The 56981-nt window shown below is 64.8% G+C and carries 51 protein-coding genes, 4 tRNA genes and 2 pseudogenes (1 of these 57 running past the window's edge); 29 read left to right on the forward strand and 28 right to left on the reverse strand.

Going from position 1 to position 56981, the window contains the following annotated elements; translation table 11 throughout:
* Positions 1-17: 17 nt before the first annotated feature.
* Positions 18-476 (forward strand): annotated as a pseudogene (locus C486_RS12135) (methyl-accepting chemotaxis protein); the annotation flags it as partial.
* 15 nt (positions 477-491) lie between these two features.
* Here C486_RS12135 and C486_RS12140 read toward each other — a convergent pair.
* The 7 genes and pseudogenes from C486_RS12140 to C486_RS12170 form a co-directional block, all read right to left on the reverse strand.
* Positions 492-1601 (reverse strand): ABC transporter substrate-binding protein, encoded by a 1110-nt coding sequence (locus C486_RS12140; RefSeq protein WP_206536972.1) that lies wholly within the window; start codon positions 1599-1601, stop codon positions 492-494.
* A gap of 21 nt (positions 1602-1622) precedes the next feature.
* Positions 1623-2763 (reverse strand): annotated as a pseudogene (locus C486_RS12145) (ABC transporter substrate-binding protein).
* Positions 2764-2811: 48 nt separating this feature from the next.
* Positions 2812-3669 carry an ABC transporter ATP-binding protein gene (locus C486_RS12150; RefSeq protein WP_008456551.1) on the reverse strand — a complete coding sequence of 286 codons (858 nt, stop codon included), beginning with the start codon at positions 3667-3669 and terminating at the stop codon, positions 2812-2814.
* Positions 3669-4775, reverse strand: a complete 1107-nt coding sequence (locus C486_RS12155) for a FecCD family ABC transporter permease (RefSeq protein ID WP_008456553.1) — start codon at positions 4773-4775, stop codon at positions 3669-3671. Before C486_RS12155 ends, C486_RS12150 begins: the two co-directional genes overlap by 1 nt.
* 124 nt (positions 4776-4899) lie before the next feature.
* Entirely contained in the window at positions 4900-5265 is a 366-nt protein-coding gene (locus C486_RS12160; protein WP_008456555.1) for a cupin domain-containing protein, read from the reverse strand.
* A 109-nt stretch (positions 5266-5374) separates the two neighbouring features.
* Positions 5375-5569, reverse strand: a complete 195-nt coding sequence (locus C486_RS12165) for a cold-shock protein (protein ID WP_006184028.1) — start codon at positions 5567-5569, stop codon at positions 5375-5377.
* 88 nt (positions 5570-5657) lie between these two features.
* Positions 5658-5876, reverse strand: a complete 219-nt coding sequence (locus C486_RS12170; RefSeq protein ID WP_008456559.1) for a hypothetical protein — start codon at positions 5874-5876, stop codon at positions 5658-5660.
* 83 nt (positions 5877-5959) lie between these two features.
* Between C486_RS12170 and C486_RS12175 the strand changes: the two genes are divergently transcribed.
* The 3 genes from C486_RS12175 to C486_RS12185 all read left to right on the forward strand — a co-directional run bounded on the left by C486_RS12175 (position 5960) and on the right by C486_RS12185 (position 10656).
* Positions 5960-6421, forward strand: coding sequence for an Lrp/AsnC family transcriptional regulator (locus C486_RS12175; RefSeq protein ID WP_008456561.1), 462 nt, complete (start codon positions 5960-5962; stop codon positions 6419-6421).
* Between the two features lie 298 nt (positions 6422-6719).
* Positions 6720-8216 carry a proton-conducting transporter transmembrane domain-containing protein gene (locus tag C486_RS12180; RefSeq protein WP_008456563.1) on the forward strand — a complete coding sequence of 499 codons (1497 nt, stop codon included), beginning with the start codon at positions 6720-6722 and terminating at the stop codon, positions 8214-8216.
* The gene (locus C486_RS12185; RefSeq protein WP_008456564.1) at positions 8206-10656 is read left to right on the forward strand and encodes a DUF2309 domain-containing protein; all 2451 of its coding nucleotides are present in this window, start codon (positions 8206-8208) and stop codon (positions 10654-10656) included. Before C486_RS12180 ends, C486_RS12185 begins: the two co-directional genes overlap by 11 nt.
* A gap of 15 nt (positions 10657-10671) precedes the next feature.
* Here C486_RS12185 and C486_RS12190 read toward each other — a convergent pair whose 3' ends face one another.
* A complete protein-coding gene (locus tag C486_RS12190; RefSeq protein WP_008456565.1) occupies positions 10672-11391 on the reverse strand; it encodes a carbonic anhydrase in 720 nt (239 codons plus the stop codon).
* Between the two features lie 133 nt (positions 11392-11524).
* Between C486_RS12190 and C486_RS12195 the strand changes: the two genes are divergently transcribed.
* Both C486_RS12195 and C486_RS12200 read left to right on the forward strand, forming a co-directional pair.
* Positions 11525-12541, forward strand: coding sequence for an NADP-dependent oxidoreductase (locus tag C486_RS12195; RefSeq protein ID WP_008456566.1), 1017 nt, complete (start codon positions 11525-11527; stop codon positions 12539-12541).
* Between the two features lie 122 nt (positions 12542-12663).
* On the forward strand, positions 12664-13470 hold the full coding sequence (locus C486_RS12200; protein WP_008456567.1) for an alpha/beta fold hydrolase: 807 nt from the start codon (positions 12664-12666) through the stop codon (positions 13468-13470).
* Positions 13471-13595: 125 nt separating this feature from the next.
* On the opposite strand, the gene C486_RS12205 is transcribed toward C486_RS12200, so the two are convergent.
* The 4 genes from C486_RS12205 to C486_RS12220 form a co-directional block, all read right to left on the reverse strand.
* A complete protein-coding gene (locus C486_RS12205) occupies positions 13596-14081 on the reverse strand; it encodes a zinc ribbon domain-containing protein (RefSeq protein WP_008456568.1) in 486 nt (161 codons plus the stop codon).
* A 59-nt stretch (positions 14082-14140) separates the two neighbouring features.
* Complete coding sequence (locus tag C486_RS12210; RefSeq protein WP_008456569.1) at positions 14141-14944, reverse strand: ABC transporter permease; 804 nt, start codon at positions 14942-14944, stop codon at positions 14141-14143.
* On the reverse strand, positions 14944-15957 hold the full coding sequence (locus C486_RS12215) for an ABC transporter ATP-binding protein (protein ID WP_008456570.1): 1014 nt from the start codon (positions 15955-15957) through the stop codon (positions 14944-14946). Before C486_RS12215 ends, C486_RS12210 begins: the two co-directional genes overlap by 1 nt.
* Positions 15958-16038: 81 nt before the next feature.
* Positions 16039-17214, reverse strand: coding sequence for a CBS domain-containing protein (locus C486_RS12220; RefSeq protein WP_008456571.1), 1176 nt, complete (start codon positions 17212-17214; stop codon positions 16039-16041).
* A 253-nt stretch (positions 17215-17467) separates the two neighbouring features.
* On the opposite strand from C486_RS12220, the gene C486_RS12225 reads away from it, so the two are divergent.
* The 3 genes from C486_RS12225 to C486_RS12235 all read left to right on the forward strand — a co-directional run bounded on the left by C486_RS12225 (position 17468) and on the right by C486_RS12235 (position 19483).
* The gene (locus C486_RS12225; protein WP_008456572.1) at positions 17468-17701 is read left to right on the forward strand and encodes a helix-turn-helix domain-containing protein; all 234 of its coding nucleotides are present in this window, start codon (positions 17468-17470) and stop codon (positions 17699-17701) included.
* Positions 17702-17804: 103 nt separating this feature from the next.
* Positions 17805-18335: a 50S ribosomal protein L16 gene (locus C486_RS12230; RefSeq protein WP_006182876.1), complete on the forward strand. Its 531-nt coding sequence runs from the start codon at positions 17805-17807 to the stop codon at positions 18333-18335.
* 278 nt (positions 18336-18613) lie between these two features.
* Positions 18614-19483, forward strand: a complete 870-nt coding sequence (locus C486_RS12235) for an ATP-grasp domain-containing protein (RefSeq protein ID WP_008456573.1) — start codon at positions 18614-18616, stop codon at positions 19481-19483.
* 29 nt (positions 19484-19512) lie between these two features.
* Here the strand turns inward: C486_RS12235 and C486_RS12240 are convergent, their stop codons facing one another.
* Both C486_RS12240 and C486_RS12245 read right to left on the reverse strand, forming a co-directional pair.
* The gene (locus tag C486_RS12240) at positions 19513-19914 is read right to left on the reverse strand and encodes an Hsp20/alpha crystallin family protein (RefSeq protein WP_008456574.1); all 402 of its coding nucleotides are present in this window, start codon (positions 19912-19914) and stop codon (positions 19513-19515) included.
* A gap of 144 nt (positions 19915-20058) precedes the next feature.
* Complete coding sequence (locus C486_RS12245; protein WP_008456575.1) at positions 20059-21075, reverse strand: type II glyceraldehyde-3-phosphate dehydrogenase; 1017 nt, start codon at positions 21073-21075, stop codon at positions 20059-20061.
* A 230-nt stretch (positions 21076-21305) separates the two neighbouring features.
* On the opposite strand from C486_RS12245, the gene C486_RS12250 reads away from it, so the two are divergent.
* The 5 genes from C486_RS12250 (at position 21306) to C486_RS12270 (ending at position 25233) form a co-directional block, all read left to right on the forward strand.
* Complete coding sequence (locus tag C486_RS12250; protein WP_008456576.1) at positions 21306-22262, forward strand: aminopeptidase; 957 nt, start codon at positions 21306-21308, stop codon at positions 22260-22262.
* Between the two features lie 131 nt (positions 22263-22393).
* Positions 22394-22975 carry an LURP-one-related/scramblase family protein gene (locus C486_RS12255; RefSeq protein WP_008456577.1) on the forward strand — a complete coding sequence of 194 codons (582 nt, stop codon included), beginning with the start codon at positions 22394-22396 and terminating at the stop codon, positions 22973-22975.
* Between the two features lie 57 nt (positions 22976-23032).
* On the forward strand, positions 23033-23686 hold the full coding sequence (locus tag C486_RS12260; protein WP_008456578.1) for an HVO_0476 family zinc finger protein: 654 nt from the start codon (positions 23033-23035) through the stop codon (positions 23684-23686).
* Positions 23687-23778: 92 nt separating this feature from the next.
* Positions 23779-24408: a protein-L-isoaspartate(D-aspartate) O-methyltransferase gene (locus tag C486_RS12265; protein ID WP_008456579.1), complete on the forward strand. Its 630-nt coding sequence runs from the start codon at positions 23779-23781 to the stop codon at positions 24406-24408.
* A 54-nt stretch (positions 24409-24462) separates the two neighbouring features.
* Complete coding sequence (locus C486_RS12270) at positions 24463-25233, forward strand: protein-L-isoaspartate O-methyltransferase family protein (protein ID WP_008456580.1); 771 nt, start codon at positions 24463-24465, stop codon at positions 25231-25233.
* 364 nt (positions 25234-25597) lie between these two features.
* On the opposite strand, the gene C486_RS12275 is transcribed toward C486_RS12270, so the two are convergent.
* From C486_RS12275 to C486_RS12295, 5 genes are all read right to left on the reverse strand, one after another.
* The gene (locus C486_RS12275; RefSeq protein ID WP_008456582.1) at positions 25598-27724 is read right to left on the reverse strand and encodes a bacterio-opsin activator domain-containing protein; all 2127 of its coding nucleotides are present in this window, start codon (positions 27722-27724) and stop codon (positions 25598-25600) included.
* 394 nt (positions 27725-28118) lie between these two features.
* Positions 28119-28191: transfer RNA gene (locus C486_RS12280), tRNA-Asp, on the reverse strand.
* 4 nt (positions 28192-28195) lie between these two features.
* Positions 28196-28268 (reverse strand) — tRNA-Asp (locus C486_RS12285).
* A gap of 376 nt (positions 28269-28644) precedes the next feature.
* A tRNA-Asp gene (locus C486_RS12290) sits at positions 28645-28717 on the reverse strand.
* 4 nt (positions 28718-28721) lie between these two features.
* Positions 28722-28794: transfer RNA gene (locus C486_RS12295), tRNA-Asp, on the reverse strand.
* Positions 28795-29117: 323 nt separating this feature from the next.
* Between C486_RS12295 and C486_RS12300 the strand changes: the two genes are divergently transcribed.
* The 7 genes from C486_RS12300 (at position 29118) to C486_RS12330 (ending at position 39153) form a co-directional block, all read left to right on the forward strand.
* Positions 29118-29345, forward strand: a complete 228-nt coding sequence (locus C486_RS12300; protein ID WP_006184006.1) for a DNA-directed RNA polymerase subunit H — start codon at positions 29118-29120, stop codon at positions 29343-29345.
* Positions 29346-30926, forward strand: coding sequence for a DNA-directed RNA polymerase subunit B'' (locus C486_RS12305; RefSeq protein ID WP_008456584.1), 1581 nt, complete (start codon positions 29346-29348; stop codon positions 30924-30926). It begins immediately after the preceding gene.
* 3 nt (positions 30927-30929) lie between these two features.
* Entirely contained in the window at positions 30930-32759 is a 1830-nt protein-coding gene (rpoB, locus tag C486_RS12310; protein ID WP_008456586.1) for a DNA-directed RNA polymerase subunit B, read from the forward strand.
* A gap of 3 nt (positions 32760-32762) precedes the next feature.
* Complete coding sequence (locus tag C486_RS12315; RefSeq protein ID WP_008456588.1) at positions 32763-35690, forward strand: DNA-directed RNA polymerase subunit A'; 2928 nt, start codon at positions 32763-32765, stop codon at positions 35688-35690.
* Positions 35683-36879, forward strand: coding sequence for a DNA-directed RNA polymerase subunit A'' (rpoA2, locus tag C486_RS12320; protein WP_008456589.1), 1197 nt, complete (start codon positions 35683-35685; stop codon positions 36877-36879). The genes C486_RS12315 and rpoA2 overlap by 8 nt, the downstream gene beginning before the upstream one ends.
* 3 nt (positions 36880-36882) lie before the next feature.
* The gene (locus tag C486_RS12325; protein ID WP_049888042.1) at positions 36883-37308 is read left to right on the forward strand and encodes a NusA-like transcription termination signal-binding factor; all 426 of its coding nucleotides are present in this window, start codon (positions 36883-36885) and stop codon (positions 37306-37308) included.
* A gap of 333 nt (positions 37309-37641) precedes the next feature.
* Positions 37642-39153: an aldehyde dehydrogenase family protein gene (locus C486_RS12330; protein WP_008456594.1), complete on the forward strand. Its 1512-nt coding sequence runs from the start codon at positions 37642-37644 to the stop codon at positions 39151-39153.
* A 54-nt stretch (positions 39154-39207) separates the two neighbouring features.
* Here C486_RS12330 and C486_RS12335 read toward each other — a convergent pair whose 3' ends face one another.
* Positions 39208-39861: a 4-vinyl reductase gene (locus tag C486_RS12335; protein WP_008456596.1), complete on the reverse strand. Its 654-nt coding sequence runs from the start codon at positions 39859-39861 to the stop codon at positions 39208-39210.
* Between the two features lie 211 nt (positions 39862-40072).
* On the opposite strand from C486_RS12335, the gene C486_RS12340 reads away from it, so the two are divergent.
* Both C486_RS12340 and C486_RS12345 read left to right on the forward strand, forming a co-directional pair.
* Complete coding sequence (locus C486_RS12340) at positions 40073-40501, forward strand: 30S ribosomal protein S12 (RefSeq protein WP_004267302.1); 429 nt, start codon at positions 40073-40075, stop codon at positions 40499-40501.
* A gap of 2 nt (positions 40502-40503) precedes the next feature.
* Positions 40504-41112: a 30S ribosomal protein S7 gene (locus C486_RS12345; RefSeq protein ID WP_008456598.1), complete on the forward strand. Its 609-nt coding sequence runs from the start codon at positions 40504-40506 to the stop codon at positions 41110-41112.
* A gap of 262 nt (positions 41113-41374) precedes the next feature.
* Here the strand turns inward: C486_RS12345 and C486_RS12350 are convergent, their stop codons facing one another.
* Entirely contained in the window at positions 41375-42130 is a 756-nt protein-coding gene (locus C486_RS12350) for a DUF5781 family protein (protein ID WP_008456599.1), read from the reverse strand.
* 261 nt (positions 42131-42391) lie between these two features.
* Here C486_RS12350 and C486_RS12355 point away from each other — a divergent pair, with 261 nt between their 5' ends.
* Both C486_RS12355 and C486_RS12360 read left to right on the forward strand, forming a co-directional pair.
* Positions 42392-44578, forward strand: coding sequence for an elongation factor EF-2 (locus C486_RS12355; protein WP_008456604.1), 2187 nt, complete (start codon positions 42392-42394; stop codon positions 44576-44578).
* A gap of 524 nt (positions 44579-45102) precedes the next feature.
* Positions 45103-46638, forward strand: coding sequence for a hypothetical protein (locus C486_RS12360; protein WP_241432501.1), 1536 nt, complete (start codon positions 45103-45105; stop codon positions 46636-46638).
* 327 nt (positions 46639-46965) lie between these two features.
* Here the strand turns inward: C486_RS12360 and C486_RS21705 are convergent, their stop codons facing one another.
* Positions 46966-47112, reverse strand: coding sequence for a hypothetical protein (locus tag C486_RS21705; protein WP_007110271.1), 147 nt, complete (start codon positions 47110-47112; stop codon positions 46966-46968).
* Between the two features lie 126 nt (positions 47113-47238).
* Positions 47239-48618 (reverse strand): serine--tRNA ligase, encoded by a 1380-nt coding sequence (serS, locus tag C486_RS12365; protein ID WP_008456609.1) that lies wholly within the window; start codon positions 48616-48618, stop codon positions 47239-47241.
* Between the two features lie 124 nt (positions 48619-48742).
* Here serS and C486_RS12370 point away from each other — a divergent pair, with 124 nt between their 5' ends.
* Entirely contained in the window at positions 48743-49951 is a 1209-nt protein-coding gene (locus C486_RS12370; protein ID WP_008456611.1) for a potassium channel family protein, read from the forward strand.
* A 176-nt stretch (positions 49952-50127) separates the two neighbouring features.
* On the opposite strand, the gene C486_RS12375 is transcribed toward C486_RS12370, so the two are convergent.
* The 4 genes from C486_RS12375 to C486_RS12390 form a co-directional block, all read right to left on the reverse strand.
* The gene (locus C486_RS12375; RefSeq protein ID WP_008456614.1) at positions 50128-50709 is read right to left on the reverse strand and encodes a magnesium transporter; all 582 of its coding nucleotides are present in this window, start codon (positions 50707-50709) and stop codon (positions 50128-50130) included.
* Entirely contained in the window at positions 50709-51284 is a 576-nt protein-coding gene (locus tag C486_RS12380) for a magnesium transporter (RefSeq protein WP_008456616.1), read from the reverse strand. Before C486_RS12380 ends, C486_RS12375 begins: the two co-directional genes overlap by 1 nt.
* Positions 51285-51421: 137 nt before the next feature.
* Positions 51422-51850: a fluoride efflux transporter CrcB gene (crcB, locus tag C486_RS12385; protein ID WP_008456617.1), complete on the reverse strand. Its 429-nt coding sequence runs from the start codon at positions 51848-51850 to the stop codon at positions 51422-51424.
* A complete protein-coding gene (locus C486_RS12390) occupies positions 51847-52254 on the reverse strand; it encodes a fluoride efflux transporter FluC (RefSeq protein ID WP_008456620.1) in 408 nt (135 codons plus the stop codon). The genes crcB and C486_RS12390 overlap by 4 nt, the downstream gene beginning before the upstream one ends.
* 226 nt (positions 52255-52480) lie before the next feature.
* Here C486_RS12390 and C486_RS12395 point away from each other — a divergent pair, with 226 nt between their 5' ends.
* Complete coding sequence (locus C486_RS12395) at positions 52481-53416, forward strand: cation diffusion facilitator family transporter (protein ID WP_008456622.1); 936 nt, start codon at positions 52481-52483, stop codon at positions 53414-53416.
* 52 nt (positions 53417-53468) lie between these two features.
* On the opposite strand, the gene C486_RS12400 is transcribed toward C486_RS12395, so the two are convergent.
* A complete protein-coding gene (locus C486_RS12400; protein WP_008456624.1) occupies positions 53469-54632 on the reverse strand; it encodes an ATP-binding protein in 1164 nt (387 codons plus the stop codon).
* A gap of 148 nt (positions 54633-54780) precedes the next feature.
* On the opposite strand from C486_RS12400, the gene C486_RS12405 reads away from it, so the two are divergent.
* Together C486_RS12405 and C486_RS12410 are read left to right on the forward strand one after the other, a co-directional pair.
* Complete coding sequence (locus C486_RS12405) at positions 54781-55704, forward strand: MBL fold metallo-hydrolase (protein ID WP_008456626.1); 924 nt, start codon at positions 54781-54783, stop codon at positions 55702-55704.
* 196 nt (positions 55705-55900) lie between these two features.
* Positions 55901-56981 carry the 5' portion of an AMP-dependent synthetase/ligase gene (locus C486_RS12410; RefSeq protein WP_008456629.1) on the forward strand. 944 nt of this gene lie beyond the right edge of the window, so only the first 1081 of its 2025 coding nucleotides appear in the window; its start codon is at positions 55901-55903; its stop codon lies beyond the right edge, outside the window.

Genomic DNA, 56981 nt, shown 5'->3' on the forward strand with positions numbered 1-56981 from the left:
GATGTGTATAAGAGACAGACCATCGGGAGGCGGTCGAGTCATCGGTTGGGGCGCTCGAGGAGATCTCGGCGTACGCTGAGGAGACGAACGACGGGGTACAGGAAATTTCGGCGGCGACCCAGCAACAGGCCGGCGCGACACAGGAGGTCGTCTCGATGACCGACGACGTGACGGCGATCAGCGAGGAGACCAGCGCCGAGGCGGAGACGGTCGCGGCGGCCGCGGAGGAACAGACTGCATCGCTCGCAAACGTGTCCCACACTGCGACGTCGCTGTCCGATCGGGCACGAGACCTGTCCGATGCGCTGTCGGCGTTCGAGGTCGATGCCGAACCGACCGCCGCCATCGCGATCGACGCGGGGGGTGTCGAGCGCGAGTGGCCTGCGGACGACGAGTACACGGTCGATTCGAGCGCGGTCGACAGCACGGGAGAGGAGTTGGAGGGGCGGGCGGGCGACTGGCCGGAACCGCAGTAGCTACCCAGCGGCCGGTCAGAAGTCGCCGTTGACGATGTCGCTGACCCGCTGCCGGTCGAACAGCTCTTTCTCGACGCCGTAGACCTGCTTGGCCGCGCGTTCCGTGACGACGAGGTTCGTGATCGGGCCCTGATAGAGGGGGCCACCGCGGTAGACATCGCCGTTCTGGACGGCCGTCAGCTCGCGTGCGGTGTCGTCGTCTTCTAGCTGTGAGACGATCGCATCCTGGAACTCCGTGGCGGTCTTGTCCTCCTGTCCGCGAAACAGGATGATTTCGGGATCGATCTCGAGGAGCGTTTCGTAGTCGACGTTCCCGCGCGTACTGTGGAAATTGCGCACGTCCGTGTTGGCGAACGCGTCCTCGACCTGGAGGTCGCGCCACTGCTTGAAGCTCGTCCCCGCTCCGATCAGATACGGAGAGAACGACCCCATGTCGCCCTTGCCGGCCCACATGACCGCGACCTCCGGTCGCTCGTCCTCGGGCGGAACGATCTCCTCGACGTTCGATTGGAACTCGTCGTGGACCTCGACGAAGGCCTCGTAGCGCTCGGTTTCTTGAAACACTTCGGCAAGCTTGCCGAACGCCTCGTACAGGGACAGGTACGAATAGTCTTCGTGCCACTGGTAGCCGGTCGAGAAGATGCTGTTCCCGAAGAACGGCGCGATGTCGTTTTCGATGTCTTCGATGTCGCTCTCACTGATGTCGTCGCTGAACCGGTTCGTCAAGAAGTTGGGGTCGATGACGTGGACGTCCCCGTCCATCTTGTAGAACTTCTCCGGGTCGACGCCGTCGTCGGAGAGCTGCGTCATCCCCTCCTTGTCGACGCTGACGTCGGGAATCTCGTCGTAGTACTGCGTGTGGTATCGGGACGGCAGCCAGACCCCTTCCGGCGGATCTTGGCCCAGCGCGATTCCCATGTCGGCCCAACTCCCGTTGTTGGCCACCCACGTCTCCGGAACGCCTGGGAATCCGACTTCGCCGACCGGTGGCATCGATACCGTGTATTCGATCTCGTCTTCCGACGACCCGATCGAATCGAGACAGCCAGCCATCGCACTGATGCCGGCGATCGCCCCTCCTGTTCGAAGCACGTTACGTCTCGTCCATGTCCGGTCATTACTCATCGCGGTTTAGGTCGACCTAAATCAGTAAAAGTGTTCCGAAGTACTTTCCCGTTGATCGCGGTGTTCACCGGTAACGATGTCGGCGACGCGTCCGCGATCGAAGCGTTCCTCGTCGCCGAACTCGTCCGGGTACAGCCCATGTGCCGCCCGCTCAAGTTGGAAGAGGTGGATGATCGGACCCTGGTAGGTCATCCCGCCGTAGATCACCCGGTCGTTCTGGACCGCCCGAAGTTCGCTCGCGGCCTCGTGTCGCGCATGAACGAGACGATCTCCCGTTCGAATTCAGACTCCGAGACCGCGCCCTGCTGTCTGATCGCGATGACGTCGGGGTCGATATCGAGAAGCGTTTCGTAGTTGATAGTGCCACCGGTCGCTTGCGTGTCAGCGACGCCGTTTGTGGCGAGTGCCCCCTCGACCCGCAGATCGTTCCAGTGTTTGGACTGTGTCCCCTCGTCGATGTGGTAGGGATAGAACGCCTCCGGCGCGGCCGATTTCGGAACGAGGACCGCGACTTCGGGTCGCTCGTCGGGCAGCCGCGAGTGGACGTCGGCGAGTACGTCCTCGTGGAGGCGCTCGAACGCTTCGAAGCGTTCCTGCGCTTGAAACACGTCCGCGATCTTTTCGAAGGCCTCGTAGAGGTATACCACGTGTAGTCGTGCCAGTCGTAACTGGCCGAGAAGATCGTGTTACCGACGAACGGCCCGATAGTCGTCGCGATATCGTCCACGTCGTCCTGACTCCATCCCAGTCGGTTGCTCATGAAGTTGGGATCGACGACGTGCACGTCCGCCTCGAGTTCATAGAACACTTCCGCGTCGGTCCCGTCGTCCCAGAGTTGGGTCAGGCCGTCCGCTTCGACCCCGACGCCCGGAAGCTCCGCGTAGTGGTGAGCGGCGTACCGGCTTTGCAGTCCGATTCCGACGAGTCCGTCGCTCTGACCGAGTGCAACGCCCATGTCGGCGTAGTCGCCCGTGTATGCGAGCCACCTCTCCAGGACGGCGTCGAACTCGACGGTGCCGACGGGCTCCATCGTCACCGAATAGTCGCCTTCGTCGTTGCCCGACACGGAATCGCCGAGGCAACCGGCTGTCGTGCCAAGTCCCGCGATCGCCGCGCTAGTCTTCACTACGGACCGTCTCGTCCGCTGTGCATCGCTCGTCATCGGTTTTAGGCTAACCTAAAAAGACAAAGTACTGCCGATCGGTCAGGCCTACCGGTCGGGAAGCGCCCGTTTCGGCAATACCTGTAACTCGGGCTCGTACTCGATGGTCGCTTCCACGCCGAAGACGTCCGCGAGGAGTTGTTCGGTGACGACCTCCTCGGGTGGCCCCCAGTCGTACAGTTTCCCGTCGTGCATCGCGACCAGATAGTCCGCGAAACGGGCCGCCTGTGTGATATCGTGAAGGATGACCGCCACGGTGACGCCCTTCTCCTCGTTCAACTGGCGGATCGTTTCGAGGACGCGGAACTGGTGGTGGACGTCGAGGAACGTCGTCGGTTCGTCGAGTAGGAGGGCGTCGGTGTCCTGTGCCAAAACCATCGCTATCCAGGCCAGTTGTTTCTGCCCGCCGCTCAGTTGACCGAGTTCGGTGTCACGAATCCCTTCGATTCCGGCTAGCTCGATCGCCCGTTCGACGGCCCGATGATCCGCCTCGTCGGGCCCGTCGAAGAACCCACGGTGTGGATAGCGGCCGTGATAGACGAGGTCTTCGACGGAGATCGAGCCCAGCGAATCGTTTTCCTGCGAGAGGACACCCAGTTCGCGGGCCAACTCCTTCTGATCGAACGAGTCGAGATCCTCGCCGTGGATCCGGACTGTTCCGGTGTCCGGCTTCAGGTGGTTTGAGAGCGCCTTGAGGAGCGTACTCTTTCCGCTGCCGTTCGGACCGACGAGTGCAGTTATCGCTTCCTCGGGGATATCGAGGCGAGCACACTCTACGATGGTTTCGTCGCTCGACGGATAGCTGAGTTCCAGCTTGTCGCCGACCAGTGCACTCTCGATCGCGACGCCGTCGTCGTCGGTAATTCGCGTTCGTTCTCGGTCTCTCTCCTGCTGTGTGCGTGCCATTATAGCTCACCCATCGATTGTTGTTTCCGCATCAGGTAGAGGAAGTACGGGCCGCCGATCAGGCCCGTCACAACGCCCACGGGCATCTGCGTACCCAGTGTGAGCCGGGCGCCGACATCGGCGGTAACCATCAGCGCGGGGCCGGCGAAGACACAGCCGACCATCAGCCGTCGGTAATCGCCGCCGACCGTGTTTCTGACGATGTGGGGAACGACGAGGCCGAAGAAACTGACGACGCCGGCGACGGCGATAGCGACGCTGGCGGCCAGAATAGCGACGCCGGAGAGGAAAAAGCGCACCCGTTCGACGCGCATGCCGAGTGATCGGGCGGTGTTCTCGCCGAGCATCAGGACGTTCAACTGGCGCGCACCGGCGAGCGCGATCCCGATCGAAATAAGTGCCGGCAGGACCGCGATTCTGACCTCCTCCCATCCGGTGCCCGTCAGCGAGCCCGTGATCCAGGCGATCGCCGTCTGGACGACGCCCAGATCATCCGCGAAGAAAAACAGTCCCTGCTGGAGCGACTGGAAGACCATATTCACGATCACGCCCGCGAGTACGAGCCGAACGGGGCTCGTACCGCCTTTCCACGCGATCGCGTAGACGACCCCGAACGCGAACGTTCCCCCCAGAGTCGCGATCAACGGAAGGAAGGGAGCGAGGCCGCTGAACACGACGAGCGTCGCCAAAACGGCGAACCCGGCACCGGAACTGACACCCAGAATGAACGGACTCGCCAGTTCGTTTCGCGTCACGGCCTGGAACACCGCACCCGAAACCGCAAGCGTCGCACCGGTAATGATCCCGACGAACACTCGCGGTAGCCGGAGGTCCCAGACGACGATACTGTCGGTACTCATGTCCGGCCGCGCGGTGCCGAACAGGAACGACGCCCAGGCGTTGAGATCGAAGATCACCTCGGGGTTGAACACCGCCTTCCAGGCCTCGAAAAGCGTCATTGAGTACTCCCCGAAGCTCACCTGGATCAGACCCGCGACGATCGTGACAACCGTACTCGCCAGGCAGAAGACGACGAGCGTTCCTGTTACCCAGCCGTCTCGCTGTCCGGTCGTTGCGTGCCCACTGACCGACTCCGCTCCTGCCATCTTTATTTAGGTATACCTAAAAGACGTATAGTAGTTGCGGTCCGGTAACGCCGTGGTAGTGGCCCGCGAGGACGATCCAGGGGACGGGGATGCCTGCCCGACCGGTTCCAACCCGCTGCCCGACTTACTCGAGCAGGTCGATCTCGTCGTCGCCGTTCGGAACGGCACAGATGAACGCGCCCGGGTCATCGCCGTCGTTGCGATACCAGTGGACCGCTCCCGCGGGGATGAGCAGCGAGTCGCCGGCTTCGACCTCGTATTCCTCGTCCTCGAGCCCCACGGTGTACTCGCCCGCGAGGACGTACTGTTCGTGTTCGACGTCGTTGGTGTGTTTCGGCACCTCGGCGTCCGGTTCGAGGACGAACCGCCGGATCGCGAAGTTCGGCGCGCCGTGGTCGTCGGCGATCAGGACACCCTTCTCAAGGCCGGCGGCGGCGGCGACCGTCTCGTACTCGATCTCGTCGCCACGCCGGAGCAGCGGCTCGGTCATACCGGACAGTGAACGCCGCCGCTGCTAAAAGTGATGCGCTACTGTTAGCGCCGTCGCTCGGGGATCTAAAATACTGCAGTCAAGTGCCGATACCGTTACGAATTCCGCCTTACAGGCGCTCGACGTTCGTCGCGCGCGGGCCCTTGGGGGCCTGCTCGATGTCGAACTCGAGTTCCTGTCCTTCTTCCAGGTCCGGGCCGCCGATGTCTTCCATGTGGAAGAACACGTCGTCGTCCGCGTCCTCAGTCTCGATGAATCCGTAGCCGCCAGTGTCGTTGAAGAAATCAACGGTTCCTTGCGCCATTGCTTCTAAAGAGAACAGCCCGGTACGCATAAACCCTGCGACTCGTGTACGCTCGCGTTGATCGTCCGAATGCGGCTCGCTCGAGGCCTCAGACGCTGTCGCCGTCCTCGAGTCGCTGGACCGAAATGGCGATGAAGTACACGAGCATGAACAGGAAGAAGCCGCCGGCGAGTCCAACCAGCTCCACCGTCCCCACGCCGTCGGGGTTGAGACGGGCGAAGGTCGCCAGCCCGACGACGAACACGGCGATGATGAAGCCGCCGACGGCGTAGTAGAAGCCGAGATCCGACTCGAGTCGTTCACGCATGCGTGCCCCTTTCGGCTCCCAGTATAAGTATTCGAAGCCTCGGGAGCCGAAGTACCTTATAGCGGCCGCGGCAACGAACGCGTATGGCGGAGTACGAGCTCGATGCGGTCGACCGGGAGATCCTCTATGCGTTACAGGAGGAGGCGCGAAATCTCTCCTCTGCCGAGATCGCCGATCGGACCGACGCCTCCTCGAGTACGGTCCGCAAGCGCATTCAGCGACTGGAGTCCGAGGGCGTCATCAAGGGTTACAGCGCGAACATCGACTACACGAAATCCGGCTACCCGATCCGGATGCTGCTGTTCTGTACGGCCCCGATCCCCGACCGAGGGGCGTACATCGATGACCTGCTCGAGATCTCGAGCGTCGTCTCGGTGCAGGAACTGATCACGGGCGAGCAAAACCTCCTCGTGACCGTGGTCGTCGAGAACGACAGGGACGTCACGCCGATCGCACAGCAGATCGCGGACATGGGACTGACGATCACCGACGAAGTACTCGTCCGCAGCCACCGATCGACCTCGTTCGACGAGTTCTCTTCCTAACGCGAGCCTTTGAGAAGCCGATCCCGACGAACGATTCGGGACCGGACTCGCGGTCCTCGCATCGCCACCCGGAGGCGATTTCGCGTGCGTGTCACCTGAAAGCCGCCGGCTCGGCGCTCGAGCGCTCGGTTCCGACCGATCGTGACGGTCCGCCTCGTCGAGTAGCGAACGATTTGTTCGAACCGAAGGCTATAATAACCACTCTGTTCACATATGGGGTAGAGACGACCGGTTGAGCAAGTGTTGCCGCGAATGATACGTCGCGACGGGATGATCCCGTGCTGGTCGACTTCGATACATGACCGAGGACACAGCAACGATCGACGACGACGTCGCACAGCGCCCCGAACCGACGCCGCCGCGTTCGGCCGTGCCACGAGCGTCGACCTGGACGGTCTGGACGCTCTTTCTGGCCAGTCTCGGCGTTCTCGCGCTGACGGTTCGAGGGGGAGCCGGCTGGGAGCTTTCGCCGCTCCTGCGGATCGACGGACTGACCGTGGTCATGTGGATCGTGGTGACCTTCTTCAGCGGCATCGTCCACAGCTACTCGCGGCGCTACATGGCCGGCGACGGCGATATCGATCGCTTCTTCGCTCGCGTCCTCGGGTTCACCGTCGCCGTCATGACGATGACCGCTGCGAACCACGTCGCGCTGTTCGTGGCCGCGTGGCTGGCGATGGGGCTGTTGATGGCTTCGCTAATCGGCCACGTTCGCGACTGGTCGCAGGCCCGGGCCGCCGGCCGCATCGCCCGCCGTTACTTCCTCGCCAGCAGCGCATTGCTTGCCGGCTCCGTCGCGGTGCTGGTCTGGGCGACCGGCGCGACGACGCTCACCGGCGTCCTCGAGGGCCTCGAGAGCGTCCCGCGGACGGTCGGACTCGTCGCGGCCGCGGGCGTCGTCCTCGCGGCGATCATCCAGTCGGCGCTCGTGCCGTTCCACGGCTGGCTGCTGTCGTCGATGACGGCCCCCACGCCGGCGTCCGCCCTCATGCACGCCGGGTTCGTCAACGCGGGCGGGATTCTGTTGACCCGGTTCGCCCCGCTCGTTGGCGATCGACTCGTCGTTATGTCGGCGATTGCCCTCGTCGGGGCGGGCAGCGCCCTGCTCGGACAGGCGATGATCCTGGTCCAGACGGACGTCAAGCGCAAGCTCGGGTGTTCGACGATCGCCCAGATGGGCTTTATGATACTGCAATGCGGGCTCGGATTTTTCGCCGCGGCCATCGCTCACCTCATCCTCCATGGCTTCTACAAGGCGTATCTCTTCCTCTCGTCGGGGGCGGGCGTCGAACGCGTGGCTCCCAAAGACGCGGGGGACGCCGAACTCGGCGTCCCCGGACTCGTCGTCAGCCTCGTGACGGCCGTCGGCGGCGGCGCGCTCTTCGGCGTCCTCACCGGGAAGGCGACGAGCCTGACGCTGAACAGCGGCACCGTCCTGACGCTGATCGTGGTCCTGACGACGCTGACCGCGGCCCGCGACATCCTCCGGCGGTCGACCCTGCCGACCTCGGTCAGGTTCGTCAGCGTCCCGCTGGTCGTCCTGACCGCCATCGGCGGCTACGCCGTGCTGTTCAACGCCGTCTCGTCGATGCTGTCCGGCGTCCCGATGACCCACGTCTCGACCGAGATGACCCCCGTCCACTACCTCGTCGTCGCCCTCTTCGCTGGGGCCTACCTCGTCGCGGAACTGGGCTGGTACCGCTCCAGCGAACGCCTCTACGTCGCCCTGCTGAACGTCTCGCAACCGGCTCCGACGACCGTGCTCACCGCCAAGGAGGAGTACAATGACGCGTAAGGAATTACACGACGACCGTCGCATCGAGGAGCACATCGACCGCGCGGCCGAGCGCATCGGTTCGGTCTGGCCGCTGCACTCGTTCGTCACGGCCAACCCCCTTTCGGGGTTCGAGGACGAACCGTTCCACCGCGCCGTCGCGGAAGCCGAGGAGCTGTTCGGCGGCCGGGGCTACCCCCACCCGTCAGTCTTCCGCCGCGCCTGGGAGTCGGGCCGGATCGACGCCGACACGCTCCGGGCGGAACTCGCGGCCCACGGGATCGACCGCGAGCCCGAGACGCTGCTCGAGGAACTGGCCGAGGCCGACGCGGCCCGCGACGCCGCCGACACCGATGACGCGACCGAGACCGTCGATCGGCTCCTCTCGAAGTGGCTCGCGGCCTTCCTCGACGAGGGGCAGGCAAAGTGGCCGATGCCCAACCGCGAGGCGGGGTTCTATCAGGCCTGGCGCGCGGTAGCCCCCCACGACGGCGACCTGCCCGGCCCCGCCGACGCCGATGACCTGCCCGAGACGGCCACCGAGGCGCTCGAGTCGGTCCTCGGCGAGTTCCCTGAGGGGCGCTGGGGCGAGGTCCTCGAGGCCCACCTCGCGGCGCTGCCGGGCTGGAGCGGGTTCATCAAACAGCGGACCGACGACGGTACCGATCCGTGGCAGGAGCAGTACCCGATCACGCTGGCTCAGTACCTCGCGGTGCGGCTGACGATCGCGGACCTGCTCGACGCGCCGATCGAACTCGACGCCGGTGACGGGACCGACGGTGACGACGCCGACGAGGTCCCGCTGGCCGAAATCTGGCTCACTGCCTGGGAAAAGAGCTACCGCGAGCGGCTCCTCGACGGGATCGACGACGCCGTAACCGAACCCGAAGCCGCCGGGGACGGCGGTCGTCCGGCCGCCCAGCTCGTGTTCTGTATCGACACTCGCTCGGAAGTGATCCGCCGCCACATCGAGGTGCAGGGCCCCTACGAAACCCACGGCTACGCGGGCTTTTTCGGCGTGCCGATGCGCCACCGCGGCTACGAGGCCGCGGCCGACACCGACGCTTGCCCGCCGATCGTCGAGCCCGAACACCGGATCGTCGATCGGGCCGCCGATGCCGAGCCGGCCGCCGCCCGCGACCGCTGGACCGGGCTCGCCACGGCCGCCCGCAACCACTTCACGACGCTCAAGTCCAACCTCGTCGCGGCCTTTACGTTCGTCGAGGGGGCCGGCAGCGCCTACGGGTCGGCGATGGCCGCGCGAACGCTGTCGCCGTCGACGATCGCCACGCTCGAGTCCGCCATCGCGGAGCGCGTTCCGAGCCGCCACGACGTCGCCGCTCCCGCCGTCGACTACGACGCGTACGGCGATCACGACCACGCCGACCACGACCTTCCACAGGGGCTGAGCCACGAGGCGAAAGTCGAGTACGCCCAGAACGCCTTCGAACTCATGGGCTGGACCGAGTTCGCCCGTCTGGTCGTCTTCGCGGGTCACGCCAGCGAGACGACGAACAACCCGTTCGGCTCGAGCCTCGATTGCGGGGCCTGTGCCGGCAACCCCGGCGGGCCCAACGCCCGCGTCCTCGCGGCGATCTGCAACGACGACGATGTCAGGGCGACGCTACGCGAGCGCGGGATCGACATCCCAGAGGACACCGTCTTCCTCGCGGGCGAACACAACACGACGACCGACGAGATCACCCTCTTCGACGGGTCGGTACCCGAGAGCCACCGCGAGGACCTCGCATCCCTTCGCGGGGACCTCGAGCGTGCCCGCGCGGGCGCAGCCGCCGAGCGCACCGCGTCGGCCGACGACGGAGCGGCCGTCGACGAGGTCGAGCGCAAGGCGGCCGACTGGGCCGAGACCCGCCCCGAGTGGGGGCTGGCCGGCAACGCCTCGTTCGTCATCGGGCCGCGCGAACTCACCGCCGACCGGGACCTCGACGGGCGCGCGTTCCTCCACTCCTACGATTGGACGATCGACCCGGACGGGGACGCGCTCGAGGCGATCCTGACGGGCCCGCTCGTGGTCACGCAGTGGATCAACAACCAGTACTACTTCGCGACGGTCGACACCGGCGTCTACGGGAGCGGGTCAAAAGTCACCCAGAACCCGGTCGGCAACGTCGGCGTCGTGCAGGGCAACGGCGGGGACCTGCTGACCGGCCTGCCGCTGCAGTCGCTCAAGTGCGACGACGAGCGCCCGTTCCACCAGCCGCTGCGCCTGACCGCGGTGATCCACGCGCCGGTCGAGCGCGTGACCGAGATCCTCCGCGATCACGAGGACGTCCGGGAACTGCTCGACAACGGATGGATCGGCGATTTGACCGTCGTCGATCCCGAGCGAGACACCGAGGCGTTTCACTATGCGGGCGACCTCGAGTGGACCCGCGAGAGCGCACGGACGACGGATCCGGAGCGGACGACGCCGGTCGCGGTGTCGACCGCCGACGACTGAGTCCGGCCGTCGCGATCAGTCGTCCGCCCCGTCGCCGTACAGCAGGCTCTCGACCGCCGACTCGTAGCCGTCCGGCACCAGTTCGGCGAGCGCGTCGGGCGCGGTCTCGCCGTCGACGGTGACGAGGTAGGTTCGACCGGGCCGGTCGCCGTAGACTCCCTGAAAGTCGTAGACGAATCCGTAGATGTCGACGCGGTCCGGAACGGCGTCGGCGTCGCCGAGCGATCGGACCTGATAGCCGACGTTGTACTCGACGAGCTGATTGATGACGGTGTCGTCGGCTGCCTCGCGATCGATCCGGTCGCTCTCGAGGGCCGCCTCGACGACGGGGACGAGCATATCGACCCACTTGTCGACGCCCCGCGGCCCGGGCGGGTCCGCACCGGTTGCGACCCGGTAGGCGGCGGTAACGGCACCGCAGCCGGTGTGTCCGACGACGGCGACGGCGTCGGTGCCGGTGTGGTGGATCGGATAGAGGACGCCGCCGTCGATGATCCGAGTCCCACCATCGTCGTCCCAGACCTGATTGCCGATGTTGCTGGGCGTAAAGACCGCGCCCGGCCGGTCGACCCCCCACATCCCCTCGTGTGCGACCCGCGAGTCCGAACAACAGACCGCGACGACGGTCGGGTGCTGGCCGGTCTGGACATCGGCAAAGTAGCCGTCCGGCAGCGACTCGACGTGACGGCGGTTCCCGGCGAGCAGCCGCTCGAGGATTTCGCGGTCGATTCCCATACGGGACCTACACGAACGGTGAGCAAAAAGGTTCGAGCCCGCCGCGGCCGCCGGCCTGACGACGGTCGATCACGCCGCCGACGCGAAGTTCCGCGAGCCAAATATACTCCTATGAGCGTGACAATGAAATCGTATGGCAGAAACCAGACAGTGGCGACTCGCTAGCCGTCCAGTCGGTGAACCGACCGAAGAGAACTTCGAGCTCGTCACCGTCGAGCGCCCCGAGCCGGACAACGGGGAGGTCCTTGTCAAGACACTGTATCAGTCAGTCGATCCGTACATGCGTGGGCGCATGCGAGATGCGGAATCGTACGCCGAGCCCTGGGACGTCGGCGACCCGATGAAAGCCAGCATCGTCGGCGAAGTCCTCGAGTCCAACGCCGGCCAGTTTTCCGCGGGGGATATCGTCACCGGCGAGCTCCTCTGGGCGGAACACGCCGTCGCGGACGCGAACGAACTCCAGCGGGTCAACCCCGATCACGGACCGGTCTCGACGGCGCTGGGCGTCCTCGGGATGCCCGGCGTGACGGCCTACTGGGGCCTGAACGACATCGGCGACCCGAAACCCGGTGACACCGTCTTCGTCTCCGCGGCCGCGGGCGCGGTCGGCTCCGTCGTCGGCCAGCTCGCCCGCCTGTCGGGTGCGCGAGTGGTCGGCACCGCCGGGAGTGAGGCGAAGATCGACTGGCTCACCGACGATCTCGGTTTCGACGCCGCGATCAACTACAAGAACACCGACGACCTCGCCGCTGCGGTCGACGAGGCCTGTCCGGACGGCGTCGACGTCTACTTCGACAACGTCGGCGGCCCCATCACTGACGCCGTCTGGCCCCGGCTGAACGTCGACGCCCGCGTCGCCGTCTGCGGCCAGATCGCACTCTACAACGAGACCGACGTGCCGACCGGGCCGCGAAAGCTCGCCAAACTCATCGAGTCCCGCGCGACGGTCGAGGGCCTGCTCGTCAGCGACTACCAGCCCCGGTGGGGCGAGGCGCTCGAGCGACTCTCGACGTTTGTTGGGAACGGCGACGTACAGTACCGCGAGAACGTCGTCGACGGGTTCGAGAACGCCCCCGACGCGTTCCTCGGACTGTTCGAGGGCGACAACATCGGGAAACAGCTGGTCAAAGTCGCCGACTACGACGAATAGCGTGACGTGACTCGCGGCCGCCGAGAGCCGCGGGTGGCTCCCGCCGTGGCCGAACGGCGGCGTCTCGGACCGCTGGTATCGCTATCGTAACGGCAATCAGTTTTGCGGAGTGTGCGGTTCGTATGGTCGTTTCCGAGCCGGAGTCGATCTCGCTCCCCGACGGTCGGACGCTGGCGTTTGCGACGTACGGCGATCCGGACGGCAAGCCGCTGCTCTTCCATCATGGAACGCCCGGCTCGTCACACCTCGGGGCGTTGCTTTCGGACCCCGCCCGCACCCGCGGCGTTCGCGTGATCGCGCCGAGTCGGCCGGGATACGGGCAGTCCGATCCGAACCCGGACGGGACGTTCGAAACGTGGGCCGCGGACTGTCGAGCGCTCATCGACGCCTTGGGCCTCGAGTCGGTCGCGGTCGCCGGGTTCTCCGGCGGCGGACCCTACGCGTTGGCCGTGGCCGCGCGCCACGCCGATCGAGTCTCGGACGTCGGCGTCGTCGGCGCTCCGGTTCCGGCGCACGACGGCGGGCCGTTCGGCCCCCTCGTTCGGTGGCCTCGTCTGCTGGGCCTCGCGTTCCGGGTCGGCCTACTCGTCGCCCGATTCCGGGGCGATCGGGCCGTTGTCGAGCAATTGACCGCTCGGTCCATCGACGACGAGACCGCCCGCATCGTCGGTCGCGATTTCCGCGTCGGACTGTCTGCCGGTCCGTCGGGCGCAGTTCGCGAGAGTCGCACGCTTGCGACGGCGTGGTCGCCGTCGCTGCCCGACGGCGGCGTGACGGTGTGGCACGGGGTCGACGACGAAAACGCGCCGATCGATCCGGTTCGAACCGCCTACGAGGACCAATCGGCCGTCACCCTCAACGAGGTCGACGACGATCACCTGGGAACGCTGTGTTCAGTCCGCGACGACGTCGTCGGTCTGGTCGACTGATCGACCCGTGCGAACGCGTTCCGTTCCTCGGACTGTTCGGGGACGATACCATCGGGAAGTAACTGGTTCGGGTCTCCGAGTACGAGGAAAGCCACGCCCGCTGTCGGCGGGGGTCGTTCGGGGACTCAGACGATAGCAGGGGTCACGGGATACGACCACGCCTCGCCGTCGGCGGCCTTGACCGCAGCGATGGCACAGAACGCCAGATCGACGAACGGCAAGAGCAGTGCCGGTACGATGCCGACGACGGCAAAGACGAGGATGAACGAGACGAGCATGTAGACCGTGAACACGATCTGCCAGTTCAGCGCGTTCCGTGCGTTCTCCTCGACGAACGGGTCGTCAGTCGCGATGAGGACGATCAACGGTCCGATTGCCCACGTGAATATCGCGAGGACGTGCGTGATCGCCGCCATCGTCGTGTCCCTGCCGGTCCGGCGGGTTGACCCGTACTCCGTCCGCGAGTCGCCCCGCGAGCCGTCCGAGCCCCAGCTATTCTCCGTCCTCGAGACGCCCCACGAGTCGTCGTCGACCGCGTCACCGCACTCGCTGCAGTAGTTCGCGGTCGGCGAGAGCGAGGCACCACAGTTCGGGCAGCTGTCGGGAACCATGTTCCGACATCGAGTCGGCGGACAAATAACTGTATCCCGATGGGTCCGCCCGAGCGCGGTCAGTCGGTCAGTCCGTAGCCGATCTTGAACAGGTAGACATCGACCGCCATGACGAGGAGCGTCCCTGTCGTGAGCACGCCCAGCGAGACCAGCGGCGCGAAGTCGGCGTAGGGTCCGGGGAGGATGCCGACCCCGATCAAATCCGAGTGGCCCAGCAGTCCGAACCGAACGCTGTCGACCATGTAGACCATCGGGTTCAGCAAGGAGAGACTGATCTGCCAGGGCTGCTCGAACGTCTCGAGGGAGTAGAAGACCGCGCCGAAGAAGACCAGGGGACGGAGGATGAACTGGTTCATCACGGTCAGGTCGTCGAAGTCCCGTGCGACGAGCCCGCCGATGATACCGAGGCCGGCGAACAGCGCCGTGATGACGATCATCGTGGCGACGAGAAACAGACCGTGTTCGATCCCGATCGGGACGAATGCCCGGCCGACGGCGGCGATGATGACGCCGACGACGAGGCCCCGGACCGCGCTGGCACCGACGTACGCGACGACCATCTCGACGTACGACAGCGGCGAGGTCAACGTCTCGTGAATGTACTCGTTCCACCTGCCGTGGAAGATCGAGAACGAGGCGTTCTCGAACGCGTTCGAGATCGCGCCCAGGACGACGAGCCCCGGCACGATAAACAGGATGTAGGGATAGCCGGCGATTTCGTCTATCCGGCCGCCGAGAATGACGCCGAAGACGGCGAAGTAGAGCACGTTCGTAATCGCCGGCGGCATGAACGTGTTCTTCGGCCGGCGGACGAACCGCAGTATCTCGCGGCGAAAGAGCGCGCGGAAGCCGACCGACAACATCAGGCGACCCCCTCCTGCTCCCGTTCGCCCTCCCGTTTGCCGTCCGCCGGTGGGGCGTCGTCGCCGGCACTCTCCGCCGAGGACCGCGTCACCGTCCGATCCTCGCTCCGAGTAAGATCCACGAAGATCTCCTCGAGCGACGTGCGCGTGATCTCGAGGTCGTCGATCTCGTGGCCCATCGCCTCGAGATCGTTGAGGAGTCGCGGCGCGGTCGCACCACCGTCGTCGACCCGTACCTCGAGGCGGTCGCCGGAGACCGTCGTTTCGTGTGCGTAGGGACCGAGGTCCGGTGGGGCGGCCGGCGCGGACGCGAGGTGCACGGCGATGGTGTCGGTGCCGCGCTGTTTCAGTTCGTCCGGCGTCGCGACAGTCACTTTCCGACCCTCGTTCATGATCGCGACGCGGTCACAGAGGCGTTCGGCCTCCTCGATGTAGTGGGTCGTCAGCAGGATCGTCGTCCCTTCCTCGTTGAGTTCGGTGACGAGTTCCCAGAGGTCGTGGCGCAACTGGACGTCGACGCCGGCGGTCGGCTCGTCCAAAATGAGCAGGTCGGGTTCGGTAACGAGGGCTCGAGCGAGCAGCAGGCGGCGCTTCATCCCGCCGGAGAGCCAGTCGAAGCGCTCGTCGCGTTTGTCGTAGATGCCGACCCGCTTGAGGACGTCATCGGCCCGTTCGGCGGCCTCGGACGCGGGGATTCCGTGATAGCCGGCCTTGTGGGTGAGCACTTCCTTGATCGGGAAAAAGCGATCCACGTTGAACTCCTGGGGTGCGAGCCCGATCGCGTCGCGGGCCTGCTGGTAGTCGTCCTCGACGTCGTGGCCGAAGACCCGCGCCTCGCCGCCGGACTTGCGGACCAGCCCGACCAGCGTGTTGATAAAGGTCGTCTTTCCCGCGCCGTTGGGTCCGAGCAGGCCGAAGAACTCGCCTTTCTCGACGGTCAGTGAGAGCTCCTGCAGGGCGCGCAGATCGCCGTACTCCTTCACGAGATCGACGGTCTCGATGGCCGGTGGCATCGATGCAGTATCGGCCCCGACTACGGTTAAACCGTTTGTTCGCAGAACTTACCGCCTCGAGATACGCTCGCGAGCGGACTCTCAGTCCGCGGCTCGCGGTTGGCCGGCAGGGGCGACCGCACCGCTTTGCTGGACGATGTCAAAGGCGGTCATCACGTCGGTCCGCGAGATCAGTCCCACGAGGTCGTCGTCATCGACCACGAGCAGGCGGCCGATATCGTGGTCCCGCATCCGCTCGATGGCGGTCATCGCATCGGAGTCGGGCGAGATCGTCTGCAGGTCGGTCGTCATCACGTCTTCGACGGTGTAGGCCTCGCGCTCGACCGGCTCGACCTCGCGGGCGTCGGTCAGCGTCACGAGGCCGATGAGTCGCTCGCCCTCGAACGCATCGGCGTCGACGACCGGATAGCCGGTGTGGCGTTCGGTGAACATCCGCCGGATCAACTCCGCGACCGTCGTCTCCGGATCGACGAGATGGAGATCGCTCGCGGGCGTCATGATGTCGCCGACGGTGACGTCCTGAAAGGCCGCCTTCATCGTCACCTGCTGGGCTTCGCTCGAGGCGGCAATGTAGACGAAGAAGGCGACGCCGATGAGGATGATGTTGACGGAGAAGAGGCCGAACAGTCCCATCAGGACCGCGAACAGCTTGCCGACGCTGGCGGCCTGCTGGGTCGCCTTCGCGTAGGGCTGATTGCGAGCGAGCAGCGCTCGTAACACCCGCCCGCCGTCCATGGGGAACGCCGGAAGCATGTTGAAGAACGCGAGCGCGACGTTCAGGACGGCGAGATAGCCGAGGACGAACCGTGCGCCACTGAGGCTCTCGGGGGTGACGACGAAGAGCGCGTAGGAGCCGACGCCGACCAGAACGCTGACAATCGGGCCGGCGACGGCGATGTTGAGTTCCTGTCGCCAGTCCTCGGGCATCTCGGAGAAGGCGGCGATGCCGCCGAACAGCCAGAGCGTGATCGAGTCGATCGGGAAGCCGTACCGCTGGGCGGTCAGTGAGTGGCCCAATTCGTGGAGGACGACGCCGACGAACAGGCCGACCGCCGCGGCCAACCCGAGTATCAACGGCGTCGTTCCGCCGCTAACCGCCCCGATATCGATCCCCGCTGCTAGCCCGTCGTTCAATATCCCCGCGACCTCCTCGATCTGTGTCCCGATGAGGTACGCGAACAACGGGAGTACCAGCAGGAACGTCAGATCGAGTTTGATCGGAATCCCGAACAGGGATCCGATCCGGAAGCTCCTCATGGATATTGGTTTCGGCGGCGGAACCTTAAATACGCCGCCGGGTCGCCCGAGCGGTCGGCCATTGGGCGGTCGGAACCGCGTGTCGGCAGTTCCGAGTTCGTTCCCGGCGGCATTCGATTCGATCGCGATCCGTGCCCGGCTGTGACGACGGGCCCGAGTCGTCTATTGTGGTATTTTAACACAATAATATCTACTAGCGCCTATATACCCACTTTCCCACAGATTTATACGGTACTTCGTGGACCGTAGAGCTATGCTGACGGAAAACGCACAGGCGACCGATCGAATCGACCGCCTCCCGACCGAACTCGACTCCGCACAGAGTAAACTCGTCTACCTCACCCTCGAGGCGACCGGTGGCGCGACGGTCACGGACCTGAGCGACGGTCTGAACATGCGGAAACTCTCGATCTTGAGCGTCCTCTCCTCGCTCTCGAGCGCGGGATTGATCGAGCGGACCGGGTCCGCGTACGTCCCGGCGAACTGATCGGCCGCCCCGGGAACCGTGCCGTCGGCCCCGCCACGGACTCGACGCGGCGCTTCGAAGCCTTTATCCGCTCGGTGGGCTTCCGTTTTCGTAAGTAACCACCATGTCCGACAAACCTGCCTCCATGTACCGGGAGATCAGTAAGCCGGCCTACACGCGCCGCGAATACATTACCGGCATCCCGGGTTCGAAGATCGCACAGCACAAGATGGGCGACGCTCAGGCAAACGCCGAGGACTACCCCGTCCAGATCAGCCTCATCACGGAGGAAGAGGTCCAGATCCGCCACGGGAGCCTCGAGGCCTCGCGCCTCTCGGCGAACCGTCACATGCTGAAAAACGCCGGCGAGAACAACTACAAGATGGTCCTGCGCAAGTTCCCCCACCACGTCATCCGGGAGAACAAGCAGGCGACGGGCGCAGGTGCGGACCGTGTCTCCGACGGGATGCGTCAGGCCTTCGGGAAGATCGTCGGCACCGCCGCGCGCATCGACGCCGGCGAGCGTATCTTCACGATCTGGTGTGACGTCGACGACGCCGAGTTCGCCAAGGACGCCCTTCGGCGCTCCTACAACAAGATTTCGCCGCCGTGTCGCGTCGTCGTCGAGCGCGGCGAGGAACAGCTGATCGCATAACGAAGTTTTGCTCTGCGGGCGCGGCGAAGCCGCGCCCTCGGCAAAAATTCGATTAAAAGCACTCCTCCCTCCGTTCCGAACGCATAGCGTTCTCCACATCGGTCGTCGGCCCGCTCGTTCGTGCCTCGGCACTCACTCGCGGCCAGTAACCGTGTGCGCCTGCCCTTCCCCGAGTCGTGCGTCTCTCGCATTCGCTCGAGACGCACTCCCGGCCACTGGATCTCGATCCGGATCGCCGCCTCGAGCAGCTTTTTGCTTCCCTCTCCCCGAGTCACCGTATGATCGATCTCGCGGTCGCAAACGACCAGGAGACGTTCGAGCGGATGCGGGAGCCGCTGGCCGAGCGGGGGATACAGGTTCAGCACGTGCCCGTGCGCGAGCGCACGATTCCGATCAGCGATCCGCCGTGGCACCCCGACGAGTACGACGTGGGCTTCGTCTATCCCGGCCGACTCATGGAAGGCGGGGTCGCGGATGCCCTGCTCGAGGTACCGTGGCTCAACGATCACGAAGCGGTGTTGACCTCGCGGAACAAGGCCGAAGTACTGGCCCGCCTCGAGCGAGCCGACCTGCCGGTCCCGAAGTCGGTCTACGTCTCGAACGACGTCGGCGAGGCCGAACTGATCGACGTCTTCGAGCGGTTCGAGCCACCCGTCGTGGTCAAACCCAACTCGACGACACGGGGTGTGGGGGTCGCGAAGGCCCACGATCTCGATTCGTTCCTCGGCATCTGCGACTACCTCTCGTTGGTCCACGACTACCGAGCGACCGGCGACCAGTCCTTTCTCGTCCAGGAGTTCCTCCCGGACGCGACCGACTATCGGGTGATGGTCCTCGAGGGGAAGTACGTCGGCGCGGTCGAGCGACGGCTGCCCGACGCAGCGGTCAGCGAAGGGCAGTGGAAACACAACGTCCACCGCGGCGCGGACGCGACCGGCGTCGACCTCCCCGACGCGTGGCGCGACCTCGCCGAATCGGTCGCGACCGAACTCGAGATCCCCGTCCTCGGGGTCGACCTGCTTGAAACCGACCACCGACTGGTGGTCAACGAGACGAACGCCCGGCCGACGATCGACGAGGAGACGAAGTACGATCCGACCTTCTACGATCGACTCGCGGCCGCGATACGCACCGCTGCGCAGGGGTAACCGGAAAAACCACGACCGCGACGGTCCGCTTACTCGAGGCTGATGTCCGAGGACTGTTCGGCGCGGTCGAAGACGACCTCGAGGACGCCGTTGTTGTAGGTCGCGGCGGCGGTGTGTTCGTTGACGCGGGTCGGCAGGGAGACGCGCTCGTCGTACTGGCGGTGGTCGCTTTCAGCGGAGATCGTCAGGGTCTTGCCGTCACACTCGAGTTCGATGCTGTCCTTCTCGACGCCGGGAATGTCGGCGACAACGCGGACCTCCTCGTCGGTTTCGTGAATATCGACGTGCGTGTCCATGCCGAATCCGTTATCGACGGCGTTCGACGAGTCGAAGTTTACGTTCCCGTCCGCACCGTTCATCATCTCGTTCATCATTCGCTCGATCTCGCGGAACAAGTCGTCGAAGGGTTCGTCGCGGTCGTCTCGGCGCATGGAGGTCCCTAGGGTATCCCGTGGCAAAAACTTTCTGTCGTCGCTATACGATCCGGATCACCTCGCCGGCTCGTGTCGGGGCCGGCCGTGGTGGAACGGGGTCTCGAGCGGCGTGAAATCGGCTCGGTCTCGATCGGCGGCCCTCTATCGGAGGCCGATACCGAGCGCCTCGTCGGTCGTTGCGATGCTCTCCTCGGCGTCGGCAGCGCCGGTCACGGCGCGGATGGCGTCGACGTTCTCCGGCACGACGTCGCTCTCCTGGTGGATGCCCTGGAAGCAGTAGAAGTCCCGGCCCTCGGTCGAGATGGACTCCGCCCAGAGACAGTTCTCCCAGAGGTCGCCGCGGGGGCGGCCGGCGTCCAGTGCATACTCCTTGAGTTTGCCGCTGCCGTCGATGTCCATGCGCTCGGGGATCAGGAACAGGCGCGACTCGTCGGCGAACAGGTCACGGACGGCCGCAGCGTCGACGTCCTCCTCCAGGGTGATGTTCAGACTGTGCATATGCATCAGCGTCGCGGGCACCTTCATCCCGAGCGTGTCGATGTCCAGGTCGGGGAAGATGGTCTCGACGTCCGGGCCGTGGTGTGACGGGATCGTCACCGGGTTCGGGAGGATGTCGTTGATCGGACCACGATCGGACTGCCCGGGATCGCCGCCGCGACGGACGAGCGTCGCACGGACCTTCTCGACGCCGTACTCCTCGCGCAGGGGGGCGATGACCCGAGAGAGTCCGGTCGTGTTGCAGGAGACGACGCGCACGTGGTCGGCGTCGACGGCGTCTTCGAAGTTCGAGCGCGCGTTGAAACTCACGTCGACGAGGTCGGCGTCCTCGCCGCCCTGATAGAGCGCGGGCGTGTCGTACTCCTCGTAGAGGGCCTTGTTCTGCGCACCGATCCCCGACGGCGTGGCGTCAACGACGACGTCGGCCTCGGCCACGAGGTCCTCGACCGGCCCTGCGATCTCGAGGCCGGCCTCGGCGAACAACTCCTCGCGTTCTTCGACGGCCGCGTAGAGCGGGAACCCCTTGTCGATCGCTGTCTCGGCCTCGAAGTTCGGGCGCGTCTTGGCGACGCCCAGTACTTCCATGTCGGGCTGTTGCCGGACTGCGTCCGCGACGCGCTTGCCGATCGTGCCGTAGCCGTTGATGGCGACCTGTTGCATATGCTCGGGAGTGGACCACCGAGCGGGATAATCGTTTCGAGCCCTATCAGCCGATGTTTACTCGGATCGGAGTTTTCAATCGCTCTCGAGGGCGGTTTCGGGGGACGCCCTCGCACGCACCTCGCCGACGATCGCGGTGTGGAACCGCGACGGTGGCCCCGCGTCCCCGCTCGAACGCTTGTGAGCACGCGAAGGGAAGACATATCGGCCCGCTCGCCCGACGTTACGGTATGCCATCACTTCGAGCCGCGGCGGAGACAGCGGTCCGCCAGTGTCTGAGCCTCGAGTCGGGAGAGTCGTGTGCGGTCGTCACCGACGACAAGCGTGAGTCGATCGGGACGGCGATCTACGACGTAGCGAGCGAGATCACCGACGACGCCGTGCTCGTTCGGTATCCGCCGGGCGAGACCCACGGCAGCGAACCGCCGGCACCGGTGGCGGCGGCGATGGCCGGGGCCGACGTGGTGCTCGCGCCGACGACCAAGAGCCTGAGCCACACGCGCGCCCGCACCGAGGCCAACGAGGCCGGCGCGCGGGTCGCGACGCTCCCGGGGATCACCGAGGACGTCTTCACGACCGGACTGGCGGCTGATTACGACTCGATCGCGGCCCACTGCGAGGCGGTCCGCGAGCAGGTCGACGACGCCGACGAGATCCGCGTGACGACCGACGCCGGAACCGACATCACGTTCGGTATCGGCGACCGCGAGTGGCTCTCCGATACTGGCATCGTCCACGACTCCGGCGAGATGTCGAACCTGCCGGCCGGCGAAGTATTCGTCAGCCCCGACACCGCGGATGGGACGTTCGTCGTCGACGGGACGATGCGCCCGCACGGGCTGCTCGAGCCCGACCAGCGGCTCACCTTCGAGGTCGAGGACGGCCTCGTCACGACCATTTCGGACGACGAGATTCGAGCGACGGTCGAAGACGCGGCCGCAGAAGTCGGCGACGCCGCGTACAACCTCGCGGAACTCGGCATCGGCACGAACGTCGCCGTCACCGATCTCGTCGGCTCGGTCCTCTTAGACGAGAAGGCGGGCGGGACCGTCCACATCGCCATCGGCGACAACGCGGGCATCGGTGGGGAGACGGAAGCGCCGATCCACCTCGACGGCATCCTTCGCGAGCCGACGGTCGTCGCCGACGGCGAACAGCTCGAGTTGCCGACGGCGGACAACGCCTGATCGATCGGCTCGGTCGGTCCGGGCTCTCGAACGGCTCTCGAGTCGTCCCGTGGGCTTCTGGTCGGACAAACACGCTCGTCGTTATGTAAGAACCGAGTGGTTTGAAGTGCTGCTAGCGTGACATCGGACCGATGAGTGGTACTCGCGGATACGATATTCAGGGGATCGAACTCACTGACGACCGCTATACGGTCGAGCAGGGGTTCGTTCGGAACAAGTACAAGGCGCTCGACGTCGACGGGAACGTCGTTTTACGGGGCAAACAGAAGATGTTGAAGATGAAAGAGAAGTTCCCCTTCGTCGACGCCGACGGCAACGAAGTATTCACCGTGAAGGCCGGTGGGCTCATCGATGTCGCGAACAACTACGTGCTCTCGGATGCGCGGACCGGCGAGGACATCGTGATTCTGGACAACGACTACTCGCTGCTACAGGACACGTGGAAGATCCGCGACGCGACCACCGAAGCGAAGTTGGCCGAGATCAACTCCCGCGGCGCGATGGTGACGGTGGCCCGGAACGTCGTTCCGTTCGGCGGCTGGATCCCCCACAAGTACGAGATCACGGACCAGGAGGGCGCTCACGTCGGCGCTATTGAGGGGCAGTTCTCGCTGCGCGACCGCTACGAGATCGTCATCGACGATGCGAGTACCGTCCCGAAAGAGCCCATCATCGCCGCGGCGATGGTCATCGACGCGATCCAGGGGAACTAGCTGGTGGGAGACGACGGGTTCAATCGGCTTTTAGGTACGTAGTCGTTACAGTGGGCTATGAGCGATCTCCCGGAGCGCGTTCCGACGGCCTGTCCGTCGTGCTCGCCGGACCTCGAGACGGTCCACGAAGTACTGACGGATGGCGGCGGCACCCTCACCGTTCGGTGTAGCGAGTGTAGTCACGTCCACAAGGTCCACCCCGAGCGCACGCCCGAAGTCACCCTCGACGTGGTCGTCTCGCAGGGCGGCGAGTCCTTCACGGCGAACGTCACCACGGCCGAAGACGAGACCATCGAGGTCGGTGACGAGTTCATCCTCGAGACCGAGGAAGTGCTCTCGACGGTCCGCGTGACCAGCGTCGAACTCGACGGCCAGAAGCGTGTCGAGGAGTCCACCGCGGAGCAGGTCGAAACCGTCTGGACTCGCGAAGTCGACAACGTCGGCGTCAACGTCACCGTCCACCCGCAGGACGGCTCGCGGGACGACAGTCGGAGCATCACGGTCCACGTCCCCGGCGACTACGAGTTCGAGGTCGGCGCGGTCGAGTCATTCGGCGACGACGAGTTCGAAATCGATGCCTTCGTCGTCCGCGGCGACGCCGACGGCTACCGGCGCGACCGGTTCGAGATGGAGGGCGACACCGCCCTGGCGAAAGACGTCAAGCGCGTCTATGCCTACGACGAGCAGAGCAGCGCCTGGTCGGCCTGGTAATCCGTTCCCGCATTCGACTCGCACCGTCCCCTGACACCGGGACGCGCCACCCGGAAGCCTACCGTTCTCGAGCGCGTAGTCGACCCCGAGCCATGTCCGACAGCTACGAGGCGCTGCGCCAGCGGATGGTCGAGACGGTCGCGCCGCGCGTCGACGACGACCGGGTTCTCGAGTCCCTGGTATCGGTCCCGCGCCACGAGTTCGTCCCCGCTGCCCGCCGGGACCGCGCCTACGCGGACCGCCCCCTGTCGATCGGTGACGGGCAAACGATCAGCGCCCCGCACATGGTCGCGATCATGACCGATCTGCTCGCGGCCGATCCCGGCGACGATGTCCTCGAGATCGGCACCGGGTGTGGCTATCACGCCGCCGTCACGGCCGAGCTGGTCGGCGATGCGCACGTCTACACCGTCGAATACGGCGACGACCTGGCCGAGCAGGCGCGTGACCGACTCGCGGCGCTCGGCTATGACGACGTTTCGGTGCGCGTCGGTGACGGCCGGACGGGATGGCCCGAGCACGCGCCCTACGACGCGGCGTACTTCACCTGCGCGGTGGCTTCGTTTCCCGCACCGATCGTCGAGCAGGTCCGTGCCGGCGGGCAGTTGCTCGGGCCGATCGGTGCCGGCCGCCAGACGCTCGTCGACGCGACTAAACGACCGGACGGCTCGCTCGACCGGACCGACCGCGGCAGCGTTCGGTTCGTTCGGATGCGCGGGTAGGCGGGCCGACCGCGCAAGCGGGCCATTGATTACGACCGCCCCGATAGCTGGCGTATGGAACCCGCGGTACTGCGAGAGGATATGGTCGACGGCCTCGAGTCCCCGCCCAGGGATGTCCTCACCGACGAGGACGTTGCCGTCGCGATGCGCGAGGTCCCGCGGCACGCGTTCGTCGACGACGAGCGAACGGCCTACGCCGACCGCGAACACGCGGTCCTCGGCACGCGCGTTCTCGCGCCGAGTACCGTCGCTCGCTTGCTCCAGGCACTGGCGCTCGAGGACGACGAGACCGTGTTGATCGTCGGTGCCGGCGTCGGGTACACGGCGGCCGTCGCGGCCGAACTCGTCGGCGAGACGAACGTCCACGCCGTCGACATTTCCCGGCCGCTGGTCGTCGAAGCGCGGGACAACCTCGCCGACGCGGGCTACGACGGCGTCCTCGTCGACTGCCGGGATGGGGCGAACGGTTTCCCCGAGTACGCGCCCTTCGACCGCATCCTGCTCGAGGCCGCGGCCGTCGATCCGCCGCGTGCGCTGCTCGACCAGCGAACCGATGCGGGCCGACTGGTCTTCCCGCGCGGGACCCACCAACAGCGACTCGAGGTCGTCTCGGCCGACGGCGACGTCAATCGACTCGGCCCCGTTTCGTTCGCTCCGTTGCTGGTTGAGGGTGAACAGTCGGGGGCCGTCGAGCGCGACCGAACGGCCCGCGAGGACCGCGAACGGGCGCAGCGACGCGCCGACTCCCGCCGCGGCTGGGAACAGGACTGGATCGAGTGGGAGAAGACGTTCGAGCAGCCGTCGCGACGGCCGCGGTCGCAGTAGCGCCTCGGCTGTCCGGCGGCTGTGAGTCGTCGTCGCTCGAGACGCGAGGCCGTGCCTCGAAAGGAGTGGGACGTCGAAAGGGGTGGGGGAAGGGTGGGGGGTGGCGACAGTCTGTCTCAGATCGCCATCTACGGGTACACGCTGGAGGGGGTTAAATATGGCTTCTAGGTAGTAAGTGGGTGCGAACGGACGGCTACTAATTAATTAGTACGGAGCGGCGAGTCGGCGAACACAGCACTCGTAGTTCCGGCCGTTTTCCGCAGGCTGCACAGGCCGTGTGTCTCGAGAGCGGACGGCCGATCGATCGTCTCCGTGATGACGTGAACCTGGACCCACGTGACCGCGGGACGGTCCACGGTCGGTCTCAAGACGTGGAAGCGCCGTCGAACGCCAACGCGACGAGTTTCCGTTCGGCCGCCCGCAAGTGATAGTGGTACGTCGGCGGCGATACGCCGAGCGCGTCCGCGAGGTCCGTTCCCGTACTCCCGCGGGGCCACTCGAAGAAGCCGCTGTAGTGAGCCGCCTGCAACGCCTCGAACTGCTTGTCCGTGAGCCGCTCTGCGAGGTCGGTATCGAGCCGTCGCGCCGACCGCGTGTGCGTCGTCTCCCGTTTGGCCCGCAGTTCCGTTTCGGGATACTCGTCTTTGATCGCCTCGACCACCGATCGCGTCTCGACGCTCTGTGGCACCTCGAGTACGAGCGTCGCGCTCCCGCCCTCGGCCGTCGCCATCCGCACCTGCACGTCGTACGCCCGCATGACATCGAGAAACGGCGTTGACGCGACCGTCAGTTCATACAGGGTCGCGTCCTCGCCGTCGGACATGACCGAGAGCGTTTCGATCGACGCCCAGTCCGCCTCGAGCCCGGTGAGCGTCGCCGTCGCCGGCGCGCTGACGAACAGGACGACCCCGTCCTCGCCGCGGTCGACGACGCCCTCGAGCGTTATCGGGGGTGCTGCGTCGACGTGTGACGACAGCCGATTGAGCAGCAACCGCGAATCAGCCACGTCGAGTTCGAGCTCGAGTCGGCTGTCGGCCACTATCGCCCGCGTCCGCTCGACCGACTGGATCGCGTGGCCGATCGTCTCCCCGAGTTCGGCCAGTACCGCCCGCTCGCGCTGGCCGACCGAATCGGCCCCCGAGACGTGGACCACGAGCACGCCGTACCGGCGTTCGTCGGCGAGCAGTGGCACGCCGAGGACCGTCTGATAGCCGTACGTCAGCGCTTCCGTGCGTCGCGATTGCCACGTTTCGTTATCGAGAACGTCGTGTATCAGTCGCTCTTGCCCGGCATCGAGGGTGTCGCGGACGAGTTCGAGTTCGGGTGCCTGCCCGCCGTCGTCGCGAATCCGGTCGATGTAGGTCGCATCGATTCCGGCCCACGCCGTCGGCGTGGGCGGTTCGTCGTCGCTCGCGGCGATCCAGGCGAACCGGTACCGGTCCGTTTCGGCGAGACGATCGCACACCCGTTCCTCGATCGCGGCACGCGTCGACGCCTGCGCAACGCCGTGGTTGATTTCGCGGACGATCTCGTTCGTGTGATTGAGCCGTGTCAGCTCTTCGTTTTGCCGAGTCAGCGTTCGATCGTGGTCCCGCAGCAACTGCTCGCGCTCGGCCCGATCCAGCGCGGCCTCGGTGTTGGCCGCCAGGATGTGAAGCAGTTCCTCCATCGTCTCGTCGAATCCGTCGATGGCCTCACAGCCCGCGACCAGGACACCGTGGGTGCCGAGCGGAACGATCAGTTCGCTTCGGCGTATCGCCTCCTCCGGTTCGACGCACCTCTCGCGTGTCACGTCCTCGTAGTAGGTGCTTTCGCCCTCCGAAAAGACGTTCCAGACCAGCCCGTCGCCCCGCTCGATCGTCGTCGCCGGCTCGCCCAACTCGGGCGACCCCCGCGTCGACGCCACATGCTCGAGAACGCCGGCCGTCGGCTCGAACGTATAGGCCACGGCGACCGCGATGTCGAGGATTTCGCTTGCCGTTTCGACGGCCGACTGGTAGATCTCGTCTTTCGTTTCGGCCCGCATCAGGTCTCGCGTCGTCTCGTGTAACGTCGTCAGCGTCCGCTCGTAGCGTCGTTCGCTCTCCCGAAGCGCCGTCTGCGTGCGGTACTGGTCGACGGCGTTCGTGATCTGATTCGCCAACAGCGCGTACTGCTTCTTGTCCGACTCCTTCTGGAGATACTGTGTGACGCCCGCAGCGATCGCCTCGCTGGCGATCTCTTCCGGTCCCCGACCGGTAAAGAGAATAAAAGGGAGGGCGGGATCGTCATCGCGAACGTGTTCTACCAACTCGAGCCCGGTCATCTCCGGCAGCTCGTAGTCGCTGACGATACAGTCGACGCTGCGGTGCTCGAGCGCCTCGAGCGCGTCCGCGCCGCTCGTCGCCGCTTCAGTTACGATCGAATCGCGCTCGCGCTCGAGTCGCTCCCCGGCGAGGTCGGTAAAGCGAGGGTCGGTATCAACGATGAGTACAGTAATTTGACCAGTCATTTGTTCCGCCCCTGAGAATCCCGTTCTTCGAGAGATGCGTAACGAGACACTAAACGATTAGCATTCACACTCCTCTCTGTCGAACGACTGAACATAATGCGCACGTACGATTCACACACTGATCGCACGGCTGTCGGACAAGGGGGTGTGCGGTGACGGGCTCGGAGACTCGACCCTCGGTCCCGTGGGTTTCGCACACGGACGACGGGGACACGCGACACAGTATCCTCGGAGGCAGTCACGGAAGACGACGCTCGAGACAGATTTGAACTACGATCGGTTCGCTCACTGCGTTCGGTCCACTCCCCGCGTCGAATCCCGTATTTCGTCGGTGCTGCTCACGGATGACGAGTAGGTACTACGCGGTGCTCGTCGAAGTGGGTCGCGGAAGAAGCGCCCGAGGCGGGATTTGAACCCGCGTCACAACCGTGACAGGGTTGTATGATGGGCCACTACACCACCCGGGCCANGCGCCCGAGGCGGGATTTGAACCCGCGTCACAACCGTGACAGGGTTGTATGATGGGCCACTACACCACCCGGGCCACCTGCAACTCCTCTTTTCCCGGTGATAGTATTAAGGGTTTTGCTCTGTAGTCGTTTGTAATCTCTACTGACAGAACCACCATTCGTGAAACGACCATCGTACTAACGGCGGCTACTCTCCTCGATGCGTCGTTTCTATCTAGATCATGACTCAAACCCACTCGAAGCAGCCGGTGAGCCAGTCGGTCACGGACACGCGAGCAGTATCCTCGGAGATGGTCGCGGAAGAAGCGCTCGAGGCGGGATTTGAACCACGGTCGGTTCGCTCACTGCGTTCGGTCCACTCCCCGCGTCGAATCCCGTATTTCGTCGGTACTGCTCACGGATGACGAGTAGGTACTACGCGGTGCTCGTCGAAGTTGGTCGCGGAAGAAGCGCCCGAGGCGGGATTTGAACCCGCGTCACAACCGTGACAGGGTTGTATGATGGGCCACTACACCACCCGGGCCANGCGCCCGAGGCGGGATTTGAACCCGCGTCACAACCGTGACAGGGTTGTATGATGGGCCACTACACCACCCGGGCCACCTGCAACTCCTCCTTTCCCGGTCACGGCATTAAGGCTTTTCAATCAAACTCCGTGTGGTACGGTCAGTCTCGCCACGACCTCTCTCGAACCCGGACTTCGGTTCGACTCGTGATACCGCATTGCATGACCCACAAGGAATATAACTGATAACCGGGTATTCTCGAGTGTGATCGACGGCTCCGGTTCGGTCGACCGGCCGGGTAGCCCTGCTTGTGCGTCGAGTTAGTAACGGTTAAATGCCTCCCGCCGCTACTTGCCTGTAGTATCTCGTGACAGCCGCTTCTCTCCCAATAGCCGACACGCACACCCAACCCAATACATGGTAGACGTAAGCCAACACGAACTCGTTCCGGAGCACACTGTTCTCGAGGAAGAGGCCCTCGAGGACGTGCTCGAGGAATACAACATCGACCGTACAGATTTACCGAAGATCAAGCGCAACGATCCCGCTCTGCCGGACGAGGCGGAGATCGGTGACGTCATCAAGATCGTTCGCGACTCGCGGACGACCGATCAGTCGATCGTATACCGACTCGTGGTAGAATAAATGGCAATGGAACTCAACCGCGACAAACGACGAGAGATTTCGCGCGAATATTTCTCGAAGGAACGGATCGCCGAACACCACTACCGCTCGTTCAACGCTTTCCTCAACCGGGGGATGCAGGAGGTCGTCGACGAGAAGGCGACGATCGATACGGACATCGGCGACAAGGAAGGCGAGGAGCCGGTCCACGTCGAACTGGGCGACGTTCGCGTCGTCACGCCGCGCGTCCGCGAGGCGGACGGGTCCGAAGAACTGCTCTATCCACAGGAAGCCCGCCTGCGGAACATCACGTACTCCGCGCCGGTTTTCATGGAGATGTCGATCGTCAAGGGCGAGGAAGGCGACGAACGTGTCGTCGACTCGACCGAGACGAAGATCGGCCGGATGCCGATCATGGTCGGCTCCGACAAGTGTAACATCGCCGGCTTCTCCGACGAGGAACTGATCGAGATCGGCGAGGACCCCGCAGACCCGGGCGGCTACTTCATCGTCAACGGTTCCGAACGGGTGCTGATGACCAGCGAGGACCTCGCGCCGAACAAGATCCTCGCCGAATACGACAGCAAGTACGGCGACGAGATTCAGGTCGCCAAGACGTTCTCGCAGCGCCGTGGCTACCGCGCCCTCGTGTTGTGCGAACGGAACCGCGAAGGGCTGCTCGAGGTGTCGTTCCCCTCGGTGTCTGGCTCGATCAACTTCGTGACGCTCGTGCGTGCGCTGGGCCTCGAGTCGGACGAGGAGATCGTCCACAAGGTCTCGAACGATCCCGAGGTCGTCAAGTACATGCTGGAGAACCTGGAGGAAGCGGAGGTCCAGACCGAGGAGGAAGCCATCGAGGAACTGGGCAAACGCGTCGCCTCCGGGCAGGGGAAAAACTACCAGCTCAAGCGGGCGAATTACGTCATCGACCGCTACCTTCTGCCCCACCTCCACGAGGACGGCGTCGAGGAGGAAGACGTCCGCATCAACAAGGCCCACTACCTCTGTCGGATGGCCGAGGCCTGTTTCGAACTCGCGCTCGGCCGGCGCGAATCCGACGACAAGGACCACTACGCGAACAAGCGACTGAAGGTCAGCGGCGACCTGATGAAAGACCTGTTCCGGACCGCACTGAACAAGCTGGCCCGGGACGTCAAGTATCAGCTCGAGCGCGCCAACATGCGCAACCGACAGCTCTCGGTGAACACGGTCGTCCGGTCCGACGTCCTGACCGAGCGACTCGAGCACCCGATCGCCACGGGGAACTGGGTCGGCGGCCGCTCCGGCGTGAGCCAGCTGGTCGACCGAACCGACTTCATGGGCGTCCTCTCGCACCTGCGTCGGCTCCGCAGCCCGCTGTCGCGCTCGCAGCCCCACTTCGAAGCGCGGGACCTGCACGCGACCCAGTGGGGTCGCATCGGACCCTCCGAGACGCCGGAGGGGCCGAACTGTGGGCTGGTGAAGAACTTCGCGCAGTCGATGGAGCTCTCCCAGAACGTCGAGGACGAACAGGAACTCAAACGCGAACTGGCGTCCATGGGGGTCGAGGGCATTCCCGGCCTCGAAGGGATCGAACGAACGGCAGCAACAGGGGACGACTAAATCATGAGCAGCCAACAACGAGAGGCGAAAGTCTACGTCAATGGATCGCTGGTGGGGACCCATCCCGATCCGCACGAACTCGCAGAACAGATCCGCGAAGCGCGACGCATCGGCGACGTCAGCGAGATGGTCAACGTCTCGGTCAAAGAGCGCACCCGCGAAGTAATCGTCAACGCCGATGCGGGCCGTGCCCGACGGCCCCTGCTGGTCGTCGAGGACGGCGAACCGCGCATCTCCCAGCAGGAAGTCGAGGCGCTTCAGGAAGGTGACCTCGAGTTCGAGGACCTCGTCGATCACGGCTACATCGAGTTCATCGACGCCGAGGAGGAAGAGGACATTCTCGTCGCCGTCGACGAGGACGACCTGACCGAAAAGCACACCCACCTCGAGATCGATCCGTCGCTGATCTTCTCGATCGGTGCGGGGATGATCCCCTATCCCGAGCACAACGCCAGCCCCCGCATTACGATGGGAGCAGGGATGATCAAGCAGTCGCTTGGGCTGCCGAGTGCGAACTACCGCATTCGGCCGGACACGCGCCAGCACCTGCTTCACTACCCGCAGCTCTCGATGGTCAAAACCCAGACGACCGAACAGATCGGCTACGACGAGCGGCCCGCCGCGCAGAACTTCGTCGTCGCCGTGATGAGCTACGAGGGGTTCAACATCGAGGACGCGCTGGTCATGAACAAGGCCAGCGTCGAACGCGCGCTCGCGCGTTCACACTTCTTCCGGACCTACGAGGGCGAGGAACGCCGGTATCCGGGCGGCCAGGAGGACCGCTTCGAGATTCCTTCCCAGGACGTCCGCGGTGCCCGCGGTGAGGAAGCGTACAACCACCTGGACGAGGACGGCCTTGTCAACCCCGAGACGACGGTCGACGAGAACTCCGTCCTGCTCGGGAAGACGTCGCCGCCGCGGTTCCTCGAGGAACCCGACGACATGGGAGGTCTGTCGCCCCAGAAGCGCCGGGAGACCTCGGTCACCATGCGATCGGGCGAATCCGGGATCGTCGACACCGTGACCCTCATGGAAGGCGAGGACGGTTCGAAGCTCTCGAAGGTCTCGGTGCGCGACGAGCGGATCCCCGAACTCGGGGACAAGTTCGCCAGCCGCCACGGCCAGAAGGGTGTCGTCGGCCACCTCGCGCCACAGGAGGATATGCCCTTCACCGAGGAGGGCGTCGTCCCCGACCTCGTCTTGAACCCGCACGCGCTGCCCTCGCGGATGACCGTCGGTCACATCCTCGAGATGATCGGCGGCAAACTCGGGTCGATGGAAGGTCGCCGCGTCGACGGGACGCCGTTCCTCGGCGAGGACGAGGACGAGCTCCGACAGGGGCTCGAGGACGCCGGCTTCGACTCGGCGGGCAAGGAGACCATGTACTCCGGGATTTCCGGCGAGAAGATCGAGGCCGAGATCTTCGTCGGCGTGATCTTCTACCAGAAACTCTACCACATGGTCTCGAACAAACTGCACGCCCGCTCGCGCGGGCCGGTGCAGGTGCTGACCCGACAGCCGACGGAGGGACGCGCCCGCGAGGGTGGTCTCCGTATCGGGGAGATGGAACGCGACGTGTTCATCGGCCACGGGGCGGCCATGACGCTGAAGGAACGACTCCTCGACGAGTCCGACCGCGAGTTCATCCACGTCTGTGCGAACTGTGGGATGAGCGCGGTCGAAAACGTCGAACAACGGCGTGTCTACTGTCCGAACTGCGACGAGGAGACCGATATCCACGAGATCGAGATGAGCTACGCGTTCAAGCTCCTCTTGGACGAGATGAAGGCGCTGGGTATCGCACCGCGACTCGAACTGGAGGACGCCGTCTAACCCATGCAAGACACGACACCCAAAGACATCGGTTCGCTTTCATTCGGGCTCATGGAGCCCGAGGAGTACCGGGAGATGAGCGCGACGAAGATCATCACTGCCGACACCTACGACGACGACGGGTTCCCCATCGACATGGGACTGATGGATCCCCGTCTGGGCGTGATCGACCCCGGCCTCGAGTGCAAGACCTGCGGCAAGCACTCCGGGTCCTGTAACGGCCACTTCGGCCACATCGAACTGGCCGCGCCCGTGATCCACGTCGGCTTTACGAAACTCATCCGGCGGCTCCTTCGTGGGACCTGCCGGGAGTGTTCGAAGCTCCTCCTCACCGAGGACGAACGCGACGAGTTCCGGGACCAACTCGACGAATCCCGCAAACTGAGCCGGGATCTGAACGACGTGACCAAGGCCGCGATCCGACAGGCCCGCAAGAAGGACCGGTGTCCGTTCTGTGGCGAAATCCAGTACGATATCGACCACGAGAAGCCGACGACCTACTACGAGGTCCAGCAGGTCCTGACTAGCGAGTATTCCCAGCGCATCGCCGGCGCGATGCAGGGCGATGAGGAGGAAGGCGTCGAGCGGACGACGCCGGACGAACTCGCCGAGCAGACCGAGATCGAACTCACTCGAGTCAACGAGATCCTGTCCGGCTCGTTCCGCCCGCGGGAGAGTCAGCGGAAGGCGATCGAGAAGGCCCTCGATATCGATCTCACTGAAGAGGACACGAACAAGCTGATGCCCAGCGACATCCGGGACTGGTTCGAGAACATCCCGGACGAGGATATCGAAGTACTCGGGATCAATCCCGAACGGTCGCGTCCCGAGTGGATGATCCTCACCGTCCTCCCCGTGCCGCCGGTCACTGCCCGCCCGTCGATCACGCTCGACAACGGGCAGCGCTCGGAGGACGACCTCACGCACAAGCTGGTCGACATCATCCGGATCAACCAGCGGTTCATGGAGAACCGCGAGGCCGGTGCGCCCCAGCTGATCATCGAGGACCTCTGGGAACTCCTGCAGTACCACGTCACGACGTTCATGGACAACGAGATCTCGGGCACGCCGCCGGCGCGCCACCGCTCCGGTCGGCCCCTGAAAACCCTCTCCCAGCGCCTCAAGGGCAAGGAAGGGCGCTTCCGAGGCTCGCTGTCCGGAAAGCGCGTGAACTTCTCGGCCCGGACCGTGATCTCGCCGGACCCGACGCTCTCGCTGAACGAGGTCGGCGTTCCGGACCGCGTGGCAAAGGAGATGACCCAGACGATGAACGTCACCGAACGCAACGTCCAGGACGCCCGTCGGTTCGTCTCGAACGGCCCGGAGGGCCATCCCGGTGCGAACTACGTTCGTCGTCCCGACGGCCGCCGGCTGAAGGTGACCGAGAAGAACTGCGAACAGCTCGCCGAGAAGGTCGAGGCCGGGTGGGAGGTCAACCGCCACCTCATCGACGGCGACATCGTCATCTTCAACCGCCAGCCGTCGCTCCACCGGATGTCGATCATGGCCCACGAGGTCGTGGTCATGCCGTACAAGACGTTCCGGCTGAACACCGTCGTCTGTCCGCCGTACAACGCCGACTTCGACGGCGACGAAATGAACATGCACGCGCTGCAAAACGAGGAGGCCCGCGCCGAAGCGCGCGTCCTCATGCGCGTCCAAGAGCAGATGCTCTCCCCGCGGTTCGGCGAGAACATCATCGGGGCCATTCAGGACCACATCTCCGGGATGTACCTCCTGACACACGACAACCCCCGCTTCAACGAGACGCAGGCGCTCGACCTGCTCCGTGCCACCCGGATCGACGAACTCCCCGAACCCAGCGGCATCGACGACGAGGGAACGCCGTTTTGGACCGGCTACGACGTCTTCTCCGAACTGCTGCCCGACGATCTCGACCTCGAGTTCACGGGGACCATCGGCGACGAGGTCATCATCGAGGACGGCCAGTTGCTCCAGGGAACCATCGCCGAGGACGAGGTCGGCGAGTTCGGCGGCGAGATCGTCGACACGATCACGAAGGTATACGGGAACACCCGCGCCCGGATCTTCGTCAACGAGGTCTCGACGCTGGCGATGCGTGCCATCATGCACTTTGGCTTCTCGATCGGGATCGACGACGAGACCATCCCCGAGGAGGCCCAATCGCGCATCGACGAGACCATCGCGGACGCCAACGACCGCGTCGAAGAGCTCATCGAGGCCTACGAGCGCGGCGAACTCGAGAGTCTCCCCGGACGGACGATCGACGAGACTCTCGAGATGAAGATCATGCAGACGCTCTCGCGTGCGCGTGACAACGCGGGGAACATCGCGGACGAGCACTTCCAGGACGACAACCCCGCCGTCGTCATGGCCAACTCCGGTGCGCGTGGGTCGATGCTCAACCTGACCCAGATGGCCGGCGCGGTCGGCCAGCAGGCGGTTCGGGGCGAGCGGATCAACCGTGGGTACGAGGATCGGACCCTCTCGCATTACGAACCGAACGATCTCTCGGCCGAGGCCCACGGCTTCGTCGAGAACTCCTACACTAGCGGGCTCACGCCGCGAGAATTCTTCTTCCACGCGATGGGCGGCCGCGAGGGCCTGGTCGACACTGCAGTCCGGACCTCGAAGTCCGGGTACCTGCAGCGGCGGCTGATCAACGCCCTCTCGGAACTCGAGACCCAGTACGACGGCACGGTCCGGGACACCTCGGATACGATCGTCCAGTTCGAGTTCGGCGAGGACGGTACCTCGCCGGTCAAGGTCTCGTCCGACGACGACAACGATATCGACGTCGAACACATCGCCGACCGCGTGCTCGACTCCGAATTCGAGTCCGCGGAGGAACGCCAGGAGTTCCTCGGTTCCAAACCGCGGCCGACCAACCTCTCGGAACACGCCGACGACCGACTCGCTGAGGGCACGGAGGTGACCTCCGATGACTGACGTTGCATACGATGTCGACGACGACACGATCGCGGTCGTCGAGGACACCGATCTCCCGCGGCGGCTCAAAGACGAGGTCTACGAGACGCTCGAGGCCCGCGAGGGCGCGACGGTCGAGGAGGCCGACGAACTCGCGAAGGCCGTTGAGACCCGCTATCTCGACACCCGCGTCGAGCCCCTCGACCCCGTCGGGACGGTCTCGGCGCAGTCGATCGGCGAACCCGGCACCCAGCTGACGATGAACACGTTCCACTACGCGGGGGTCGCCGAAATCGACGTGACCCAGGGGCTGCCACGGCTGATCGAGCTGGTCGACGCCCGGAAGACCCCGGACACGCCGATGATGACCGTCTACCTCGAGGACGAGTACGCCACCGAGCGGGAGAAAGCCCACGAGGTCGTCTGGAACATCGAGGCGACGCAGATCCTCGCACTGGGCGACGTGTCGACGAACGTCGCGGACATGCGCGTTCAGATCTCGCTCAACGAGGACACGCTGCAGGAACGGCTGATCACGGCCGAAGAAGTCGCCGGCATCATCGAGGATTCGCTCGGCGTGAAGACGGTCCAGCAGGGTACCCAGATCGAATTCGGGCCCGAGGAACCGTCCTACCGCGATCTCCTCCAACTCGTCGAGGAGCTGCGGGACATCACGTTCAAGGGAATCGAAGAGGTCTCGCGGGTCGTCATCCGTCGCGAGGAACTCGAGAACGGCAACGAGGAGTTCGTCCTCTATACCGAGGGATCGGCCTTCGGCGACGTCCTCGAGATCGAGGGCGTCGACGCCTCACGGACGACGTGTAACAACATCCACGAGATCCACCGCAACTTGGGTATCGAAGCCGCCCGCGAGGCGATCATCGAGGAGACGAACAACACGCTCGCCGAGCAGGGGCTGGACGACGTGAACGTCCGGCACCTGATGCTCGTCGCGGACATGATGACGAACCGCGGCGAGATCGAATCGATCGGTCGGCACGGGATTTCGGGGTCGAAGGAATCCGTCCTCGCCCGCGCGGCGTTCGAGGTGACGGTCAACCACCTGCTCAACGCCGCGATTCACGGCGAAGTCGACGACCTCGACGGCGTGACGGAGAACGTCATCGTCGGCAAACCGATCAAGCTCGGCACCGGCGACGTCGATCTCCGGATGGGATCGACCACCTCCGGCAGCGGTCAGGCAGACTGATCGATGGGTGTGACCCTCGATGACGACGCCCGGCAGTATCTCGCCGCGTTCGAGGACGTGACGGGCGTTGACGGCCGAGATTGTCTCGTCACCGAGGGCGGTGATCGGCTCCTGATCGTCGTCGCCAGCGGCGGGATGGGCGAAGCGATCGGCCCCGGCGGCCGAACCGTAACGCGGTTCGAGGAACGGGTCGACGCACAGGTCCGCCTCGTCGAGGACGCGGACACGCCCGAGACGTTCGTCGCGAACGTCCTCGCGCCCGCGGCAGTCTACAACGTCACGGTCAGCGAGAACAACGACACCGTCGCCTACGTCGAGGTCGCGGAGGCCGATCACGGCATTGCGATCGGGACGGACGGGCGGACGATCGACGCCGCACGGCAGCTCGCGGATCGGCATTTCGGAATCGACGACGTACAGCTCATCTGATCTCGAGTCGGCGTCTCGTCCCGCCCGCTGTGGCACATTCGCCACCGGTCGACCGGATCGCAGCCGGTGATCGAAACGGATCGCTTTCGTATCGACGGAAACCCGTCCTGACTCCCAGTGGACGCCCAGCCGTGGCTCTCTTGTCCGGTTCGCGTCGGTCCGTGCGAACTCGTCGCGCGTTCCCCCTCAAAATAGTTATGTGTGGCGAGTCTCGGGACGCAATCGATCGCACGTTCGACCCGTTCATGCGCCCTACGGATAGCTATCAGTAGTTATCGATCGCGAATGTCATACCCAAACCAATAAACAAATTCCACCGATAGAGGGAGTCGTATGACGAATACGAGTACGCGATCCGCCGACGGACGAGACGCCGACGAACTCGATATTGCGCCGGAGACCGGGTGGAACGCCTTGTTCCTCGACGGCGAGTGGGTACCCGCTGGTGACCGGGACCTGATCGACGTCGAAAACCCCGCGACACGGACGACGGTGACGACGGTTCCGTCGGCGACCGAGGACGACGTCGACGAGGCGTACGCGATCGCGGAGGACGCACAATCGGCCTGGGGCCAGCGACCGCCACAGGAGCGCGCCGCGATCGTCTCCGACGCGTGCGCGTTGCTTGGCGAGTACGCCGACGACCTCGAGTGGCTGTTCGCGGTTGAGTGTGGCGGCGTCCAGCTGAAGGCCGATTTCGAGACCCAGCTCGCACAAGGCACGATGGAGGTCGGTGCCGGACTGGCGATGCGCGACGGCGGCCGCCGGAAGGACTCGGTGACGCCCGGCAAGGAGAACCTCCTCGTGCGCGAACCGGCCGGCGTCGTCGGCGTCATCACGCCGTGGAACTTCCCGCTGTATCTCACCAGCCGGGTCGTCGCACCAGCCATCGCGCTGGGGAACAGCGTGGTCCTCAAACCGGACGAGCACACCCCGTTGATGGGCGGGCTCGTGCTCGCACGAGTCTTCGAGGAGGCCGGACTCCCGGACGGTGTCCTGAACGTCGTCCCCGGCTACGGTCACGAGATCGGCGACCACTTCTCGGGCCACTCGGTCCCGTCGGTGATGTCGTTTACCGGCTCTTCGGAAGTCGGGCGGGGCGTCGGCCAGCGCGCCGTCGGCGCGTATACGGAGCCGGCCCTCGAGTTAGGCGGGAACAACGCTCACGTCGTCCTCCCGGATGCCGACTTAGAGCGTGCGATCGACGCCGGTGCGTTCGGGTCGTTCACCCACCAGGGACAGGAGTGTATCTCGATCAACCGCCACGTGGTTCACGAGTCGCTGTACGACGAGTACGTCGCGGGGTTGGCCGACCGTGCCGCGCAACTCCACATCGGCGATCCGCGCGAGGAGGGGACCCTGGTCGGCCCGGTCATCAACGAGAGTCAACGGGACAAGATCGTCGGCTTCCTCGAGGAATCGGTCGCGAACGGGGCGACGGTCGAGGCTGGTGGCGGCCACGATGGGCTGTTCATCGAACCGACGGTGTTGTCGGGCGTCACCAGCGACATGCCGGTCGCCTGCAACGAGCATTTCGGACCGGTCGCGCCTGTCATCCCCTTCGAGACCGACGAGGAGGCGATCGAGATCGTCAACGACACCGAGTACGGCCTGTCGGGCTCGGTGCACTCGACGGACGTGGCTCGTGCGCGTGACGTGGCCGACGCGATGGAGACGGGGATGGTCCACATCAACGACCAGCCGTTGAACGACGAACCGCACGTCGCGTTCGGCGGTGTCGGCGCGTCGGGACTTGGCCGGTACAACGACGAGTGGATCATGGACACCCTGACGACGCTGAAGTGGATCTCGATCCAGCGCGAGCCTCGAGAGTATCCGTACTAACTCGGTCGACACTCGAGGCAGGAAAACGGCTGTCGGTGAGTTCGGCGCGTGCGATCAGCGCCACTCGACGTGGTACGTACAGTGCTGGTCGCCGTCCGAGCGACACTGGTCGCCGATTTCCTGGACATCGACGGGGTTGTTCGCGAACTTCTTCGCGACGCCCTTGATGAGGCCCTTGTCGAATTCACACGGGTAGGGGTTCTCACAGACCATCACTCCCTCGTTCGGTCCCTCCGTCTCGAACTCGTAGGACCCGATTTCGCTGCCGCGGTGGTTCTGGTGATACGCCTCTTCGATCGACGCGAGCGCGCTATCGACCTCCGAAATCTCCGGCGGAAACTCGACGTGCTGGGGGACGTTCTGCCCCATGTTCTGCATTCGCAAGGACCCGTACTCATCGCGCATGTCGTACAACATGGCGAGCGGGATCTTGAGCGAGTACCACTCGTCGGGTTCGATATTCTCGAGTCCGTGTTCGGCGAGTTTGTTGGCGATCTGTTTCCCAACGAACGACGAGATCGACTCACCCGCGGCGACGTACGACAGGGGACTTCGACCGATCACTTCTGCGTCCTCGAGCGAGCCATCGAACCCGATACGATCGGAGACCGTCGGTAACTCATCAGGAGACTGAGACTCGTCGTCGGACCCACCGATGAGTCGCTTGAACCAGGACGTCGTCACGAACACCGTCTCGATTGTAGCCATAACGGATACAAAATACGACCCACCTACCTTATAACTCCTAGTTAATTATACGATTTGATATCGGGCGGCCCGTCCGCTCGGACAGCCCGAGAGCTGTTCCGCGGTAGCGAAACCCGCTCAGATTCCTTCGCCGACCCCAATCGACCGCTCTCACGCCGTAACGCCGACTCGAAACGGGTCGCTTAAGTGCCTTCGTCGGATAGCGACGCCCATGGCAAACGGCAAATACGCCGCGCGCAAGCTCAAGAAGGACCGCCAGAATCAGCGGTGGTCCGACTCGGACTACGCGCGCCGCGCCCGCGGACTTCGCGAGAAGTCCGACCCGCTCGAGGGTGCGCCCCAGGCCCGCGGTATCGTACTCGAAAAGGTCGGCATCGAAGCCAAACAGCCCAACTCGGCGATTCGGAAGTGCGTCCGAGTCCAGCTGATCAAGAACGGCAAGCAGGTCACCGCGTTCTGTCCCGGTGACGGCGCGATCTCGTTCATCGACGAACACGACGAAGTCACCATCGCCGGGATCGGTGGGGCCAAGGGTCGTGCGATGGGCGACCTCTCCGGTGTCAACTACAAGGTCGATAAGGTCAACGGCGTCGCGCTGAAGGAACTCGTTCGCGGTAACGCGGAAAAACCGGTGCGATAATCATGGCGGCAGAAGATCAACCGGATCCGGACGCCCCGGCCGGTGGCGCGGACGTTTCGGCGAAGCTCTTCGGCACGTGGGAACTCGGCGACCTCGAGTACGCCGACCCCTCGACCGAGCGCTATATTACGGTGACCCCCGTCGCTCACACCGCGGGTCGCCACGCCGGCAAGCAGTTCAAGAAGTCTCAGATCTCCATCGTCGAGCGGTTCATCAACCGGCTGATGCAGACCGAGGAGAACACGGGCAAGAAACAGAAGACGCTCAACTACGTCCGTGATGCCTTCGACATCATCCACGAGCGGACCGAGGACAACCCGATCCAGGTGCTCGTCACGGCCGTCGAAAACGCGGCTCCCCGAGAGGAGACCGTCCGCCTGAAATACGGCGGGATTTCGGTCCCGAAGGCCGTCGACGTCGCCCCGCAGCGCCGCGTCGACCAGTCGCTGAAGTTCCTCGCGGAAGGCGTCTACAACGATTCGTTCAAGACCACCACGGACATCGAGGAGGCCATCGCCAACCAGCTCATCGGCGCGGCCAACTACGACGTCCAGACCTACGCGGTCAGCCAGAAAGAAGAGAAAGAGCGCGTCGCGGCAGCCGCCCGCTAACGCGGCTCATCGATTCGATTTGCGGTCGTTTTTCCCGTTCTCGATAGGATCACCCCAACCGGTTGACATATCAGTCTTTTAGCCGTCGTGCGATGAAGTGTGCAGTGACGGAAGTAGCCCCTCTCATCGAACCGTTTTCGGGCACGGTCGTCTCTCGGCCGCTCGCTCACCGCTCGAGAGTGGGTCGCTCGAGGCAACCCGTCCCTCGGGTCCGTCGAACACACTTGCCGGAGCCGCCCGCTCTCGATCGGAGTGTGATCTCTCAGTCCGCGGCGCGGTTCGTGCCGCCGACGTACGAACGCGTCGCGTCGACGAGCACCTGGCGATAGGTGCTCGTATCGGGTTCCCGGACTAGCTCGCGGAAGCGGCGTTTGAACCCCTCGAAGTCGATCTCGGGGGCGTCCATCGCGGCCGCGTACGCAAGATCGTACAGCCGGTGGTCCTCGTCGACGAGGTCGTGTCGTTCCGCGAGCGCGAGCGCGAAGGCCGCGTTTACCGCCGTGATCTCAGGGTCGGCGCTCGCGGACAGTCGCTCGAATCCCGGGCGGGACGGGGTCTCGGGTCGATCGGCGACCGCCGCCGCGAGGCTGGACTCGAGGAAGGACAGCAGTTTCTCGCCGGGGCCGACCGAGAGGGTGATGTCGTCGGCGTAGATGTCCTTCATGTGATTGGCGATCTGATAGCAGTGGGAGAGCTTGCGCCGTTCGACGCTCTTGCCGGCTAACGCGAGGTAGAGGACTTCTTCGGTCGACTGGGTGTGAGAGGGGTGGCGTTGTTCGTGGCGGGCCATGTGGGCGAACTCGTGGAGCGCGAGTTCGCGGGCCATAGCTGACGACGCAGCCTGTCTCGAGATGTTCAGCACGTGGTGGTCGTCGTAGTGGGCGGCCCAGGTCCGTTCGTCGGGATCGTCCCGGAGACGGACGTGAACCGGCAGCGAGAGGTCCTGTTCGGTTTCGAAAAGGTCGCGGGCGCTGAGGAATGGAGAGGTTGGACCCGGTCCCTGTACGCGGATATCCATGTGTAGCCCTAGCAAGAGGCCGACGGGATTTGACTCTTGTGTGCGGGTGCACGGCGGCGAATCGCGCGGTGAGATCGTCGGCTAGTCGCCCGACGGCGGTCCGGGTCCGGACGTGGGGCCTCGCACTGCCGATCCGTACAATTATGAGAGTCGTTCACTCACTCAAATTGGATATTACAGCGTTCGGACGGGGAAAGCCGACGAATTCCGGCGGCGACGAAACACTACCCTTTTGACCCCGCTGGCGGTATTGGGGGGTATATGGGCCGACGCAAGAAGATCGTCCAGGAGTGTGAACGGCTGATGGACGACCCGGAGAACATCCGGAACATCGCCATCGCCGCTCACGTTGACCACGGAAAAACGACCCTTACGGACAATCTGCTGGCCGGTGCCGGCATGATTTCCGACGAGACTGCCGGCGAGCAGCTCGCGATGGACACCGAGGAAGACGAGCAGGAACGCGGGATCACCATCGACGCGGCGAACGTTTCGATGACCCACGAGTACGAGGACCAGAACCACCTCATCAACCTCATCGACACGCCGGGCCACGTCGACTTCGGTGGCGACGTGACGCGAGCGATGCGCGCCGTCGACGGCGCGCTCGTCGTCGTCGACGCCGTCGAAGGGGCGATGCCCCAGACCGAGACGGTGCTCCGGCAGGCGCTTCGCGAGGGTGTCAAGCCGACCCTGTTCATCAACAAGGTCGACCGCCTCATCTCGGAGCTCCAGGAGGGGCCCGAGGAAATGCAGGAGCGACTCCTCTCGGTCATCCGCGACGTCAACGAACTCATCCGCGGGATGACCGAGGACATGGACGACATCGACGACTGGACCGTTTCGGTCGAGGAAGGCACCGTCGGCTTCGGGTCCGCACTGTACAAGTGGGGCGTTTCCATGCCGTCGATGCAGCGTACCGGCATGGACTTCGCCGAGATCATGGAACTCGAGCGCGCCGACAAGCGCCAGGAGCTCCACGAGCGGACGCCGCTGTCGGACGTCGTGCTCGACATGGTCTGTGAGCACTTCCCGAACCCGATCGACGCCCAGCCCCGTCGGATCCCGCGCGTCTGGCGTGGTGACGACGAGTCCGACATCGCCGAACAGATGCGGCTGGTTGACGAGGACGGCGAAGTCGTCCTGATGGTCACCGACATCGCGATGGACCCCCACGCGGGCGAAGTCGCCAGTGGCCGCGTCTTCTCGGGGACCCTCGAGAAGGGCCAGGAGCTGTACGTCTCCGGGACCGCGGGCAAGAACCGCATTCAGTCCGTCGGCGTCTACATGGGCGGGGAACGCGAGGAAGTCGAGGAGGTACCGGCGGGGAACATCGCCGCCGTCACCGGCCTCAAGGACGCGATCGCCGGCTCGACCGTCTCGAGCGTCGAGATGACGCCGTTCGAGTCGATCGAGCACATCTCCGAGCCGGTCATTACGAAGGCCGTCGAGGCGAAGAACATGGACGACCTGCCGAAGCTGATCGAGACGCTGCGACAGGTCTCCAAGGAGGACCCGACGATCCAGATCGAGATCAACGAGGACACCGGCGAACACCTGATCTCCGGGCAGGGCGAACTCCACCTCGAAGTCATCACCCAGCGCATCGAGAAGAACCAGGGCATTCCGGTCAACACCGGCGAACCGATCGTCGTCTACCGCGAAGCGCCCCAGCAGGCCAGCGACCAGGTGGAAGGTATCTCGCCGAACCGCCACAACCGCTTCTACATCTCCATCGAACCGATGGATCAGGAGATCGTCGAGACGATCCAACTCGGCGAGGCCTCGATGGACATGCCCGAGCAGGACCGCCGTGAGGCCCTGCAAGAGGCCGGCATGGACAAGGATACGTCCCAGAACGTCGAGCACATGCACGGGACGAACATCCTCATCGACGACACGAAGGGGATCCAACACCTGAACGAGACGATGGAACTCGTCATTGAGGGGCTTGAGGAAGCCCTCGACAACGGTCCGCTGGCGAACGAGCCGGTTCAGGGCACGCTCATCCGCCTGCACGACGCACGGCTCCACGAGGACACCATCCACCGTGGCCCGGCACAGGTCATCCCCGCGACCCGCGAAGCCGTCCACAAGGCGCTGATCGACGGCAAGATCAAGATGCTCGAGCCGATGCAGGACGTACGCATCGACGTGCCCAACGACCACATGGGCGCAGCCTCGGGCGAGATTCAGGGTCGTCGTGGCCGCGTCGACGACATGTACCAGGAAGGCGACCTGATGGTCGTCGAGGGCATCGCGCCCGTCGGCGAGATGATCGGTTTCGCCTCGGACATCCGCTCCGCAACCGAGGGCCGTGCCTCCTGGAACACGGAGAACGCCGGTTTCGAGGTCATGTCCGACTCCCTCCAGCGTGACAAGACCATGGAGATCCGCGAACGCAAGGGCATGAAGCTCGAGCTGCCGCCGAGTATCGACTACATATAACGCCGCGGCCGCGTTCGAACTCACAGTTCCGTTTGCATCGACGCCGATTGGGCGTTCGGTTCTCCCCCGGTTGGCCGCTCTCTTCGTTCGACGCCGAGTAGCGACGGCCGTGTTCCTCGTCGGCCAGTCGGAGACTCGGTACCGCCCGGTTCCTTGCAGTCGAAGACCGTCTGGGGGACAGGTCCGAGAGCTGCAACCAAGCACGAGCCAGGGAAGTCAGTAGCGCGAACTAGAGGGGTAGTGACGTCATTGGCCGTGTCACGGTCGCCGGTCAGCGGGTGCCCGTGTGCGGGTCACCGTCCGTCATCGTTATCGAACGGCTGTTTTATTTAATAAATCCAAAACCAGTTGTACAATATTTATAATTTATAATCAACAATTTTTATGCCTGAAAACATGGTCTGTTTCGCCACTCACACGCACTTGAGGCGCGTCGCGAAACGGTCGGTCAGCGTCGGACACCGACGAGTGGCAATGCTGTGAGTCCGCCAGCGCCGGGCGTCGTACGGCGTTATCGATCAGACATGAATCGACGAAAGTTCATCGCTAGTACAGGCGGTATCGGCACAGCAGCTATCGGCACCGCAGTGGTGCTTTCCGGGTCAGCGTCGGCGGAGATCCGGAATCACACGTTCAGAGGAACCAGTATCAGCGGAGAAAGTGACGACGGGTCCATAACGGACATTCGTGCAAAAGCGGTCAACGTCGGCTTCAGGTACGAAGGGTTGGACGAAGAGCCGGAGGAAGCGACGGTCGAACTCCAGGTGGTGCACAACGGAGACGTAGAGACGATCGACGAGGCGACTACCGAGGTCAACGGCACCAGTCAGTCGAATGCTGCCCTCGGTGAGGAACTCGCGGGAAGCGTCCTCAACCACGACGGTCTCTCGGCATCGGATTTCAAAGCGGAAGAGGACAGCAGTACGACGGAGAAGAACGTCGCGCTCCGTCTCAAGCTCACCGTTAACGGCGTTAGCGGAGCGAGCGAGACGGACCTGAACGTCGTCATGCGCAACACGGAGGCCGACGCCGGCGTCGGCGGCGAGGCCGACGGCGAGGTCGTCACGGAGGAGGAAGACGATCCCGATGACGACCCCGACGACGGTCCCGTCGCGGAGATCAACGTCATCGTCGAGGACATCAATGCGCAACTCGCGACCGTCGATCCGGTCGGTACGATCGAGGACACCAGCGACGAGACGATCGGTGCGCTCATCGACGAGATCTTCACGCAGGTTACGGCTGAGATCGAAGCCCAGGCCGGCGTCGAGTACGATGTCAGCACGCCCGCGGAGGCACGGGAAGCCGCCGAGGACGCCTCGCTTCCGCCGATCGCGGACGCGTTGAACAACGCGGCCGACGCCGTCGAGGAGATCGCAACCCTCGCCGATTACACCATCGACGACGGGAGCACCGGCGACAGCGGTGACGACACGGTCGCGGAGATCAACGCCATCGTCGAGGACATCAACGCGCGACTCGAGAACGTCGAGCCGGTCGGCACCATCGAGGACACCAGCGACGAGACGATCGGTGCGCTCATCGACGAGATCTTCACGCAGGTTACGGCTGAGATCGAGGCTCAGGCCGGCGTCGAGTACGATGTCAGCACGCCCGCGGAAGCACGAGAGGCGGCCGAGGACGCCCCGCTCCCGCCGATTGCGGACGCGTTGAATAACGCGGCTGATGCCGTCGAAGAGATCGCATCCCTCGCCGACTACACCATCGACGACGGCAGCAACAGCGGCGGTGAGAACAACGAGAGCGATGCGGTCGCGGAGATCAACGCCATCATCGAGGACATCAACGCGCGACTCGAGAACGTCGAGCCGGTCGGCACCATCGAGAACACCGACGACGGGACGATCGAGGATCTCGTCGCGGAGATCTTCACGCAGGTCACGGCGGAGATCGAAGCTCAGTCGGGAATGGAGTACGACGTGAGTACGGTCGCGGAGGCGCGGGAGGCGGCCGAGAACGCCCCGCTCCCGCCGATCGCGGACGCGCTGAACAACGCGGCCGACGCCGTCGAGGAGATCCGGAGCCTGGCCAACGAGTAGCGCTTACGACATTGACGCGGACGACCGGTCCGCTGAGCGGACGCCGCACACCGACGACGATCCCGACGCGGTAGCACTCCCGAACCGGCCGCCGGGAGACGCCTCGGCGGCTGGTCCGCCGTCGGCACTCCCCCCGTCGAGTCAGTGCGTCGAAAACGCACGCCGCGGCCGACTGGCTCGGTGACTGTTCTGGGACCGTTTCAGTCTCTCGATGGTGTTTGCTGCCCGAGCGATCGGTGTCACTGTCCGTTACTGCACACCTGACAGCCCGTCGGTTGCGGTGAGCGTGTCAATCGGTTCGGTTGGGGCTGTAGTGGCCCACCGGCCTCACGCCGTCAACACTTTCCTGTAGAACGGAAGCATGACGGCGAAGACGAACACCGCGACCCACCACGGGAACAGGACCAGTGCGCCGACGATGAACAGTACCCCGATGATCGATGCGATCACTTTCTGCCGAAGATCGATGTACATACCTGTCGACTCTCCTTCCGAACCATAGTTGTTTCTCTGACACGATCCAGGCCCGATCGAGCAGCGGCCTCGATGCCGCCGACCGGACGCCCGTCGTGGTCCCTGAGACAACGGTACCGGTCGTCGCTACTCGCGTTCGCCCGCACCGAGCGCCGACTCGCCGACCTTTTCGTGGCCCTCGATGACCGCTTTGCCGCCCATGTACGGCCGTAGCGGTTCGGGGATCGTCACCGTGCCGTCCTCGTTCTGGTAGTACTCGAGGATGGCGACCATGACCCGCGGGATGGCGAGCCCGGAGGCGTTGAGCGTGTGGAGGTAGTCGGCCGATTCGTGGCGCTCGGGCCGGTAGCGCAGGCCGGCGCGGCGGGCCTGGAAGGCCTCGAAGTTCGAGGCCGAGGAGACCTCGAGCCAGCGGCCGCCCTCATCGGGCCCGTCGTCCATGTCGTCACCGGGAGCCCACACCTCGATGTCGTAGGTCTTGGCGCTGGCGAAGGTCAGATCACCGGTGCAGAGTTCGAGGATGCGGTAGGGGAGCCCGAGCCGTTTGAGGACGTCCTCGGCCTCCGCGAGGAGGTTCTCGAGACGGTCGTAGCTCTCGTCGGGTTCGACGAAGTTGACGAGTTCGACCTTGTTGAACTGGTGGACGCGGACGATCCCGCGGGTTTCGGTGCCGTGCTCGCCGGCCTCCCGGCGGAAGTTCGGCGTGTAGGCCTGGTGTTTGAGCGGGAGATCGTCCTGCAGGAGGATCTCGTTGCGGTACATGTTGGTAACCGGGACCTCCGCGGTGGGACAGAGCCAGAGGTCGTCGTCCGCGTACTCCTCCTCGTTGCTGCCGCCCACTCGGTAGGCGTCGTCGGCGAATTTCGGGAGCTGTCCGGTGCCCCGCATGGACGTGCTCTTGACTGGAACCGGCGGGAAGAGGTCGACGTACCCCTGCTCGCGGTGGATATCCATCATGAACTGGATCAGGGCGTGCTCGAGCTGTGCGCCCTCGCCCTTGAGGAAATAAAAGCCCGCACCGGTGGTCTTGGCGGCGCGTTCCTCGTCGATGATGTCTAGCTCCTCGCCGAGTTCGTAGTGGGGCGTGATTTCTTCGGGCAACTCGTGTGCGTCGTCGAATCCCCAGCGCCGGTCCTCGACGTTGTGTCGTTCGTCGACCCCGAGCGGGACGCTTTCGTGGGGGAGTTGCGGGATCTCGAGCATCCGCTCGCGGAGCTCCGCCTGGAGCTCCACGGCTTCTTCCTCGACGTCCTCGATCTCGGCTTTGAGTTCCCGCGAGCGCTGGATGGCCTCCTCCCGCTCCTCGTCTTTGCCTTCGGCGACGAGCTTGCCGATCTGCTCGGTGATCTGGTTGCGATCGTGGCGCAGGTCGTCGCCGCGAGCTTTGAGCTCCCGCCAGCGTTCGTCGAGTTCGAGGAATTCGTCGAGATCGACGTCGGCTCCGCGGTCGTCGAGGGCGTCGCGTACCTCGTCGGGATTCTCGCGCAGATGGGTCCGGTCGAGCATTGGTATTGGTCGTTCGTTCTTTGTGCCCGGGCAAAACCGTGTCGGAAGGCTACGTCGTTCGAGTGCCCGATCGGGTCTCCCCCAGCGGGAAACGCTTTTTCCGTGGGCCACCGTCCTTTGAAGTATGGATCCGCTCGAGGGCGAGACATCGTCGGCTCCGATCGAGTACGAGCCCGTCAGCGTCAAGGACGTGCTGGTGGAGATGAAAGACACCGCCGAACTGTTGATCGACCTCTCGTACTCGGCCGTGCTCCACCAAAGCGAGCAGCTCGCGACGGAAGTCCTGCGCCTGGAAGAGCGGATGGACGTCCTCGAGATGCGGGCGCGGATGAGCCTCCTGATGGCCGCCCGCAAGCCCACGGACGCGGAACAGCTCGCCCCCGTCCTCGGGATCGTCGGGGCTGCGGACGGGATCAGCGACGCCGCCGGCGATATCGCGAAGATCGTCCTCGAGGATATGGGTCTCCCCGAGGCGATGCGCGCGGCGCTGCCCGACGCCGCGGAGGCGCTCCTCCGGGGGGTCGTCGCGATGGACTCGGCGTACGCCGGGCGGACGCTCCAGGACATCGACCTCGAGTCGGAGACGGGCGTGCGCGTGATCGCGCTCCGGCGGGGCAGCGACTGGCTGCTCAATCCGGGGCCGACGACCTGCGTCGAGGCCGACGACGTCGCGCTCCTCCGGGGTCCCGAGTCGGCGATCGGCGACGTCTGCGAGGAGTTGACCGGCGAGGCCTACGAGGCCCCGACCGCCGAGACGCCGGATATCGACGACCTCGAGCGGGCCGTGGATACGATCGTCCATATGAAGGATTTCTCCGAGTTGGCTGTCGATCTGGCCTACAGCAGCGTGCTGTTCGACAGCGAGGAACTGGCCGAGGAGGTCCGGAATCTCGAGGTCGAGGTCGACGCGATGCAATCGCGCTTCGAGGCGTGGACGCTCCGGGCCGCCGCGGACGCGACGGACCCGGTCGTTCTCCGCGGGTTGATCCAGTTGGGGAACTGTACGGAGCGAATCAGCGATGCCGCGATCGAGATCAGCGAGGGTGTCCTCAGGGAGATCGACGTCCACCCGGTGGTGCAGGTGGCCGTCCAGGAGAGCGACGAGATCATCACCCGCGTCGAAGTCGACGAGCGGAGCGATCTCGACGGGACCGCGGTGACCGCCGGCGTTCCCGACGCCGAGTCGACGATGTCCGTGATCGCCATTCGACGGCCCGGCGAGGGCTGGCTGCTGGTCGCGGACGCCGACGCGGAACTGCGTGGCGGCGACGTCCTCATCTCCAAGGGGACCCGGACGGCCGCGGCGGCGTTTCGCGACCTCGCATCCGCGTAGCCCGACGCGGCCCGTCGTACGACCGTCGCCCCCGTCCGTTCTCGAGCCGGCTATACGAGCCACTGACCGGCACTGCACACTCGATCGCATGACCGCTGTGCGATTGGTGTGTCACTCGTTTCAGGTGGGCCTCTCGTTCCACCACGCCGCTCGGCTCCGCGTTTCGGGGCGGTCCGTTAGTTCAGGACGACGATCGCGACCCCCGAGAGGACGATCACGCCGAGGATGTCACAGACGTTCGTGACGACCGGGATCGTCGTATCGTCCGGGTCCAAGCCCTGCGTGTAGGAGATGTAGGTCGCGGCGATACTGAGCACGATCGCGATCACGGCCAGGAGCAGCCCGCTCACGATCGAGATGAGCATGAGATCGGCCAGCGCCATCGGTTCGGCGATGACCTGCCCGACCGTCCAAGCCGCGACGCCCAGCGCCGAGAAGATCGTTGCCGCCAGCCCCATGATCGCCAGTACGTTCGTCCACAGGACCTCGTCGCGCGGATCGAACTCGAGCAGGCCCAGGTGGAGCCGTGTCGAGAGCCGCGAGGAGAGGATCGCGCCGAGGTTACCGCCCATCCCGATCATGACGGGGACGAGCACCAGCAGCGTCGGATTGGAGAGGTAGGTCTCCTTGAGTTCCTCGAGAACGTAGCCTGATCCCATCTCGAGCAGCGAGAGAACGAGCAGGATGGGAAACATCGTGGCAACGATGCTGCGGATCGTCCAGGTATCGAGCGACTCGTCCGGGCCTGCGGACGACATTAGAAGATCCCCCCCACGACGGTGATCGCGACGAAGAGGAAGACGACGCCGAAGATATCGCCGAGCGTGGTGACGATCGGGCCGATCAGGTTGTCCGGATCAAGCCCGTATTGGTAGCTCGCGAACACCAGCCCCAGCAGTCCGAAGATCAGGGTCACGGACGTGAGGATGCCGGAGATGAGCATGATGCCGACGAGTTCGACGAGTCTGGCCGATTCGCGACCGAGCACGTGCAGAATGCCCCACGAGAGGACCGCGATGACGATCGAGATCCCGATGCCGTTAATGAAGGAGGCGGCGACGGCGTTGACTAGCCGCCGGTTCCACGAGAACTCGGGGTCGATCATCCCCTGGTGGAGTCCACTCGAGATGCGCGCCCCCATCGCGCCGTAGACGTTCCCGCGCGTCGCGAGGAAGGCAGGAAGCAACAGCAGGAGTCCGGGGAACCGCTCGAACCCCTCGGTCATCCCCGCCGATCCGAGGACCGATCCGGCGAAAATCCCGCCGGCGAGGCTGACCACGAGGATCGGCAGTGACTCGCGGTAGATCCGCCACGCGTCTTGGCGAGCCGCCATACTGTCGTCTCACGGAATCCGGACATAAACCTACCGCGGGTCGAAGGCGATCCGACCGTACGATGTCATGGTGGTCGGCCCCAGTTGTGACGGTTCGCTAACCGGTCGTGGCCCGCGTTCCGCGGGGAGTGCGACGCTCAGAGAGCGGTAGCAGCGACGAGTAGCCACGCCAGTCCGATCGCCGCGAGCGAGCACGCGAGGGTCACCGCGGCGGTGGCGACCGCGGGGACTCGATCGCCGCGCTCGTACAGTCGGACCGTCTCGACCGAAAACGAGGAAAACGTCGTGAACGAGCCACAGATACCGGTCCCGACGAGTCGGAGCGTCGACCCGCCCGCGCCGGCGAAGACCACGAGGCCGAGGACGAAACTGCCGATGACGTTGACTGCGACCGTCGCCAGCGGGACCCGCTCGCTCGAGAGTCGTTCGGAGACCCGTTGCGTGGTCACGTATCGAAGGACCGCTCCGATCGCCCCGCCGGTGCCGACGACGTGGGCCGGGCTGGGGTCGATGGTGACGGCCGTTCGACCGAGCACGTCGATCCCCTCGAGAAGGAGCACGCTCATGTGGTCTCACCACCGGTCGGCCGCGGAACGCCGAGCCGACGCGCGAGGAACCGACCAACGAGGACGCCGGCGAGGCCGAGCCCGTAGTTCGCGGCGACGATACCGCCCAGCGCGAGCGGACTCGCCGCGAGCGCGGTCTGGAGCGCGAACGTGCTGTAGGTCGTCAGCGAGGAGAGCACCCCCGTCGTGAAGACGAGTCGTGTCCGTGCGGTCAGGCGGTCCGCGTAGTCGGCTTCGTAGACCAGGAAGGCGAGGACCGCGCTTCCGACGGCGTTGACCAGAACGATCGACGGCACGTCGGGCACCAGCCCCATCGCGAAAAAGCGGAGGTTCGAACCGGCGAACCCGCCGACGGCGATCAGTGCGAGCGTCTCGAGGCGAACGAGTGGATGTGCGTTTACCATGGCTGGGACTCACGCAGGGACCGTCAGCCGAACGACGCTCGGTAAGTCTGTGCGCTCCAGACGCGGTCGACGTCGCTGTCGGCGGTTGGGTCGGGCGGGCCCCATCGCCCGGTCGTTTCGTCCCTCTCGTGGCCACCCAATGAGGGTTGTGATCGGTGCCCGACCGACGGCGCGCCTCGAGCGGGGAAGGAAAAGAGCCAAGGTTAGACTGCCTCTAAACCAAGCCATGTCCGAAGCGGACGCGGCGGACGGCGGGCGACGCGGGTTCGCGTGGGCGTCGTGGGCGAACGTCCTCGGAAACATCGCCAAGATCGTTGCCGAGGGTGGTGCGGGGTTCGCGTTCGGCAGCGTCGCCCTGCTGGCCGACGCAGCTCATTCGCTGGCAGATCTCGTCGCCAGCGTCGTCGTCCTCGTCTGGGGGCGGAGCGCGTTCGACGAACCCGACGACACGCATCCCCACGGTCACGACCGGATCGAGCCCCTGACGGCGCTGTTCGTCGGGGCTGTCATCGCACTGTTAGGACTGAACCTGCTCTACCGGTCCGGTCAGGGACTGCTGTACGGGACTGACATCGAGTTCAGTCCGTTGCTCCTCGCGGCGCTCGGGTTCTCGATCGTCGACATGTATCTGGTCTATCGCTACACCGTGGCGATCAACGAGCGCCTGCAGTCGACCGCGCTCGCGGCGCTTGCGAAGGACTGTCTGAACGACATCTACACCTCGATCGCCGCCATCGTGGGCGTTCTCGGCGTTCTCGTCAGCTATCCGATACTCGATCCCCTCGCCGGCGGCCTCGTCAGTCTGCTGGTCGTCTATCAGGGTGTCGAGATCGGCAGGGAAAACGTCGATTACCTCATCGGTGCCGCACCCGGTCCCGAGAAGCGAGGGGAGATCACGGCCGCCCTCCGGCGTCATCCGGCCGTCGCGGGCGTCCATGACCTGACCGTCTTCTACGACGGCACGGTTCTCGAGGTCGAAGTCCACGTCGAGGTCGACGGCGACATGCCGTTCCGGGAGGCCCACGATATCGAGTCGGAACTGGTCGCTCGACTGCGGGGCCTCGACGATGTCGGCGACGCCCACGTCCACCTCGATCCCTCGGGCATCGGCGAGTGGAAGGAATCGGCCGACGAGTTCGAGAGCCGTGACAGTACCGACTGACCCGACGCACACGGAGTGCACAGCCGTCGTGTGCCTAGGTGTCCCGTGACGGTCAGTGGCGACGGGAGTCGGACGCCTCGGCATCATCGGCGGCCGAGATACGGGGTAACGTTACGACGAAGACGCTCCCGTCGGGGCCGGTGTCGGCGAGATCGACGGTGCCACCGTACCTGTTCGCGAGGATACGGGAGAGGTACAGGCCGAGTCCATGGTTAGTCGACTTGCGTTCGAACAGCGTCTCCCGCTCTTTGTCGGGAATCCCGGGACCGTCGTCGGTGACGGTGACGGTGACGGTCTCGGGTTGCTTGTCGACGGTCACGCGGACGTGTGTCGTCGCGGCGTCGTCGTGTTCGATCGCGTTCTCGAGGAGGTTCGAGAAGAGCCATTTGAGTCCCTCGTTGCCCCGGACGTGAGCCGATTCGGGGAGTTCGACGTCGATGACGGCCTCGTCGAAGCGCGCACGACATTCGGCCACCTGTGTCGTCAGTAACGCGGTGAGGTCGACGCTCGAGTGCGTCTCCGGCCCCCGGTTCGCCTCCAGCATCGCCCGGATATCGTCGATGACATCGACGAGCTCGTCGCTCTCGCGTTCGATCGTCTGGAGGCGTGTGCGAACCCGCTCGTCGTCACACGCCGCCTGCAGCAGCGACGCGTGGCCGCTGATTATCTGTGCGGAGTTCAATACCTCGTGCCGGAGGAGATCGTTCAGGTACATGAGCAGTTCGCGCTCGTCCGCGAGCTGGTCGGCACGGACGGTGGCGACCGTCGCCTCGACCTCGCGCTGGATCGCCCGTGCTTCGACGTACCCGACGGCGAAGCCCCCGACCGCACCCGCATTCACCGAGAAGTGGGCCCAGGAGATGTTGCCCGCCAGATTGTACCAGGGAAAGAAGACCATCGTCATGAGGTTGATTGCCAGGAAACCGACCGATCCGCCGACACACCACTGGAGAATCCGAGCGTACCGGCCCGTCTCGATGTCGCTTCGGTCGAGTCGGTAGCCCCCCCAGATCAGCCCGACGGCCGGTCCGCCGGTGAACGCGGCATTGAGCAGGAGGCCCGGAACGTCGATCAGTCCGGCAAACGCGACCGTCCAGCCGGCGAAGGCGAGTACTGAGAGTCCGCCGAACCACCCGATGAGCCGTGGTATGTACTCCTGGTTGAGCCACGGTCGGGTGGACTCGGTACGGGGCTGGGCCGGCGTATCGTGGCTCATGTCGGCTCGAGAATGGGACGTGGTTCGGCGTCGATTCGACGCATCTATCATGATCCAAGAGGATGGTGTGTGAAGTCTGTAACGGCCCCATCCGCGGGTGGGTCGCCGCGACGCGAGCTTTTATCCCGTTCGCTGACGCGCTTTCGCTATGGAAGTCGGAGACGTCCGCAACGTAGCGACCGGCGACTGTTCGGATCTCTACTACCTCGACACGGGAATGTACGATACGAACGGGTACGGTGCCGTCTACATCCTCGACGACGAGCGACCCGCCGTCGTCGACACCGGTATCGGGACGAACTACGACCTGCTCCGCGAGGGCCTCGCCGAGGTCGGCATCGGGACGGCCGATCTCGAGGTCATCGCCCTGACGCACGTGCATCTGGATCACGCCGGCGGGGCCGGCTTTCTCGCCGCGGACTATCCGAACGCCGATGTCTACGTCCCCGCGTTGGGTGCCGACCATATGGCCGATCCCTCGCGATTGGTCGCGGGGACGAAAAACGCCGTCGGCGAACAGTGGCAGCACTACGTGGAACCGAAGCCGGTCCCGGAATCCCGACTCGTCGATATCGATGACGGCGACGTGATCGACCTCGGCACTCACGAACTGCGCGTCCACGGGGCACCCGGCCACGCGCCCCACCAGGTGGTCTTCGAGGACCCCGCGAACGACGCGGTTTTCACCGCCGACGCCGCCGGTATCTGGGTGCCCGAAATCGAGGCGATCAGGGAAACCTCGCCGCCGTCGAACTTCGACCTCGAGCAGTGTCTCGCCGATATCGAGCTGCTGGCCGCACTCGATCCGGACGTGTTCTGTTATCCCCACTTCGGCCCCCGCTACGTCGGCGACGACGCCGAGGCCGCTCTCGAGGAGTACGCGACGGTGCTCGAGGAGTGGGTCGACGCGGTCGCGGCGAAACGAGCGGAACTCGAGGACGACGACGCGGTGATCGAGTACTTCGCGAACGCGTCCGACCTGACCGACGTCTGGGGCGACGAGAAAGCGAGCGAGGAGGCGAAATTGAACACGCGGGGTGTGCTTGGGTATCTCGACCATCGGGGGACGTGACCGAGTCCCGTTCCTCGGGGACGAGCCCCGAACCAGCCACGTAATCGCGGACGGCGATTACCGATCAGTGACCCGTCAGGCGTGGTTTTTGGCCCGTAGCGGGCGTCTCGACCGCCCACGGGCGACTGATAAACACACTCACTGATTATGTCCGTTTCATCACGTTTTATCGCACGGGAGCTACTCTCATAGGGATATGAACTGGCGGGATGCCGAACGCGAGTACGAGGACGAGGTGACCGGCGAGACGACCCTCGCACGACTGTTCGAGGAGTCGGCTGCACGCAATTCGAATCGACCGGCACAGCAGTACAAGGGAGGTGTCTACGAGCGATCGCTGACCGACTCGGTGATTCCCGCCGCGACGTCCGGCGAATACCGGACGCTCTCCTACGCCGAGATGCGCGATATCGTTCGACGGCTTTCGGCCGGCTTCCGCGATCTGGGGGTCGAAACGGGCGACCGGATCGGTCTCTTCGCCAACACCCGGATGGAGTGGGCCCAGTCCGACTTCGCCCTCCTTGGAGCCGGCGCGGTCGTCACGACCGTCTACACGAGTTCCTCGCCGGCGCAGGTCGAATACCTGCTCGACGACCCCGATGCCAACGGCGTCGTCGTCGAGAACGAGGCTCTGCTCGAGACCGTCCTCTCGGTCGAGGACGCCCTCGACCTCGAGTTCATCGTCTCGATGGACGACCTCGAGGGATACGACGACCGGGACGACATCCTCACGCTGGGCGACGTCTATGCCCGCGGCGAGGACACCTTCGACCTCGAGGCCTACGAGGCCCGGATCGATGAGACGGACCTGGACGATCTGGCGAGCCTGATCTACACGAGCGGGACGACCGGGCAGCCAAAGGGCGTCCAGTTGACTCACGGGAATTTCCGGTCGAACGTCAACGCGTCCCGGAAACGCTTCGGGCCGCGACCGGACAAGGGCGACGACGTACCGGTGTTAAACGAGGAGTCGGTGGCGCTGTCGTATCTTCCCTTGGCCCACGTCTTCGAGCGGACGGCCGGTCACTTCGTGCTGTTCGCAAGCGGTGCCTGTATCGCCTACGCGGAGAGTCCCGACACGCTGCAGGAGGACTTCAGCCTCGTCGAGCCGACGACGGCCACGAGCGTCCCCCGGGTCTACGAGAAGATCTACGACGGCATCCGAGAGGAAGCGAGCCAGTCCGCGGCCAAGCAACGGATCTTCGAGTGGGCGACGGACGTCGGCGTCGCGTACCAGCAAGCCGAGTCGCCGGGACCGATCCTCTCGGCCAAACAGG

The organism is Natrinema gari JCM 14663 (genome assembly GCF_000337175.1).
Classification (GTDB): Archaea; Halobacteriota; Halobacteria; order Halobacteriales; family Natrialbaceae; genus Natrinema; species Natrinema gari.

Coding starts and splice junctions, on each gene's coding strand:
- C486_RS12215 (WP_008456570.1), bottom strand. CDS start 15,957: ATGCCACCGGCCATCGAGACCGTCGATCTCGTGAAGGAGTACGGCGAT.
- C486_RS12330 (WP_008456594.1), top strand. CDS start 37,642: ATGACGAATACGAGTACGCGATCCGCCGACGGACGAGACGCCGACGAA.
- C486_RS12395 (WP_008456622.1), top strand. CDS start 52,481: ATGTCCGAAGCGGACGCGGCGGACGGCGGGCGACGCGGGTTCGCGTGG.
- C486_RS12380 (WP_008456616.1), bottom strand. CDS start 51,284: ATGGCGGCTCGCCAAGACGCGTGGCGGATCTACCGCGAGTCACTGCCG.
- C486_RS12340 (WP_004267302.1), top strand. CDS start 40,073: ATGGCAAACGGCAAATACGCCGCGCGCAAGCTCAAGAAGGACCGCCAG.
- C486_RS12240 (WP_008456574.1), bottom strand. CDS start 19,914: ATGCGCCGAGACGACCGCGACGAACCCTTCGACGACTTGTTCCGCGAG.
- rpoB (WP_008456586.1), top strand. CDS start 30,930: ATGAGCAGCCAACAACGAGAGGCGAAAGTCTACGTCAATGGATCGCTG.
- C486_RS12245 (WP_008456575.1), bottom strand. CDS start 21,075: ATGCAACAGGTCGCCATCAACGGCTACGGCACGATCGGCAAGCGCGTC.
- C486_RS12300 (WP_006184006.1), top strand. CDS start 29,118: ATGGTAGACGTAAGCCAACACGAACTCGTTCCGGAGCACACTGTTCTC.
- C486_RS12175 (WP_008456561.1), top strand. CDS start 5,960: ATGGCGGAGTACGAGCTCGATGCGGTCGACCGGGAGATCCTCTATGCG.
- C486_RS12325 (WP_049888042.1), top strand. CDS start 36,883: ATGGGTGTGACCCTCGATGACGACGCCCGGCAGTATCTCGCCGCGTTC.
- C486_RS12230 (WP_006182876.1), top strand. CDS start 17,805: ATGTCCGACAAACCTGCCTCCATGTACCGGGAGATCAGTAAGCCGGCC.
- rpoA2 (WP_008456589.1), top strand. CDS start 35,683: ATGACTGACGTTGCATACGATGTCGACGACGACACGATCGCGGTCGTC.
- C486_RS12255 (WP_008456577.1), top strand. CDS start 22,394: ATGAGTGGTACTCGCGGATACGATATTCAGGGGATCGAACTCACTGAC.
- C486_RS12195 (WP_008456566.1), top strand. CDS start 11,525: ATGGCAGAAACCAGACAGTGGCGACTCGCTAGCCGTCCAGTCGGTGAA.
- C486_RS12335 (WP_008456596.1), bottom strand. CDS start 39,861: ATGGCTACAATCGAGACGGTGTTCGTGACGACGTCCTGGTTCAAGCGA.
- C486_RS12180 (WP_008456563.1), top strand. CDS start 6,720: ATGACCGAGGACACAGCAACGATCGACGACGACGTCGCACAGCGCCCC.
- C486_RS12170 (WP_008456559.1), bottom strand. CDS start 5,876: ATGCGTGAACGACTCGAGTCGGATCTCGGCTTCTACTACGCCGTCGGC.
- C486_RS12400 (WP_008456624.1), bottom strand. CDS start 54,632: ATGAGCCACGATACGCCGGCCCAGCCCCGTACCGAGTCCACCCGACCG.
- C486_RS12155 (WP_008456553.1), bottom strand. CDS start 4,775: ATGGCAGGAGCGGAGTCGGTCAGTGGGCACGCAACGACCGGACAGCGA.
- C486_RS21705 (WP_007110271.1), bottom strand. CDS start 47,112: ATGTACATCGATCTTCGGCAGAAAGTGATCGCATCGATCATCGGGGTA.
- C486_RS12265 (WP_008456579.1), top strand. CDS start 23,779: ATGTCCGACAGCTACGAGGCGCTGCGCCAGCGGATGGTCGAGACGGTC.
- C486_RS12315 (WP_008456588.1), top strand. CDS start 32,763: ATGCAAGACACGACACCCAAAGACATCGGTTCGCTTTCATTCGGGCTC.
- crcB (WP_008456617.1), bottom strand. CDS start 51,850: ATGAGCGTGCTCCTTCTCGAGGGGATCGACGTGCTCGGTCGAACGGCC.
- C486_RS12375 (WP_008456614.1), bottom strand. CDS start 50,709: ATGTCGTCCGCAGGCCCGGACGAGTCGCTCGATACCTGGACGATCCGC.
- C486_RS12140 (WP_206536972.1), bottom strand. CDS start 1,601: ATGAGTAATGACCGGACATGGACGAGACGTAACGTGCTTCGAACAGGA.
- C486_RS12205 (WP_008456568.1), bottom strand. CDS start 14,081: ATGGTTCCCGACAGCTGCCCGAACTGTGGTGCCTCGCTCTCGCCGACC.
- C486_RS12360 (WP_241432501.1), top strand. CDS start 45,103: ATGAATCGACGAAAGTTCATCGCTAGTACAGGCGGTATCGGCACAGCA.
- C486_RS12355 (WP_008456604.1), top strand. CDS start 42,392: ATGGGCCGACGCAAGAAGATCGTCCAGGAGTGTGAACGGCTGATGGAC.
- C486_RS12345 (WP_008456598.1), top strand. CDS start 40,504: ATGGCGGCAGAAGATCAACCGGATCCGGACGCCCCGGCCGGTGGCGCG.
- C486_RS12270 (WP_008456580.1), top strand. CDS start 24,463: ATGGAACCCGCGGTACTGCGAGAGGATATGGTCGACGGCCTCGAGTCC.
- C486_RS12405 (WP_008456626.1), top strand. CDS start 54,781: ATGGAAGTCGGAGACGTCCGCAACGTAGCGACCGGCGACTGTTCGGAT.
- C486_RS12235 (WP_008456573.1), top strand. CDS start 18,614: ATGATCGATCTCGCGGTCGCAAACGACCAGGAGACGTTCGAGCGGATG.
- C486_RS12190 (WP_008456565.1), bottom strand. CDS start 11,391: ATGGGAATCGACCGCGAAATCCTCGAGCGGCTGCTCGCCGGGAACCGC.
- C486_RS12165 (WP_006184028.1), bottom strand. CDS start 5,569: ATGGCGCAAGGAACCGTTGATTTCTTCAACGACACTGGCGGCTACGGA.
- serS (WP_008456609.1), bottom strand. CDS start 48,618: ATGCTCGACCGGACCCATCTGCGCGAGAATCCCGACGAGGTACGCGAC.
- C486_RS12250 (WP_008456576.1), top strand. CDS start 21,306: ATGCCATCACTTCGAGCCGCGGCGGAGACAGCGGTCCGCCAGTGTCTG.
- C486_RS12260 (WP_008456578.1), top strand. CDS start 23,033: ATGAGCGATCTCCCGGAGCGCGTTCCGACGGCCTGTCCGTCGTGCTCG.
- C486_RS12370 (WP_008456611.1), top strand. CDS start 48,743: ATGGATCCGCTCGAGGGCGAGACATCGTCGGCTCCGATCGAGTACGAG.
- C486_RS12225 (WP_008456572.1), top strand. CDS start 17,468: ATGCTGACGGAAAACGCACAGGCGACCGATCGAATCGACCGCCTCCCG.
- C486_RS12390 (WP_008456620.1), bottom strand. CDS start 52,254: ATGGTAAACGCACATCCACTCGTTCGCCTCGAGACGCTCGCACTGATC.
- C486_RS12150 (WP_008456551.1), bottom strand. CDS start 3,669: ATGGCACGCACACAGCAGGAGAGAGACCGAGAACGAACGCGAATTACC.
- C486_RS12160 (WP_008456555.1), bottom strand. CDS start 5,265: ATGACCGAGCCGCTGCTCCGGCGTGGCGACGAGATCGAGTACGAGACG.
- C486_RS12305 (WP_008456584.1), top strand. CDS start 29,346: ATGGCAATGGAACTCAACCGCGACAAACGACGAGAGATTTCGCGCGAA.
- C486_RS12185 (WP_008456564.1), top strand. CDS start 8,206: ATGACGCGTAAGGAATTACACGACGACCGTCGCATCGAGGAGCACATC.
- C486_RS12275 (WP_008456582.1), bottom strand. CDS start 27,724: ATGACTGGTCAAATTACTGTACTCATCGTTGATACCGACCCTCGCTTT.
- C486_RS12220 (WP_008456571.1), bottom strand. CDS start 17,214: ATGAGGAGCTTCCGGATCGGATCCCTGTTCGGGATTCCGATCAAACTC.
- C486_RS12210 (WP_008456569.1), bottom strand. CDS start 14,944: ATGTTGTCGGTCGGCTTCCGCGCGCTCTTTCGCCGCGAGATACTGCGG.
- C486_RS12200 (WP_008456567.1), top strand. CDS start 12,664: ATGGTCGTTTCCGAGCCGGAGTCGATCTCGCTCCCCGACGGTCGGACG.
- C486_RS12350 (WP_008456599.1), bottom strand. CDS start 42,130: ATGGATATCCGCGTACAGGGACCGGGTCCAACCTCTCCATTCCTCAGC.